A 55279-nucleotide genomic window follows, 5' to 3' on the forward strand; every position below is an offset into this window, starting at 1 on the left:
ATTCAGATCGCATTGCGCAAGCGATGCGAGTCGGGAGACGTTAAATCCGGGGCTATAGCTCAGCTGGGAGAGCGCTTGCATGGCATGCAAGAGGTCGACGGTTCGATCCCGTCTAGCTCCACCAATCCACGACAGGTCGTAGCGGTTTGCGATCTGTTCATCGAAGGTTTCGTCCCCTTCGTCTAGTGGCCTAGGACACCGCCCTTTCACGGCGGTAACAGGGGTTCGAGTCCCCTAGGGGACGCCATTTTTTTTGCCCGTTTTGGGCATCAAAGGGTCATTTCTTACGAAATGGCCCTTTTTGTTTTGGGCGCTCTTTCATCTGTGGTCAGGCTCTGTTCATCAGATTGAAACGATGCTGAATGCTGAATGGTTCGTCATAGATGATCGCCGCGTACGTGACATCCACTGGCGTCTGGCTTCCAATAGAGCATGACCGCAATCTGACGGCGCACTGCACAGCGAGGATAGGCATGATCTGGGACCAGACCGACGCGTTCATCATCGATTTCATTGTCGAGGCCGAGCATATCGACGAGCTGGGCCACGCCAACAATGCGGTATACGTATCCTGGTTGGAGCGGTGTGCCTGGCAACACTCACAGAGCCTGGGGCTGGGGTTGGAAGACTATCGCCGACTGGACCGCGCCATGGCGGTGCTCAGGCATGAAATCGATTACCTGGCGGCAGCCTATCAGGGCGATCGATTACGGCTGGCGACCTGGATCGTCGATTCCGATCAGCGATTGAAGATGAAGCGTAATTTCCAGTTGGTCAGGCCTGCCGATGGCTGTACCCTGCTACGTGCGCAGACCACCTTCGTTTGCATCCAGCTGTCGAGTGGTAAGCCCAAGCGGATGCCGGCGGAATTCGTGGAGGGGTACGGCAAGGCGCTGATTGAGCCTTACCCCCTCGAACTCTAACGCACCTCAGGTCAGCGCTGTTCCGGCTTGCTGACGTCGGCGTCGCGGCGCTCTTCGGCGTCCTCGCGCCAGTCGTCCTGGACGTCGTTCTTCATTTTCTGGTCAATGGTTTTGCCGTCTTTCCCGACGTTGGCGGTATTGGCACGCTGATGGGTCTCGCTCATGGCGCTGCCTTGGGTGTCGCCGGCAGCGCCATGCGTGCCGTCATGCATATCGTCCTGATTGGCTATGGCGCTGGTTGCAAGAATGCTGGCAAAGACTGCAACGGTCAGGGATATACAGGTATTCATAGGCAATCCTCGGCTGGTGGAATTGTTCAGATCTCTCTGAATCCGACTGGGCATTCGCAGGATTTGTTCGCCTTGAACCGATTTTGACGTGCGCAGGCGGTCGACGGGATTATCGGCGACCGAAAGAGCGCTCGAATGCATCGGGCAGCGCGTGGAAGCTAACCACCATTCCATGCTTCACACGTAAGATTCGGCCACCCAGGGACAGGGTCAGCGGGCTACGTTCCGTAATTACCGCTCCGGAGTCCAGCAGCTCTTCGATGTGCTTGCGTAGCGCATGGTATTGCCGCTTTTCGTCTTGATGTTCCGGCATGATGCGTCCTCATCCATGAAAGGCGACGGAATTCTAGCAATCTGTGACTGATTTTACATATCAAAATGACATCATTCGTTACTGCAGAGCTATGCAAGTGCTTCGGTGGCGGTGGCGCCTCTCCAGCGGTCGCTGAATTGATTGTTTCGCCACGCCTTGGGTTCGCGCTGGCCAGGTCTCGACAAATGGCTGCGTTGCGATCCGCAGATGGACGATAATCACTCTCGCACCGTGGTTAGCGTCCAAAGATTTGCAGTACAGAGCGGTGCCAATGAGCCGTAGTCGGTGCAGAGCCAAGGAAATTCACTCGTTAACACTTCGCGCAAAATCATCCATGTTGATTGTGACTGCTTCTACGCAGCCATCGAAATGCGTGACGATCCGAGTCTCGCGAATCGGCCCATCGCGGTGGGCGGGCTCGCCGACCGTCGCGGCGTCATAGCCACTTGTAATTACGAGGCGCGCGCTTACGGGGTGCGTTCGGCAATGGCGTCGGGGCATGCGTTGAAGCTTTGCCCGGATCTGCTGATCCTGCGGCCTCGTATGGACGCCTACAAGGAAGCCTCGCGCGAAATCCACGGCATCTTTCGTACCTATACCGATTTGATCGAGCCGTTATCGCTCGACGAGGCTTATCTCGACGTGAGTGCCTGCGAGCATTTCGCTGGCAGCGCCACGCGCATTGCCCAGGATATCCGCCGGCGGGTCTGGCAACAGCTGCGCATCACGGTGTCGGCGGGTGTCGCGCCGAACAAGTTTCTCGCCAAGATAGCCAGTGATTGGAACAAACCGGATGGGCTGTTCGTGATCACTCCAGACCAGATCGATGACTTCGTATTGGCGCTGCCGGTCACCAAGTTGCATGGGGTCGGTCGAGTCACCGCCGACAAGCTGAAACGGCTGGGTATTCATACCTGTGCTGATCTGCGCAGCTGGAAACGCCTGGATCTGGTTCGGGACTTCGGTTCGTTCGGCGAAAGGCTGTGGGGGTTGGCGCATGGAGTCGACGAGCGTCTGGTTCAGGTCGAGAGTCGGCGTCAATCGGTCAGCGTCGAGAACACTTACGATCGCGACTTGCCAGATCTTGCGGCCTGTCTCGAGCGGCTGCCCGAATTGCTTGAACAACTCAATGGCAGGATGGCGCGGCTCGATAGCGGCTACCGTCCGGGCAAACCTTTCGTCAAACTCAAATTCCATGACTTCACCCAGACGACCCTCGAGCAGGCGGGTTCCGGCCTCGAACTGGAGGATTACGCCGACCTTCTTGCTGGTGCCTTTGCGCGCGGCAAGCGTCCGGTGAGGCTGATTGGCGTCGGGGTTCGCTTGATCGACCTGCGCAGTGGTTTCGAGCAACTTCGCCTGTTCTAAGGCCGCCCGCCGCGCGGACCCACCTCTGGTTCAGGCATTCAAGAAGGCTGGTTAATGACCAGGCTTCCACGACGAAACCTACCGCCAGAAATAAGCAGGGCCGCTCACTGAGCGGCCCTTTGCCTGGGGTGTAAAAGAGGGGATCCCTGGCCTGCCTGTACCAGGGCCCCCGAAACGGTTATCTGGATATTTGCATGGGGCGTGCCAGTTTTCAGCGAGCGGTTTGCCGCATAGTGTTTGCCCGATCCGTCGAATGCCGTCAGGCGACTTCCGAGCAGCCGCACAGCCTGAAGCCGCGCGGCATGCGGCGATGAGAGGGTCGGCGGGGAAATGTCAGAGACAGCGCTTTCGCGCTTCGAGCGGAGCGGGCGTGCGGGACGCTCGGTTTTCTGCACTGTTTCAGTCTGTTTGAGTTGCTTTCGTTGGGTGCAATGCCCAGCTTTGGCGCAGCTTAGTTCTGTTCCGGCCAGACGCGTAGCGGGGCGCCCTCGGTGGGCCAGAAGCGCAGCTGATCGATCTTGGAAACATCCCAGCGCTCGACCCGTGACAGCAACTCCAGAAACCGCTGCTCCTGCTTCATGATGTGCTCGGCGCACATCTTGCGCGTGCTTCCGATCTCGCTGAAGCGAAGCTTCTGGTGCTCGATCTGATAGCTGGCGAACCAATGATTACAGCCAGCGTTGCCGTAGGCGCGGTCTTCGCTGAACGTCAGCGAGACCGGATTGCGTCCAACCACGGGTTCGTCGCCGATCCACTCAGCGATATAAGTGACGTCGTTCTGTAGCGTCAGTGGCTCGACCGAGCAACCTGCAACGGACACCACGGCCAAGCCGGCCATGATCAACGTTCTCATGGCTGTGCCCTCTGGCAGGTCGGGCACAGATGCTGGCCGGCGTTGTTCTTCCAGCCCAGCTCCGCGATCCGCGCTTCGGCCGCCGGGGCACGTGCGGTATCGCCTTTGGCGGCATCCACGGCGAACTCGAAATCGAGTTGTTTTCCGCAGCCGTCGCAGTCGACCTGCCAATTGAGAATCGCCAGCTCACGGAAGACCGGTCCGTTCGCCACAGCCATCCATTGACCCGGCGGATTGATCAAGTGGCGAACCTTGTCGACCGTCAGGCGCTGAAAGAGGTCACGACTGCCTTTGAGCGTGACGATCAGAATATCGCCTGAACGCACATTGCCGCCGTTACCGGTGACTTGATAGCGGCCCGGTGCCAGGGCTCGGCATTCGGTCAGTGTGTGTCCGGGATTGAGCAGGTTGTAGCGAAAATCGTGTTCGGCCATGACTCGCGATCGATAGGGATGAGGGGAAGGTTGCGCAGGGGGCAATGCTAGCACGGCGGGGTGTTGGGCGTACCCGACGTGGAACGGGAGGTAATCGTTGCGGTCGGTCGGTATCTATCGTGTTCGCTTGTGTTGGAAATATCGGTACTTGCCGGGTCCACCGGCAAGCGGGTTCCGAAAGGATGTGATCGCGATTGAATGCGACGCGATGCCTGCCGCTATGGCTGAGTACTGGTGAATGTTTCGTCAAGGAAGCGCTGCATGTCGTTCCAGGAACGCTCGTCGGCGGCTTTGTTGTAGGCCACGTCGACACCTTTTTCCTGGAATTTATCTGCATCGGGGTTGCTGAAGCCATGCTTGGCGCCAGGCAGGCTGACGAGCTGATAGTCGGCACCGGCCGCGACCATTTCCAAGCTCAGTGCCGCCACGTCTTCGGCGCTGACCATGCTATCTGCGCTGCCGTGTTCGACCAGTACACGGGCCTTGATGCTGCCGGGAACGGCGCGGGTTTGCGTCGCCAGTGCGCCGTGGAAGCTGACCACGCCCTCGAGCGGTACGCCCTGACGCGCCATGTCCAGCACCACCTTGCCGCCGAAGCAGTAGCCGATCGCGGCAAGCTTGGCGGCGTCCGTCTGCTGTTGCTGCTTAAGCAGATCAAGACCGGCGTTGAAGCGCTCCTTGGCAGCGTCGGAGTTGGCCAGGGCGGCTTGCATGAAACTCATGGCGTCCTTGGGATGCTCGGTGTTCTTGCCCTCGCCATACATGTCGATCGCCAGTGCGCTGTAGCCCAGCGCGGCCAGGTCACGGGCGCGGCTTTTGGCATAGTCGTTGAGGCCCCACCACTCATGAACCACCACGATACCGGGGCGCTTGCCTTCGATGGCGTCGTCGTAGGCGTAGTACCCGATCATCTCGGTTCCGTCGGCGGCGGTATAGGGCATCTCTTGAGTCTGGACCTCGGCTTGGGCGAGGGTGCTGGCGGCCATCAGCGCGCCGAGCAGACAGTAGCGCATGGTAGAGCTCCTTGTTTGGGTACCGTTGATTGATAGCCGTTGTTCGACTCGCACGCAACTGCGTCGTTCATGGCCGGTGTACGGGCATGCAACGAAGAGTGTGGGAGGTGCAGTTCAAAAGCCGGCGCGGCTTGTAAGGCCGCGCCAGTTTGGGGTTACCAGCCCGGCACGCCGTGCATGTCCGGCAACCGATGAGCGATGCCCTTGTGGCAATCGATACAGGTGGCTTCGCCGTTGGCCAGAGCGGTGGAATGGAACTGTGAAGCGCGCTTGCTCTGGCGAGTGAAATCCATGAACTCGAAGTTGTGGCAATTACGGCATTCCAGCGAGTCGTTAGCCTTCAAGCGCCGCCACTCATGCTCGGCCAATTCCCGGCGCATGCCGAGGAATTTCTCGCGCGTGTTGATGGTGCCGAAGATCTTGCCCCAGACCTCCTTGGACGCCTGCATCTTGCGCGCGATCTTGTCCGTCCATTCATGCGGGACATGGCAGTCCGGGCAGGTAGCGCGCACACCCGAGCGGTTGGTGTAGTGGATGGTGTCCTTGATCTCCATGTACACGTTGTCTTCCATCTCGTGACAGGAGATGCAGAAGGCTTCGGTGTTGGTCGCTTCGAGCGCGGTGTTGAACCCGCCCCAAAAGATGATCCCCGCGAGGAATCCGCCAAGGGTTAGCACGCCCAGGCTGTAGTGCACGCTCGGGCGGCGCAGGACCGTCCAGTATCGCTTGAGAAACGACAGTATCGACTTCATCCCGGCGCCCTCATTCTTCGTTCTGCTTGTTTTCGTGATACAGCAGCTTGTCTATGTTCTTGAAGTCGTTCTCCACCAGCGGCTTCACATCGTGTTGCACCACATGGCACTGGGTGCAGAAATATCGACGAGGGGCCACCGCACCCAACGTCTGGCCGTCCCGATCGGTGAAGTGCGTGATGCTGATCATCGGCGCCTGGGTGCGGGCACTGTTGGCTCGGCTATGGCATGCCAGGCACTTGTTGCCGTTCTTGTCCATCTGATAACCGCGAATGGTGTGTGGGATGGTCGGCGGTTGCTCGGGGTAGTTGCGCTCGCGCTTGAGATCCTTGTTTTCCTCATCTTTGAGAGGTGGCGGCGTGAACTCCTGGGTAATGGTGCCGCCCGGCCGGCGTCCGTCCGGAGCAGGGGCATCCAAGGGATAGTCCGGCCCGGCGGCAATCGCCAGGCCAAACACCGCGAGGAGCGTCAAAGGCAGTAGACGAAATTTCATGGCGACTCTCCTCAGGCGATGCTGACCACTTCGATCTTCACGGCGCATTTCTTGTAGTCGGTTTGCTTGGAGATCGGGTCGGTCGCGTCGAGGGTGACCTTGTTGATCAGTTTGTTGGCATCGAAGAAGGGCACGAAGATCAAGCCTTTCGGCGGCTTGTTGCGCCCTCGGGTTTCGACACGGGCCTGCATTTCCCCGCGACGGCTGATCACCTTGACCACGCTGCCACGGCGCGCCTTGAGGTCGCGGGCATCGTCGGGGTGCATATACACCAGCGCATCAGGAACTGCCTGGTGCAGCTCATCGACACGCTGAGTCATGCTGCCGGTGTGCCAGTGTTCGAGAACACGGCCGGTGCTCAGCCAGAACGGATAATCCTGGTCCGGTACTTCGGCCGGAACCTCGTAGGGCAGGGCGAAGATGATCGCCTTTTTGTCCGGGTAGCCGTAGAACTGCACGCCCGTGCCTTTCTCGACGTACGGGTCATATCCCTCGCGGTAGCGCCATAGCGTTTCCTTGCCGTCCACGACCGGCCAGCGCAAGCCGCGTTCCTGGTGATAGCGGTCGAAGTCGGCTAGGTCGTGACCATGGCCGCGACCGAACTGGGCGTATTCCTCGAATAGGCCTTTCTGCACGTAGAAGCCGTAGGCCTCCGATTCCTGGTTGCGGTAGCCCTCGGCAATGTCGCTGGTGGGGAAGCGGTCCACCTGGCCGTTCTTGAATAGCACCTCGAACAAGGTCTTGCCTTTCAGCTCCGGCGCCTTGGCCAGCAGCTCGGCTGGCCAGACCTCGTCCGTGGTGAAGCGCTTGGAGAATTCCATCAGCTGCCAGAGATCCGAGCGTGCCTCGCCGGGCGCACTGACCAACTGGTGCCATACATGCGTGCGGCGCTCGGCGTTGCCGTAGGCGCCTTCCTTTTCCACCCACATGGCGGCAGGAAGAATCAGGTCGGCGGCCTGGGCGGACACCGTGGGGTAGACGTCGGAAACGATGACGAAGGTTTCCGGGTTGCGCCAGCCGGGCAGCACCTCCTGCATGATGTTCGGGCCGGCCTGCATGTTATTGGTGGCCTGGGTCCAGTAGACCTTGAGGTTGCCGTCCTTCAGCTCGCGGCTCTGCTGGACGGCATGGAAACCGGGCTTTTCCTGGATGGTGCCTTCGGGCAGCTTCCAGATCTTCTCGGTTACGGCGCGGTGCTTGGGGTTGGTGACGACCATGTCCGCAGGCAGGCGATGGGAGAAGGTGCCGACTTCGCGTGCGGTGCCGCATGCCGATGGCTGGCCGGTGAGCGAGAAGGGGCTGTTGCCGGGCTCGCTGATCTTCCCGGTGAGCAGGTGGATGTTGTAGATCATGTTGTTCGCCCAGACACCGCGGGTGTGCTGGTTGAAGCCCATGGTCCAGAACGACATCACCTTGGTCTTTGGATCGGCATACAGCTCGGCCAGTGCTTTCAGGCGCTCGGCGGGTACGCCCGACTCGTGCGCGGCGTGCTCCAAGGTGTAGGGCTTGAGGAACTCGGCGTAGTCCTCGAAGCTGATGTCGGTCCAACTGCCGGCGACGGCGGCGTTTTCCGCCTTCAGTTCACGCGGATCGGTCGGACGCAGGCCGTAACCGATATTGGTCGCGCCCTTGGCAAACTTGGTGTGGTTCTTGACGAAGTCCTGATTGACCGCTCCGCTTTGGATGATGTGATTGGCGATGTAGTTGAGGATCACCAGATCGGTCTGCGGATTGAAGACCATCGGGATATCGGCCAGGTCGAAGCTGCGGTGCTCGAAGGTCGACATGACCGCGACCTTGACGTGCGGCGCGCTCAGGCGGCGATCGGTCACTCGGGTCCAGAGCACGGGGTGCATCTCGGCCATGTTCGACCCCCAGAGCACGAAGGCGTCTGCGGCTTCGATATCGTCGTAGCAGCCCATCGGCTCGTCCATGCCGAAGGTGCGCATGAAGCCAACGGCCGCAGATGCCATGCAATGGCGAGCATTGGGGTCGAGATTGTTGGAACGGAAGCCGGCCTTCATCAGCTTGTTGGCCGCATAGCCTTCCCACACGGTCCACTGGCCGGAACCGAACATGCCGACCGAGCTCGGGCCGCTCTCCCTGAGCGCGGCCTTGTATTTCTCCTCCATGATGTCGAGGGCCTGTTCCCAGCTGACCGGCTGGAACTCGCCCTGCTTGTCGTACTGGCCGTTCTTCATGCGCAGCAACGGTTGCGTCAGGCGGTCGGTGCCGTACATGATCTTCGACAGGAAGTAGCCCTTGACGCAGTTGATGCCGCGATTCACCTCGGCCTTGACGTCGCCGTGAGTAGCCACGACTCGATCGCCGGCGGTGGCGACCATCACGCCACATCCGGTGCCACAGAAACGGCAGGGCGCTTTGTGCCACTTGAGCGCCGTCGCCTCCGGGTCGGTAATCAAATTGCTGGCGCTGGTGGCGATCGGGATCCCCGCCACGCTGGCTGCGATAGCCGCGGCATTGGCCTTGGCAAATTGACGTCGTGTGAGGCTCATTCAGGCTCTCCTTCTGGTGAGAGGAGTTCGTGGTAAATCAGGGCAGCGTTGAGAACGCCGGGTATTTGTTGGATATGGTTGATCGTGTCGAGAATGCGGCTTTCGTGCTCGGCCTCCAGAACAACCACCAATTTCCCGGCAGCACTCTCTTGGTGCAGCTCGATTCCTGGCAGTAGGACAAGGTTTCGTTTAGTGGCTTCGAGCAACTCGGGGCGGCAATGCACGAGCAGGCTGGCGATATGCAGAGCATCGTTTCTTTCGTTCATTTTCTAGGTAAGGCTCCGCCTGCTTGATGCAAGGCAACTAAGGGGGACTCTCTGCAATAACGACTGGGCGGGGCGATCAGCTCGGCGGCCCGGGGGGGCCAAAGACCATCTGGCTGATCCAGACGATGAAGCCATAGCCGGCGACGGTCACGACACTCAAAAGTGGGAACAGGAATACCAGCAGAAAAACGAAGAGTCTGGTTTCCTCCGGTTTGCCGACGGGGGCGGGATCGGTGTGATGCGGCACTGCGGTCACCTTATATCTCCGGCTGTTGTGCTGAAGTCTAGGAAGCGTAGGCGGCTTAATCAAAGCCATCCGTCTACAACCGCAGGTTATAAGGCGCTAGTTGCACTTCAATTGATCTAGCTCAACTTATGCGGCCTGTGGGCAGCACACCGCCGGGCAGTTGGTCGACGCCGATGAGAATCCTGACGCACGTATATGACGGTTTTCAGCTGTCCTTTTACCGAGTCATTGGCCTACTGCGGCTGTGCTAGCCTGCGCCGCTTTTTTCAAGCCAACGTGCGTAGGGGACACCGCATGCCTTCTGATTCGCTCGCTTCCCACCACCTCAAACGCGGCACGCCTGCTTATCGCCGCGCCACCCTGGCGCTGTTCTGTGCCGGTTTCGCCACCTTCGCCATGCTGTACTGCGTGCAGCCCTTGCTGCCGCTGCTGGCGTCGCACTTCGCCGTCTCGGCGGCCAGCAGCAGCCTGGCATTGTCATTGACCACCTTGTCGCTGGCGCTCTGCCTGCTGGTGTCCGGTGGCCTCGCGGAAAGCTGGGGGCGCAAGCCGGTCATGGCGCTGGCTCTGGCGCTGGCGTGCCTGCTTGGTCTTGCGTGCGTAACGGTAGAGTCGTGGTCGCTGTTGCTGGTGCTGCGCGCCTTGCTGGGGCTTGCGCTCAGCGGGTTGCCGGCATTGGCAATGGCGTACGTCGGCGAGGAGTTCGATCCTGAATCGTTGCCAGCGGCGATGGGCTTGTACATCGGCGGCACCGCCCTCGGTGGGTTGTTGGGCAGGTTGCTGTCGGGCCTGTTGAGCGATATTGGCGGCTGGCAACTGGCGCTGGGCGGAATCGCCGGGTTGGCGATGGTGTCGCTGGGATTGTTCGTTTGGCTACTACCGGCGTCGCGTCATTTCACGGCCCAGCCTCTATCGCTGCACGGGCTGCTGGTCAACTTCGCTCAACATCTGGGCAACCCGATCCTGCGCAATCTATTTCTGCAGGGATTCCTGTTGATGGGTGGCTTCGTCGCGCTGTTCAACTACATCGGGTTCCGACTGGCCGGAGCACCGTTCGGCTTGTCTTCGACTGCCATTGGTCTGCTGTTCGTGGTGTATCTGGCAGGCATTCTAAGTGCTGGCTGGGCGGGACGGTTGGTTCCGCGCCTGGGTGCCAGAGCCGTACTCCAAGGCGGCGTCGGGCTGATGCTGCTGGGTGTGGGCTTGTGCGCGACGCCCTGGTTGATCGCGATCGTCATCGGGCTGGGGCTGTTCACGCTGGGCTTTTTCGCTGCGCACGCCGTGGCCAGCGGTCAGGTTGGCGTACATGCGAAGGGTGCCAAAGCACAGGCCTCTGCACTGTACTTATGCGCCTATTATCTGGGATCGAGTGTGGTGGGCTATGCCGCCGGCTACGTCTGGGACCATGCGGGGTGGCTGCCGCTAATGGTGGTGCTCGCGGCGCTGTTCGTGCTCGCCGCCTGGCGGGCGAGGCGCCTTTAGATCGAGACGTAAGGTCACTCGACCCGCTGCTCGCCGCTGAATACCAGCGTGGCGCGACAGCTGCGGCAGAAGTACCGGCGACCTTTGCGCACCAGCGCATGGCGTTGCGAAGTGAAGGGGAAATCCTGACCGGCACAGGCGCAGCGATAGATGTAGCGGTTGACCTGCCGACGGCTGATCTCATAGGTATGGCAGCGGTCAGGTGTCAGTTCGTAAACACCCCGCATGATCAATTGCCACTCTTCGCCATGGGGGCGAATCCGGCCGCCGAACATCTGGTGTGCGATCAGGTGTGCAACCTCATGAGCCACGGTCTGCTTGAGGAAGTGTTCGCGGTTCTCGCGGTACAACTGTGGGTTGAAGCGCAGCAGATTGGTGTTCAGATGGGCAACGCCGGCTTTCTGCCCGCGTAATTTGAAGCTGACCTGTGGGCGCTCGAATCGCTGGTTGAAGAAGGCTTCGGCCAACTGATAGCAGGCTTCGACACGGGCATGTAGCTGTTCGGGCATAGGGGCCTCCGAAGAAGCCCGGAATTATGCCGCACTGTGCCAGTCTGGCAACCGTTCAGAGACCGCCGGGCTCTTCCTGGGGGCGTTCGTCCTGGGTCCCGTAGCTCTGGTTTTCATCCACGGTGCGGTCATAGTTCGGCTCGAGCGAGAGCGTCCAGAACAGAATCATGCTGACCAGTACCGTGACCAGCACGAGCAACGCGACACCCCAGATCGAACTGGCATAGAGAAAGCTCTGCGAGTTGCGCTGGCGCATGAAAGCGGGCAGGCCGGTGAACAGAAGATAGGTGGAGTAGATGCCCGCTATCAGCAGGACGATGGCCGCGAACCAGCGGTTCGGATACAGCCCGGTAATGCCTGCGAGGAGGAAGGGGGTGATGACGTATGCGATGAAGCCGATGCACTGGTTCAGGTTCGGTCGCACGTCGAATGCGCGAGCCATCCAGCGGACGAAGAAGCCCATGATCACTGTGCCGATGATGATGGTGACGTACAGCAGCAGGCACAGCTGCAAGGCGCTGCCGAAGTCGAGCCTCACGCGTTCTTCATCCACCAGGCTCCAACCCACGGCAGTAACCCCGATGAACAGACAGACGCTGGGGATTAGTGCCAGCAAAAGCAAGTGCATCAGGTAGTGCAGGCTATGAGCATCTTCCTTTTGACGGATGGTTTCCCAGGCACGGTCAGGCCGGGTAAACAAGCTGATGAATTCTGGGGTCATGGTGCCTCCTGATGCCGGTGCTTGAGCGCTGCTGTTGCTGATATAGACGCTCAAGCGCGGCAGGGATTCAAAACCATGGCCGCTGACGAAGCAGGAAAGGCAAGGAGCTGCAGGAATGACGCGAAGGGCTAGCCGGCGAGAAACGAGTCGCGCCGGCTGAGTTGACGAGCAGATCAGCGTACGTAGATCGGGCCGACGCCCATGCCCCACATGATCACCGACAGCGCGATGATCGCCACCAGAACGACCAGGCCGACGGCGAGTATGGAGCTTGAGAACAGGAAACCTTCGTCGGAAGGGATATTCATGAACGTCGGCAGGCCGACATAGAGCAAGTAGGTCGTGTAGCAGATGGCTGCCGTACCGACGATCATTCCCAGCCAGATGTGCGGATAGAGCGCGGCCAGGCCACCAACGAACAGCGGGGTGGCGGTGTATGCGGCGAATACGATGCATTGCACCAGCGTCGGATTGGCATCATAGGTGCGGGACATCCAGTGGATGAATCCGCCCATTACCGCGACGCCAGCCAGCATCGCCAGGTAGGACATCAGAGTAAGCTGCAAAGCGCTGCTTTCGGTGAGCTTAACGGCGTCTCCGCCGCCGATGCTCCAGCCGACCTGGGTGGTGCCGATGAATGCCGATATGGCAGGTATCGCCGCCAGAACCAGCACTTCCCCTAAATGCAGATGCCCGACGTTGCGTTCTTCCCCAGTGATTTCCTGCCATTCCTGGCCAGGGTGAGCAAACAGTCCCCAAACGTGATTGATCATGCCAGCGTCTCCTCGGTTTTGGAGGTCGCTTCGCCTGGCGTGCCGTCAGTTGGACGGGCGTGCGACCTTAAGTCGCAGTATAGGAAGTTGACGGTACGGCGCACCGGGCGCGGTTAGAGCGTTTGGGAGCTATGCAATCAACGGTAATAGCGTTGCAGTATTTCCATCGCCAGGTTGATTGACTGTATTCGAGCGGTGCTTCCGCCTCGATCAGGGTGATGGATGCTGACGAGTTGGCGGTAGCGGCGTTTGATGGTGTGCATAGTCAGCGAAGCGGATTCCTGGTCCAACTCGAACAACTCGAGGGCCGCGCGCTTTTGCTCCGGGTTCCAGGTATCGCCGAGTTCGCCGAGATGATCACCGCGCATCCGCGACCAGAAGCTGGCCAGCAGACGCTCGACCTCGCCTTCATCCGTGTCGCGCAGGTTGGTCAGGTCCAGGTAGTACTCGCGCAACGGGTCGTTCTCGACGACTTCGCTGGCCCCGGGCCCATAGGGTTGAAGCTGGAGGCACAGCGGAGAGATTTGAAGGTTGTGGCGGCGTTCGCCCCATAGCCGATCCCGCAATCGGTACAGCGCGTTGAGCACGAGGAAATGGGTGCGAAACAGCACCAGCTTGTCCAGTAGCGGCAGGTTGGGGATGTGGGTGCTGTGACGGGCCTTGAGTTGCTGGATCAGCTGATATTCGCTGCAGCCCTCCGGCTGTTCGCGCAGCAATATAAACACCTGCTCGGCCAGGTCCATCTCGGGTTCGAGGTCATCGTTCATGCCGGCAAGCCTAGCATAGCGCCAGTAGTTAAATCGCTGGACGGATGGGGTAGGGCGCGGCGTGCTTTGCGCGTAAAATGCGCGCCTTTCGCATTCTCACCGGACTTCTGAAATGGGCAACCTCTCGGTCAATCAGAACAAACTGCAGAAACGCCTGCGCCGCCTCGCCGGCGAGGCCGTTACCGATTTCAACATGATCGAGGACGGTGACAAGGTCATGGTCTGCCTGTCTGGCGGCAAGGACAGCTACACCATGCTCGACGTGCTGCTGTATCTGCAGAAGGTCGCGCCCATCAAGTTCGAAATCGTCGCGGTGAACATGGATCAGAAGCAGCCGGGCTTCCCCGAGCACGTCCTGCCCGAATACCTAAAATCCATCGGCGTGGAGTACCACATCGTCGAGAAGGACACCTACTCGGTGGTCAAGGAAAAGATTCCGGAAGGCAAGACCACCTGCTCGCTGTGCTCGCGCCTGCGTCGTGGAACCCTCTATACCTTCGCCGACGAGATTGGCGCAACGAAAATGGCATTGGGTCATCATCGCGACGACATCCTTGAAACCTTCTTTCTCAATATGTTCTACGGCGGCACGCTGAAAGCCATGCCGCCCAAGCTACTCTCCGATGACGGCCGCAACGTGGTGATTCGCCCACTGGCCTATTGCAGCGAGGCGGATATCGAAGCCTATTCTCACATGAAGGAATTTCCGATCATCCCGTGCAATCTCTGCGGCTCGCAGGAGAACCTACAGCGCCAGGTGGTAAAGGAAATGCTGCAGGAATGGGAGCGAAAATCGCCGGGCCGCGTCGAAATCATGTTCCGCGCCTTGCAGAATGTGGTGCCATCACAGCTAGCCGATCGCAACCTGTTCGACTTTACCAGCCTACGCATCGACAACGAGGCCACGCCACGTTTTGTCGATGTGATGAGCCTGTAAGAGTCGGCGCGGTAATTCCTGGTTGAAGATCGCCGGTGCGCTGGGGTAAGGTTCGGCCATCTTACGGAGTCAATCATGTCGTCCAGTCGTAATCATCTGTCCCTCGCTCAAGCCGGTGCCCTGCGCGCCGCGCGTATGCGTGGGCTGTTGATCGCCGCTGCCGGCTATTACTTTTTTGGGTATTGGTTTAGCCACAGGCGCGCCTGATACCCCACAGGCGCCCTAGCAAGCAGGGTCGCCACCAACAGTTTTCGAACCCCCGGTCGGCCACCCGACCGGGGGTTTTGTTTTTTCCGGCCTGCCAAGGCCATACGTACCGAGGAACGCACCATGTACAGCTACCGCAACGATTACCGCACCTACCGCTATGACTGGCGATTTAGCCGCTTCAACGCCGCTGTTCCGACACCCATAGACCGAACACTTCGCTAGCGCCGACGCGGCAGAGATGCCGCGCCGGCCAAAGGACCGCCAGATCATGAACGCACCGACTTCCGCTCAGCTCGTCAATTGCAATCCCGTCGCTACCCCGTCCAGACGCAGCGCTCATCCGCTGCCCAGCCCCGCCGTATTGCGTCAGCGTGTGCCGCTCAGCGACGCGCTCGCCACACGCGTCCATGCCGACCGCAACGCTATCCGCGCCGTGCTCGATGGCAGTGACCCGCGACTGCTCGTCGTGGTCGGTCCGTGCTCGCTGCACGACCCCGAATCCGCCGTTGAATACGCTGACCGCCTCGCCGAGCTGGCGCCTCAGGTCGATGATCGGTTGCTGCTGGTGATGCGGGCTTACGTGGAAAAGCCACGAACCACGGTCGGTTGGAAAGGGCTGGTCTACGATCCCCGTCTGGACGGTAGCGGCGACATGGCTGAAGGCCTGAGTCTGTCGCGTCGGCTGATGCTGGACATTCTCGAACGCGGTCTGCCGATTGCGACCGAACTGCTGCAGCCCCTGGCGGCCGGCTACTTCGATGACCTGCTGGGATGGGCGGCGATCGGCGCGCGTACCTGCGAATCGCAGATTCATCGCGAACTGGTCAGTGGCCTGGATTTGCCGGTGGGCTTCAAGAACGGCACCGACGGCAGCCTGGGTATCGCCTGTGATGCAATGCGCTCGGCCGAGCACGCGCACCAGCATTTCGGCATCGATGACCTCGGGCATCCGGCGCTGCTGCAAACCCGCGGCAACCCGGATACCCACCTGGTGTTGCGTGGCGGGCACGTGGGCCCCAACTATGACGAAAAGAGCATCGCCAAGGCGCGCGAAACGTTGCTGCGCCAGGGCATTACGCCGCGGATCATGGTCGACTGCAGCCATGCCAACAGTGGCAAAGACCCGCTGCGCCAGCCAGCGGTGCTCGAATCGGTGCTCGATCAGCGCCTGGCTGGGGATTCGAGCCTGCGCGGGGTGATGCTCGAAAGTCACCTGTTCGATGGCTGTCAGCCGCTGGCCGGAAACCTGCGTTATGGCGTCTCCATCACCGATGGCTGCCTGGGCTGGGCGGCAACCGAGCGGATGCTGCGACACGCCGCGATGCGCCTACGAGGATAAGCCGGCAAGCCCGACCGCGACGGTCGGGCTTGCGGGGCCGGATTGCCAAGGGCACCCTGTACGGCTCGTTTCGATTCCACGTTTCAGGTCCCGCATGCACGATTACAAATGGCTGCACGAATACTGTCTCAATCGTTTCGGTTCGGCCGCGGCTCTGGAAAATCGGCTGCCGCAACCGAGCAGCCCCGATGAGTTGCGGGCGGTTCCCGATGACCGTTATCTGTCGCTGATCAGCCTGCGAATCTTTCGTGCCGGGCTCAAACACAGTCTGGTGGACGCGAAGTGGCCGGCTTTCGAGGAGGTGTTCTTCCGCTTCGATCCGGAAAAGCTCGTACTCATGGGCGGCGAGCACATCGAGCGTCTGATGCAGGATGCGCGAATCATTCGCCATCTGGGCAAGCTCAAGAGCGTGCCGCGTAACGCGCAGTTCGTGCTCGACGTGGCCAAGGAGCGCGGTAGCTTCGGCAACCTGATCGCTGAGTGGCCGATAACCGACATCGTCGGGCTGTGGCGCTACCTGGCCAAACACGGCAGCCAGCTCGGCGGCCTGTCGGCGCCGCGGCTGCTGCGCATGGCGGGAAAGGACACCTTCATCCCCAGCAACGACGTCGTTGCGGCGCTAAAGGCGCAGAAGGTCGTCGACAAGGTACCCAGCAGCCAGCGCGACCTAGCGGCGGTGCAATCGGTATTCAACCGCTGGCACGACGAGAGCGGCCGACCGATGTGCCAGCTGTCAGCTATGCTGGCGTTTACCGTCAATCATTGAGAATGATGCGTTTCGAGCTGACGGGCATCCGCGACTTTTGAAAGACACGCTGGACGGGCGCGATGGTCGAGGAGGGCTAAGTTGGACGGGGCCATACAGCAAATTGCCGAGGCGTTGCGACAAGCGGAGCGCATCCTGATCGTCACCGGTGCCGGGCTTTCGGCCGACTCCGGATTGCCGACCTACCGCGGCGTGGGCGGACTCTATAACGGTCACACCGAAGATGGCCTGCCGATCGAAACGGCCTTGTCCGGACCGATGCTCGGGCTCGATCCGGCGCTGTGCTGGAAGTATCTGGCTGAAATCGGCCGCGCCTGCATCGCCGCCAAGCCCAACGCCGGTCACTTCGCCATCGCCGAGCTGCAGCAGCGCAAGCCGGGCTGCTGGGTACTGACCCAGAACGTCGACGGTTATCATCTGGCGGCGGGAAGCCCGCCACAACGACTTATCGAGATTCACGGTACGTTTGCACCGCTGTTCTGCATGGCGTGCGGTCAGGAAAGCGTCGACTTGGCCGATCATCTCACTCGCCCCCTACCACCACGCTGCGTAGATTGCGGCGGGGTGCTGCGGCCGCCAGTGGTGCTGTTCGAGGAAATGCTGCCAGACTCGGCGCTGGGGCGCTTGCATGATGAGCTGCACAAAGGTTTTGACGTTGTGGTGGCGGTAGGGACGTCGGCAAGTTTTGCCTATATTTTCGAGCCGTTCCTTCGCGTGCGAAACAGTGGCGGCTTTACGGCGCAAATCGATCCCTCTGCCAGTGAACTGTCGTTTCTGGTCGACGTGCACATCGCCGAGGGGGCGGCAGACGTTTTGTCGCGGCTGGTTCGTCACATTTTCGGCGATTGAATTTGCTCATCGAATCGTCAGCAGGCATAGTTCCGCCACTTCGACTTCCTGACGTCTTATGTCATGCGCCGACACCTCTTTCCATTGCTACCCGTTTCGCTGGTCCTGCTGTTGGCCGCCTGCGCCAGCCAGCCCGAGCGGGCCGAAACGTCGGTTCTCGCACCGGGCTTCGCGTTCAGCCTCCCCACCGACCTGCGCGAGGCGGAACAGGCTCAGACTGATACCGACGAACCCACCGAACAACAACTGCGTGAACTCGCCGACGAGCAGAGCTACCAGCTGCCCGACCTGGCCGAAAGCGTGCTTGAGCAGGGTTTCAAATTGGTAGGCACCCCTTATCGCTACGGCGGCAGCTCCACGAAGACAGGATTCGACTGCAGCGGCTTCGTAAGTTTCCTGTTCCGCAAGGAAGCCGGCATCGAGCTGCCCCGCTCGACTCGCGAGATGATCAACCTGGACGCACCGAAGGTCGCCCGCAGCGATCTCGAGCCAGGCGACGTGGTGTTCTTCAACAATCGCGGCCGCGGCCGGGTCAGCCACGCCGGCATCTACATCGGCAACGATCAATTCATCCACTCGGCCAGTCGCCGCAGCGGAGGCGTGCGTGTCGACAGCCTCGACGAGGCCTACTGGCGTTCCAGCTTCATGCAGGCCAAGCGTGTTCTGGCCTTGGTACATGATTCCAGCTCGGTTCCCACTCATCACTGATCGCTGAAACAGCGGCTTACCGGGCTTGCATCGGCGAACACATGCCGGCAGAGTGATGGCTCATTTGCCTGGACTGCTCTGCCATGCTTCTTCTGGCCCGATTTCTGACCGTACTAGTGACCGCCTTGCTGGTGACCGCCTGTTCGAGTCGTGCTCCCGTCGAGCCGGTTGCGATCATGCCGACGCCTCCTGCCCAGCAATACCCAGGTACCGCGGAAGAGGTTCTGTTCACCGCCTTGGGGCTGGTTGGCACACCTTATCGCTATGGCGGCAACACCCCTGACGGCGGTTTTGATTGCAGTGGTCTGATCGGCTATGTCTACCGAGGCGCGGCAGGAGTCGCGCTACCCCGGACCACGCGCGAGATGAACGCCATGCGTGGCCAGACCGTCAAACGCGATGCGCTCAAAGCAGGCGATCTGCTGTTCTTCGCCACCAGTGGCGGACGGCGGGTCAGCCATGCCGCGATCTACGTGGGGGAGGGGCGCTTCGTCCACGCGCCGTCAACTGGTGGAACCGTACGCCTGGACAGTCTTTCCAACCGCTATTGGCAGAACAGCTACCTCAGTGCCAAACGCGTACTCGACGGTGAGCGGCTCGCTCGCAATCCGTAACCCGTAGACGCTGGCCGGATTGAGAACCGACGAGCGGCACCGCTTTCATCGTGGCCGCCAGGGTAGCGAGCCTTAAGCACGGTTGTTTTCACGTTGCGATTCGAGTCACGTTGAATGGTGCCGATCATACGACTTCCAGACCAGCCTGAAGCCTGCGAGCTGTGCCTGCGGCTGGTGCCGTTGACCCGCCATCACCTGATTCCCAAAGCGCTGCATGGCAAAAGCTATGTCCGCAAGCGCTTCGGGCGGGAAACGCGGATCACCGCCACGCTCTGGGTCTGCCGGCCCTGCCATAACCAGATTCATCGCCTGTTCAGCGAGAAAGAGCTAGCGCTCACCTTCAACAGCCGCGACGCCTTGCTGAGCGATCCGCGCCTGCGCACCTTTGTCGATTGGTTGTCGACCAAGCCGGCCGGATTCGTACCTCGCCACTGATTCGCGGCCTCGGAATATCTGGAAATACATCGGAGTTTGACATTTGTCAGGTGTCGAATTGTCGCACTTTGGCTATGATCGGCGCCCCAACTTCTCGGGTGCGCATCCTGCGCACGAACCGTCTCCCCCTTATACGTTAGGTGCCTTATGCCTGAAATACTTCAGTACGTGCTGATCGGCCTCGCCGTGGCCGCCCTGCTCGGTGTCGTTCTGGAAGAAATAACCCATGTGAACAAAGCCAAGGTCACGCTGTTTTTCGGCACCTTGGCCTGGATGCTGCTGTTCGTATTCTCACCCGAAGGCGCCGAGCGCGATCTGGTGCTGGAAAGCCTCAACGAAAACATCGCGGAAATTGCCGGGCTCTGGATTTTTCTGGTGGCTGCGATGACCTTCGTCGCCTACCTGAACAAGAAGGGCATGATCGAGAATCTGATCTATCTGGTGTTGCCCAAGCGAATCAGTGAGCGCGCGCTGTTGTTTCTGACGGCGACATTCTGCTTCGTGTTTTCGTCACTGGCGGACAACATCACCGCGACCCTGGTATCGATCACCCTGATCATGTCGCTCAAACTCAGCGCGGAGAAGACCATCAAGTACGCCGCTCTGGTGGTATTTGCGGTCAACTCCGGTGGCGTTGCGTTGATCACCGGTGATGTCACCACCCTGATGATCTTCCTCGCCGGCAAGGTCAAAATCCTGCAACTGCTGCTGCTGGCGCTCCCGGCATTTTTGGCGGTGCTGCTGCTGGCTGCATTGCTCTCGGTCGGGATGAATGGGCAGGTGGTGGTCACCAGCCACCGAACCGATGTCCGTCGGGTCGACATCGCCATTGCGCTGATTTTCCTCGGCACCATTCTGTGCACCATCGCCGGCAACTTTTTCTTCCAGATTCCACCGGTGCTGACGTTCCTTACCGGGCTTTCGATCATGTTCCTGGTGGCGCGCTTCTTCAGTGACGACATCGAAACCGATCCGATCTTGGAGTACGTGCGCCAAGTCGAATTCGAAACCCTGTTGTTCTTCCTCGGCATTCTGCTGTTAGTCGGCATGCTCAAGGAGATCCATGTACTGGACGGGTTGGTGCGCATATACGACCAGGTCCCGGCGGTGCTGGCCAACTATCTGATGGGCGTGCTATCGGCCGCGATCGACAACGTGCCGCTGACGGCCGCGTTGCTCAAGTCCGGACTGGAAATGGGCGTAGCCGAGTGGATGGTGCTGACCTATGCGGTCGGGGTCGGCGGTTCGCTGCTGGTGATAGGGTCCGCCGCGGGGATCGTCGCGATGAGCAAGGTGCCGGGGCTGACGTTCGGCAGCTACCTCAGGTACAGCCTGTATCTATTCATCGCATTCAATCTCGGGTTTGCCGGTGTTTATCTAACGGGGCTGGCTGTGGCGGGTTCGCTCGGCTAGCAGCGTTCGTACCAGGCGCAGCAGGTGGCCGTGGAAGGTGCATCTGCTGCGGCTACCAATGCAGGTTGAAGTGCGAACCCAGCACGAAGCAGTCGTCTAGCAGATCCCAACGTTCCACACAGGCCGTCTTGCCGGTGCCGGAGCGGAGCTTCAGACGGTTGAAGGAGTTCGGTGACGTGCCGCGGACCCGTGACGACAGCGTGGTGCCGGCCTGGACCATCCAGATCTCCCGCGACAGTCCTGGGTATTGCCTGGACAACGGCAGCACGTAGGGCAAGTGAATATGCCCCCCCATTACCAGATCCAGCCCCTCGTCGGCCCACCGGTGCAAGGCGTCATCGGCGTTGTGCTGCAGATTGCTCAGATCGCTCAAGACCATGGCACCGAAGGGCTGGTGCGCGACCACGATGCGCAGCTTGTTCGGGCTGGTCTGCCTTAGCCGCTGCGTGACCACCTGCACCTGCTCATCGGTGACGAGCCCGTCTTTGTGCCGCCGCGGGTGCGTGGTGTTGAGGCCGATGATCAACACTTCGTCGTTCTCGAACGTGGGCTCGAGGTCCTCGCCGAAGTGCCGCCGGTAGTTTCGATAGGGCATCAAGAAGCGCGCAAAAACGTTATACAGCGGAATATCGTGATTGCCCGGGATCACTAACGTTTCGGCAATACCATGGCCGTGCAGACGCTGGACGAAGGCCTGTGCTGCAGCGAACTGCGAAACTCTGGCACGCTGGGTAATATCGCCCGAGAAGATCAACAGATCGGCCCCGTGCTCCTTCACATGATCTTCCATGGCTTGCACCACGCCCGGTTGCTCGGTGCCGAAGTGAGTGTCGGAGATCTGCACGATGGTCGTCATTGGCTGGCGTCTTCTCGTTGGGGCCGGTGGCGGATGGGCATTGTTGCATTCGAAGCCGTTCAGCGTCCGGCGTTCCGGTAAATCTCCAAGAAGGGTATTCAAACCTGCCGCAGAGCTACGCGCGCGCGCTTCCAGTTGCGCTGCGTGGGGCCTTGGACTAACCTCCGCGCTGCTTCAGGTGCCCCCTGGCAAAAAGCCAGAAGGGTGAAACAGGGAAGCCGGTCCATTCTTTGGAAGACTCCGGCGCTGCCCCCGCAACGGTAGGCGAGACAGGAAACCGCTCATAGCCACTGTGCCACAGGCATGGGAAGGCGCGGTTTTTCAGGGTGCCACAGGTATCCGCTCGCGAGCCCGGAGACCGGCCTGTCGCATTCCACGGCAGTGCGGCGGGCGCTGATCGGGGTGCGGCTGCCTGCACCTGCACTCCTTTCTTTGCGATCTCCGTCTGCCTTTATCGACTATTTGTCGTGCGGCGGGCACGACGGAGACCTGAACTTGATTCGCACGTCCTTTACCGCCTCTGCAGCCTGCGCGCTGCTTGGCTGTTCTTCGCTGTCTTTCTCCCAGACGCTTCAGCCGGTCAACCTCAATGAACAGGTGGTCACGGCGACCCGTACCGAACGCTCGTTCAGTCGCATCGCATCAAGCACCGTGATTAGCCGCGAAGAGATCGAGCGCAGCCAGGCGTCCAGCGTGCTCGATCTGCTGCGGGGACTTGCTGGGGTGAGCGTTTCAGCCAATGGCGGACGCGGCAAAACCTCGTCGGTGTATATCCGCGGCACTAGCAGCCAGCATTTACTGGTCCTGGTGGATGGCATCAAGGTCGGTTCGGCGACCGCTGGCGGCGCATCGCTGGAGAGCATTCCGGTGGAACAGATCGAGCGTATCGAGCTGGTGCGCGGGCCGCGTTCGAGCCTTTATGGCTCGGAGGCGGTCGGCGGTGTGATGCAGATTTTCACTCGCCAGGGCGATGGCGATGGATTCAGGCCCTATCTCTCGGTTGGCGCAGGCAGTCGCTCCAGTTTCAACGGTACGGCGGGCATTTCCGGCGGGCAAGGTGCTGGCTGGTTCAATCTTGGCGTTGCCAGCGAATCCACTGACGGCACCAATTCCCGCGCGTATCGCACCACGGCCCCTCGGGCGTACGAGGCGGATGCTGACGGCTACCGTGAGTTATCCGGCTCGCTAAGAGGCGGCTACCGGTTCGACAATGGCCTGGAACTGGATGGCAGCTGGCTGCAGGTCGAGACCCACAGCGACTACGACTCGAGAGTCTCCTCGGGCAACAGCGGCCGCTTCGCCTACAGCGACGGTGGTCAGCAGGTCGTGGGCGCCCGCGCTCGGTTCACGCCGATCGAGCCCTGGCTGGTGACCCTCCAGGGCGGGCACAGCGAAGACAACAGTGATAACCACCGCGACGGTGAATTCTTTTCACGCTTCGACACCGAGCGAGACACCTTAGGCTGGCAGAACGATTTCAGCATCACCGACGAGCAGTTGCTCACGCTTGGTTTCGACTATCAGCAGGATCGCATCGACGTGAGCGATGCCTATGCGATCGATTCGCGTGATAACAAGGGCGCCTACCTGCAGTACCAGGCCCGCTTCGGTCGACATGGCCTGCTGGCCGGTCTGCGTCGCGATGACAACGAGCAGTTCGGCAGCCACGACACCGGCAATCTGGGTTGGAGTTACGATCTTCGGGACAACCTGGTGCTCAGCGCGTCTTACGGTACCGCGTTCAAGGCGCCGACGTTCAATGACCTGTATGCGCCGGATACGGGCTTCACCGCAGGCAATCCGGACCTCACGCCCGAGGAGTCGCAAAGCTATGAATTGGGCCTGAAAGGCCAACAGCAATGGGGCGAATGGGGCCTGAACGCGTTCGAGACCCAGATCAACGATCTGATTATCTGGACCGGTAGCGACCCCATGCAGCCGCAGAATCTGGATGTCGCGCGGATCCGTGGCCTCGAAGGCAGCGTCGCGACAAACCTGCTTGGCTGGGATGTCGCTACCACTCTGACGATTCTTGACCCCCAAGACCGCAGCAAGGCCAATCACGGACATCTGCTGCCGCGCCGCGCCAAACGCGCACTTAATATCGATCTGGACCGCACGATTGGTCGCTTCGGCGTCGGTACTACCTTTTACACGACCAGTCAGCGTTACGACCGGGCAAGCAACGCCGATGCCGAGCGGCTCCCCGGCTATGCGCTGGTGGATCTGCGAGGCGAATACCGCATCGACGCGTCCTGGCGGCTACAGGCCAGGCTGACGAATCTATTCGACCGTGACTACGAAACCGCGCAGACCTATGAGCAGCCCGGTCGGGCGGTTCACTTCACGGTTCGCTATCAGGCGCTCTAACGCAGTTCCAACGACCTACAAGGAGAACGCAAATGATCAGATTGTCCCCCAGGGCCCAACTGGCCGTTGGCATCGCGCTGGTGGCGCTGATGGCTATGACCCGCGGCCAGCACTTCGCGTCGGTGAACCTGCCGAGCGCATCCTGGGCGGTGTTCTTCCTCGCCGGTGTGCTGCTCGCGCCACGCTGGGTCTTTCCGGCACTGTTCGTCGAGGCTTCGCTGCTGGATTTTGCCGCTATCGAATGGAACGGCGTAAGCAGCTATTGCCTGTCGCCGGCCTACTGGATGCTGGTGCCGGCGTACGGCTCGTTGTGGTTCGGAGGGCGCACCTACGCGCGATTGCACCGTGATCAGCTATCCAGCCTGGCGGTTCTGGCGGGGGTGGTGATGCTGAGTGCGTTTGTCTGCTACCTGTTTTCCGGTGGTGGCTTCCTGTTCTTTTCGGGTCGCTATCCCGATCCAAGTCTGGCGCAACTGGTCGAGCGCATCGGCATCTACTATCCACGTAATCTGGGCACGCTGGCGCTCTATGTCGGAACCGCCGCGGTACTGTTCAGCGGGTTGCGTGTCTGGACTGTCCAGCGTCAGGGGGCTCGTATATGACCGAGTCGAGCGAGCGCGATGAGCGCCACAAGGCACGCATGCAGCGCAAGAAGGCCGTTGTCGATGCGAAGATTGCCGAGGCCCAAGACGAGTACGGCCTGTTGTTGGTGCACAGCGGAAACGGCAAGGGCAAGAGCAGCTCCGCCTTCGGCATGGTTGCCCGCGCGCTCGGCCATGGGATCAAGGTTGGGGTGGTGCAATTCATCAAAGGCGCCGCGAGTACTGGTGAGGAAACTTTTTTTCGGCGCTTTCCTGACGAAGTTCGCTATTACGTAATGGGTGAAGGCTTTACCTGGGAAACCCAGGATCGCCAACGTGACATCGCCAAGGCACGCGAGGCCTGGACGGTGGCAGCCGAGCTGCTGGCCGATCCGGGCATTGGATTGGTAGTGCTCGACGAACTGAACATCGCCCTGAAATATGGATATCTCGACCTCGAGCCCGTGCTCGCCGATATCGAATCGCGACCGATGTTGCAGCATGTGGTGGTCACCGGACGAGGCGCGCCGCCCGGATTGATAGAAGCGGCCGACACCGTGACGGAAATGAGTCTGGTCAAACATGCCTTCAAGGCCGGGGTGAAGGCGCAGAAAGGGGTGGAGTTCTGATGCCTGCGACCCAGAGCGGCGTAGGGTGGATGACGCTTTTTTCATCCGCCATTGCCGTCGGTGGATGGGTGGAGCGTCATCCACCCTACGGTGTCGCGCCGCTGGCGACTGAACCAACGCCCGCCGGAAGCGGGGTCGCACGATGAACGCGCCGCGCCAGTGTCCGGCACTGTTGATTGCCGCACCAGCCTCGGGACAAGGCAAGACGACGGTGACTGCAGGCCTTGCCCGCTTGCACAGACGCCAGGGCAAACGCGTACGGGTATTCAAGTGCGGGCCGGATTTTCTTGATCCTATGGTCCTGGCGCATGCCAGCGGTAGCCCGGTCTACCAGCTCGATCTGTGGATGGTTGGCGTGGAGGAAAGCCGACGTTTGCTATGGGAAGCGGCGGGCGAGGCCGATCTGATCCTGATCGAAGGCGTCATGGGCCTGTTCGACGGCACGCCGTCAGCGGCTGATCTGGCGCGGCATTTCGGCATTCCGATCCTGGCGGTGGTGGATGGCTCAGCCATGGCGCAGACCTTCGGTGCGCTGGCTCACGGCCTGGCCAGCTACCAGCCGGATCTGCCGTTCGCCGGCGTTCTCGCCAATCGGGTAGGCAGTAGCCGCCACGGCGAGATTCTTCGCGATTGCCTACCGAGCCATATTGACTGGTTTGGCGCGCTACCACGCAGCGAGGCAGTCAGCTTGCCGAGCCGTCACCTTGGCTTGGTACAGGCGCAGGAACTCGCCGATCTGGACGCCCGGCTCGACGCCGCGGCCGATGCGCTGGCAGCGAGCGCCAACAGCGAATTGCCGACGCCAGTGACCTTTCCACCGTCGCAGACGGAGGCGTTGCCTACGTTGTTGCAGGACGTGCGCATCGGTGTGGCGCGCGATGCCGCTTTCGCCTTCATCTATCAGGCCAATCTGGATTTGCTCGAGGCGCTCGGTGCCGAGCTGCTGTACTTCTCCCCGCTGCATGATGCCCGCTTGCCCGCGGTGGATAGTCTGTACCTGCCGGGCGGCTATCCCGAGCTGCATCCGCGTGCGTTGGCAGGCAATCGGGCGATGGCTGACGCGATCCGCGCGCATCATCAAGCCGGCAAACCGCTGCTGGCCGAATGCGGCGGCATGCTCTATCTGCTCGACGGGCTGACCGATCAGGCGGGCGGGCGCGAAGCAATGCTGGGTCTGTTGTCCGGTGAAGCCAAAATGCAGAAGCGCCTCGCGGCGCTGGCGCTGCAGGCGGTAGAACTGCCGGAAGGGTGCGTGCGTGGTCATACGTTCCATCATTCATCGCTGGATTCGAAGCTGCAGCCCCTAGCGTGCGGCGAATGCCCGAACTACAGACGCACGGCCGAGATAGTCTATCGAGAGGGCCGCCTGACCGCTTCCTACATTCATTTCTATCTGCCTTCCGCTCCCGAGGCAGCTGCAGCGCTGTTCAAGCCATGAACGACCATGCCTTCACCGAGGCGCAGCGCCTCGGCGTCTACCGCGCGATTGCCGAACGCCGCGACATGCGTCATTTCATCGGCGGTGAGGTAGCGCCGGAGCTGCTCGCTCGCCTGCTCGAAGCCGCACATCAGGCACCCAGTGTCGGCCTGATGCAGCCATGGCGTTTCGTCCGTATCACCCGGCGCGACTTGCGTACTGCCATCGCCGAGCAGGTCGAGCATGAGCGTGGGCTGACAGCCGACGCGCTGGGCGAGCGCGGCCGTGAATTCATGCAGTTGAAGGTCGAAGGGATTCAAGCGTGTGCCGAGTTGCTGGTGGTCGCGCTGATGGAAGGGCGCGAGGAGCATGTATTCGGTCGACGCACCATGCCGGAGATGGACTTGGCTTCGGCCGCTTGTGCCATTCAGAACCTGTGGCTCGCCTCGCGCGCCGAAGGGCTGGGGATGGGCTGGGTATCGCTGTTCGAGCCGCAAGCACTGGCGGCGCTGTTGCAGATGCCGGCGGGTGCCCAACCGGTTGCGGTGATCTGCCTGGGGCCGGTCGCCGAATTCTACCCGGCCCCGATGCTGGCGTTGGAAGGCTGGGCCCAGCCGCGACCGCTGGAGGAACTGGTGTTTCACAACGGCTGGGAGTGCCGGGAGTGAGCGTGGCCCTGAGCTGCCTCGTGGGGGTCGGTCTGGATGCGATGTTCGGCGAACCTCGTCGCGGCCATCCTCTGGTGGCGTTCGGGCGATTGGCGGAGCGTCTGGAGCTGCACTTCAACGGCCCGGACGGGCGCGGCTGGCGTAGTCATGGCGTCACCGCCTGGTGCATGGCGGTGCTGCCGCTGACGGTCATTGCCTGGTTGTTGAGCCTGTTGCCGGGCATTGGCGGGTGGCTGGGAATCGCACTGCTGTACGTCGCGCTGGGGCTTCGCAGCCTCGGCGAACACGTGCTGCCGGTGGCAAGCGCATTGCGCAGCGGCAATCTGATCGAGGCGCGGCGACGCGTTGGCTTCATCGTCAGTCGAGACACGTCTGAGCTGGACGCGCACGGCGTGGCCCGCGCCGCGACGGAGTCAGCGCTGGAAAACGGCAGCGACGCGGTGTTCGCCGCGCTGTTCTGGTTCGCCATCGCCGGCGCGCCGGGCGTCGTGTTGTATCGCCTGAGCAATACCCTGGATGCGATGTGGGGCTATCGCAATGCGCGATTCGAGCGCTTCGGCTGGGCGGCCGCGCGAATCGACGATGCGCTGAATTTCGTTCCTGCTCGGCTGGTGGCCCTGACTTATGCGTTGCTTGGACGCACGCGCCTTTCCCTTCGCTGCTGGTGGCGCCAGGCGCCGCTTTGGGACAGCCCCAACGCCGGTCCGGTCATGGCCGCTGGTGCGGGTGCATTGGGCGTCACGCTGGGCGGTCCGGCGCTCTATCACGGCGCGCTGCACGAGCGGCCCACGCTCGGCGAGGGTGAAGCACCCGGTGCGCGCGATATCGAGCGGGCGCTGGATATGGTCTGGGCCGGCGTGGGCGTCTGGCTGCTGGTGCTTTTATTGGGGGATTGGCTGGATGCTTGAACATGGCGGTCGATTACGTGCGGCAGCGCGTGAGTTCGGTGTCCCGCTGTCGGATTGGCTCGACCTGTCCACCGGGATTGCACCCTATGGCTTCGATTTACCCGACATCCCGGCGGACGTCTGGGTGCGGCTGCCCGAAACCGACGATGCACTGGAATCCGCCGCGCGAGATTACTACCACGCCGAATCGCTGTTGCCGGTCGCCGGATCGCAGGCGGCGATCCAGGTGTTGCCGCGCCTGCGTCGTCAATCGCAGGTCGGGATCATTTCGCCCTGCTATGGCGAGCACGCCGAGGCCTGGCGCCGCGGCGGGCATCGTCTGGTCGAATTCAGCGAAGGAGGCGTACCGCGCGCGCTCGATCAACTCGATGTGCTGGTGGTGGTCAATCCGAACAATCCGACCGGGCGGCTGTTGTCACCAGCTCAACTGCTCGACTGGCACGCACAGCTGGCTGCGCGCGGCGGCTGGCTGATCGTCGACGAAGCGTTCATCGACCCGACTCCGGCGCAAAGCCTGGCCATGCACAGTCATCTGCCAGGGCTGATCGTGCTGCGTTCATTCGGCAAGTTCTTCGCCATGGCGGGCGCGCGGCTCGGTTTTGTGCTGGCTGAAGACGAACTGCTCGGTCAGCTCGGAGATACCTTGGGCCCGTGGCCGATAGCGGGACCTTCTCGGTTCATGGGTATCTCGCTGTTGACGGATTGTCGCGGCCAACGCCTGCAACGCGAACGCCTGCAGGCCGATGCCGAGCGCCTGGCGCAGCTGCTGACGGCCCACGCTCTGCCTCCGACTGGCGGTTGCGGGCTGTTTCAATGGGTGGCTACGGAGGCGTCGAACCGGCTCTACGAGTTCTTCGCCAAGCAGGGCATTCTCGTGCGTCGCTACCGCTATCCGTCGAGCCTGCGTTTTGGATTACCAGGGGACGAGTTGGGCTGGGCTCGCCTTGCGGATGCGCTGGCCACGTCCAGGGAGATCAATGCATGGGCACCTTGATGGTTCAGGGCACCACATCCGATGCGGGCAAGAGCACGCTGGTGACCGCATTGTGCCGTTGGCTGCGGCGCCAGGGCGTAACGGTCGTGCCGTTCAAACCGCAGAATATGGCGCTCAACAGCGCGGTGACCACCGATGGCGGCGAGATCGGCCGGGCCCAGGCGGTGCAGGCGCAGGCCGCCGGGTTGCCGCCGCACACCGACATGAATCCGATTCTGCTCAAGCCCAACAGCGATATCGGGGCGCAGGTGATCATTCACGGGCGGGCCGTCAGCAACATGGATGCGGCGGCTTACCATGACTACAAGCGTGTGGCGATGACGGCGGTGCTCGACTCTCATCAACGCCTGAGCATGGCTTATGACGTGGTGATGGTCGAAGGCGCCGGCTCGCCTGCCGAGATCAATTTGCGCGCCAACGATATCGCCAACATGGGCTTCGCCGAGGCAGTGGATTGCCCGGTGATCCTCATTGCCGATATCGATAAGGGCGGGGTCTTCGCCCACCTGGTCGGTACGTTGGAATTGCTCAGCCCGAGCGAGCAGGCGCGGGTTAAAGGGTTCGTGATCAACCGCTTTCGTGGTGATATCGCCCTGCTGCAACCCGGCCTGGACTGGCTGGAGCGGCGCACGGGCAAGCCGGTTCTCGGTGTGCTGCCCTATCTGATGGATTTCCATCTCGAAGCCGAAGATGCGATCGACGTGCGCCAGTCGGCTAAGGGCGAGCAGACGCTCAAGGTCGTGGTGCCGGTGCTGCCGCGTATCAGCAATCATACGGACTTCGACCCGCTGCGCTTGCACCCTCAGGTCGATTTGCATTTCGTTGGCCCCGGGCAGGCCGTTCCAGCTGCCGATCTAATCATCCTTCCGGGCTCGAAAAGCGTGCGCGCCGATCTCATCTGGCTGCGTGAAAACGGCTGGGAACAGGCAATTGCACGGCATTTGCGCTACGGCGGCAAGCTGCTGGGCATTTGCGGCGGGCTGCAGATGCTCGGTGAGCGGATCGCCGATCCGCTCGGCTTGGAAGGTGCGCCGGGGTTGGCTCAGGGACTCGGTCTGCTCGAATTGTCTACAACGCTCATGGCCGGCAAGCAGCTGCGCAATGTTCGCGGGCGCTTGGTCGTGGGCGACGTTAAAGTCAGTGGCTATGAAATCCATGCGGGTGTCAGCACGGGACCGGCACTTGAGGGTGCCGCGGTGCGCCTCGACGATGGCCGATGCGACGGTGCTATCAGTGAGGATGGGCAAGTGCTCGGCACCTATCTGCACGGGTTGTTCGAATCACCTGATGCCTGCCAGGCGCTGCTGCGCTGGGCTGGTTTAGAGAACGTTCAACGGGTCGATTACCAAGCTTTGCGTGAGCGCGACATCGAACGTCTCGCCGATCTGGTCGAGGCGCACCTGGACGCGGTGCGCCTTCTCGCGCTTTGCGGGCTGGCAGCGGGGAAGGCGGAATGATCGAACTCATTCTTGGCGGTGCCCGTTCCGGCAAGAGTCGTCTGGCCGAGCGCCTCGCCAGCGATAGCGGCCTGGCCGTCACCTATATCGCTACCAGCCAGCCATTGGACGGCGAGATGAGCGAACGCATCGCCCATCACCGCGCCCGCCGTCCGTGCGAATGGATGCTAGTGGAAGAGCCACTGGCGCTGGCCCGCGTGCTACGCGAACACGCCCGCGATGATCGCTGCCTGCTGGTCGATTGCTTGACGCTGTGGCTGACCAACCTGCTGATGCTGGGCGATCCGGATCGCCTGCCCGAAGAGCGCGATGCATTGCTCGCCTGCCTGGTCGAGCTGCCAGGACGAGTGTTGCTGGTAAGCAACGAAACCGGCCTGGGTGTGGTGCCGTTGGGCGAACTGAGCCGGCGTTACGTCGACGAGGCCGGCTGGCTTCACCAGGCGCTGGCCGAGCGCTGTGAACGGGTGGTGTTTACCGTGGCGGGTTTGCCAATGGTTCTGAAAGGAGAGGCGATTTGAACCGGTATTGGTGGGAACAAGCGTGTCGAGTGCCGAATGAAACGGCTCGACAAGCGGCACGTCTGCGTAATGCTCAACTGACCAAACCGAGTGGCGCGCTGGGGTGCATCGAAGCTGTGATCCCACGGCTGGCGGCATTGCAGGGCCGCGAGCGGCCGTCGCTCGAGCACGTATGGATTGCTGTTTTTGCTGGTGATCATGGTGTGGCAGAAGAGGGTGTTTCGGCGTTTCCGCAATCGGTCACCGGCCAGATGCTGGCCAATTTCGTCAATGGCGGCGCTGCGATCGGCGTGCTCGCCCGTCAGCTCGGGGCGACATTGGAGGTGATCGACCTGGGAACTGCGGGCGCGCTGCCTCCCTTGCCGAGTGTGCGTCACCTGGCGCTGGGGCCCGGCACGCGGAATTTCACCCAGGGTGCCGCCATGGACTTCGAGGTCTGCCAGCGCGCCTTGCGAGCCGGGCGTGACAGCGTAGAACGGGCGCGCGAGCAGCGGACCGAGCTGTTCATTGGCGGTGAGATGGGCATCGGTAATACCACCACTGCGGCGGCGCTGGCCTGCGCCTTGCTGGGGTGTTCGCCGCACGACCTGGCAGGCCCCGGGACCGGGTTGGATGCCACGGGCGTCGCGCACAAATCAGCCGTCATCGAGCGTGCGCTGGCGCTCCATGCGGGCGCACACGATACACTCAGCTGGATGCAGCGGCTCGGCGGGTTCGAACTCGCCGCGCTCACCGGCGCCTATATCGCCTGCGCTCAGTTGGGCATCGTGACGCTGGTCGATGGTTTCATCTGCGGCGTCGCGGCGCTCTGCGCGATCCGTCTGAATCCGGCCTGCCGTGACTGGCTGTTGTTCGCCCATTGCTCGGCCGAACCCGGCCACCGAACCGTGCTGCAAGCGCTCGAGGCCGAACCGCTGCTCGATCTCGGCCTGCGTCTGGGTGAAGGCAGCGGGGCGGCTTTGGCGGTGCCGCTGTTACGTTTGGCCTGCGCACTGCACGATGGCATGGCCACGTTCGACGAAGCAGCTGTCGCGGCGAAGCTCGGATGAGCGTGCAGCTGGACATGTTGCGCCATGGCGAGACGTTATCTGCGGCCGGCTTTCGCGGACGCCTGGACGACGAGCTCAGCGTTGCGGGCTGGCAGCAGCTGCGTGCGGCCGTCGCCCAGGGCGCGCCCTGGCAACGTATCGTCAGCTCGCCGTTGCGTCGCTGTAAGGGCTTCGCCGCCGAACTTGCCGAGCAAAGAGGGCTGCCGCTCGAACTGGAGCCGGGCCTGCGCGAGCTGGACTTCGGGGAATGGGAGGGCCGTACCGCCGCCGAGCTGATGGTGAATCAAAGCGATGATCTGGGGCGATTCTGGCGCGATCCTTATGGTTTCACGCCGCCGGGCGCAGAGCCGCTCATTGAGTTCGAAACCCGCATTCTGGCCGCCATCGAGCGCATCACAGAGCGATGCGCGAGCGAACGGGTTTTGTTGATCACCCATGCGGGCGTGATGCGCCTGTTGCTGGCCCGCGCCCGTGGTCTCCCGCGTGAACGGCTATTGGAGGTCGAGGTGGGACATGGTGCGTTATTCGGGCTGAGAACCGGCTTCGCCGACGCCGCGCTTTGGTTGGAAGAACGATGCAACCCTTCCTGATCGCCCTGCAGTTCCTCACCTGTCTGCCCGTACAGCTGAGTGGCAAGCCCGAGCCGCACCAGGTCGGCAAGTCGCTCCTGTATTACCCGCTGGTGGGCCTGCTGATGGGCGGCGTGCTCGGGTTGCTCAGTCTGTTGCTGGAGGGTGCTGCGCCACCTTTGCAAGCTGCGTTAGTGCTGGTCGCGTGGATCGGGCTGACCGGTGCGTTGCACCTCGACGGGCTGGCCGACAGCGCCGATGCCTGGCTGGGAGGCTTCGGTGATCGCGATCGTACCTTGGCGATCATGAAAGACCCGCGCAGCGGGCCGGTTGCAGTGGTTGTGCTGGTGGCAGTGCTACTGCTCAAGTTCGTCGCGCTCTGGACCCTGCTCGACGAGGGCAAACATCTGGCGCTGTTGCTTGCGCCGTTGGTGGGGCGGAGTGCGTTGCTTGGGTTGTTTCTGACGACGCCCTACGTACGCCCTGGCGGTCTCGGCCAAGCGCTGGCCGAGCACCTGCCACGCGCCGCCGTTCGCAGGGTTCTGGTCATGGTTGCCTTGCTGTGCCTGGTATCGGGGCAGAGCGGTTGGCTGGCCCTGGCCGTGGCGGTCGGCGTCGGCGCGTTGGCTCGGCAGGCCATGTGCCATCGTATTGGCGGCACCACCGGAGACACCGCAGGCGCGTTGCTCGAACTGGCGGAATGCGCGGTGCTGGTCGCGTTGGCGCTTCAGGCTTGATGACGTCAGCCAAGCAGTGCGACCGTCTTGATCTGGGCCCACAGGGTCTTGCCTGTGCGGACGTCTAGCTGATCGGCCGAGCGGCGGCTGATACGCGCCAGCAATGGCGTGCCCTGGGCATTCAATCGCACCAGCACGTGGGCGGGCGTGTCGGCTGCAACGACCTGCTCCACGCAAGCTGGCAGCAGATTGCTGATACTGGTGCCTTCGGCTTTCGCCAAGGCCAGGCTGACATCCCGGGCATGAACGCGAAAACGCAGACGTTGCCCGATCGCTTCTTCGCGCCTGGCCACCAGCACGTCGCCGCCTTGGAAGACCAGACGCGTCAGGTGATAGGCCGCGTCGTGTTCGGCGACGACCGAGTCGATCACCACCCCGGCGTCTTCGCCGAACGCCGTCGGTAGATCGAGGCGAGCCAGTGTCTCGCGCAGATCGCCTTGAGCCATTACGCGCCCTTCATCGAGCAACACCAGATAGTCGGCCAGTCGAGCGACTTCGTCTGGCGAGTGGCTGACGTAGATGACGGGGATTTCCAGCTCGTCGTGCAGGCGTTCGAGGTAGGGCAGGATTTCCTGCTTGCGCTTGAGATCCAGGGCTGCCAACGGTTCGTCCATCAATAGCAACCGCGGACTGGTCAATAGCGCGCGGGCGATGCCGACACGCTGGCGTTCGCCACCGGACAGGCGTTCCGGCATCCGTTCCAGCAGATGGCCAATGCCGAGCAGCTCCACCGCCAGGTCCCAGGCGACGCGTCGCTGCCGGGCTGCGACGCGCTTCATGCCGAACTCGAGGTTGCCTCTGACCGTCAGGTGCGCAAAGAGGTTGTCATCCTGAAAGACGTAACCGAGCGCACGTTGGTGGGGCGGAACGAAGAGGCGGCTTGTGGAGTCCTGCCAGCACTCGCCGTTGATTTCGAGGCGGCCAATGCCGGCACGCTCCAGTCCGGCGATGCAGCGCAGGCAACTGGTCTTGCCGGAACCCGAGTGACCGAACAGCGCGGTGACGCCGCGCCCTGGCAGGCGCAGATCGACATCCAAGGTGAAATCGGGGTGGTCCAGACGTAGGCTGGCGTGGATACCGCTTTGCCTGGTGGTCATCCGCGCCATCCTTGTCTGAGGCGGCTGCTGTAAAGAATCAGCAGCACGAGGAATGAGAACAGTAGCATCCCGCCCGCCAGCCAGTGCGCCTGGGTGTATTCCATCGCCTCCACATGATCGTAGATCTGCACCGATACCACGCGGGTTCGTTCTGGGATGTTGCCGCCGATCATCAACACCACGCCGAATTCACCGACGGTATGGGCGAAGCCGAGAATACTGGCCGTGATGAATCCAGGCCTGGCGAGCGGCAGGACGACACTGAAAAAGCAGTCCAGCGGACTCGCACGCAAGGTGGCCGCGGCTTCCAGAGGTCGATCGCCGATCGCCTCGAAGGCATTCTGCAGCGGCTGTACGACAAACGGCATGGAATAGAAGAGCGAGCCCACCACCAGGCCCGCGAAGCTGAAGGGCAGGGTGCCAAGACCGAGAAACAGCGTCAGCTGCCCGACCGGACCGTTGGGGCCCATGGCGGTCAGCAGGTAGAAGCCCAACACGCTGGGTGGCAGGACCAGCGGCAGCGCGACCACCGCACCAATCGGGCCCTTCAGTCGCGAGCGGGTGCGCGCCAGCCACCAGGCGATCGGCGTACCGATCAATAGCAGGAGTACGGTGGTCGTGCTGGCGAGTTTGAGCGTCAGCCAGATTGCCGACAGGCTGGCCTCATCCAGGACGATCATTCCGAGCTATAGCCATAAGCCTCGATTACCTCGCTCGCCTTAGCGCTTCTGAGGTAGTCGAGCAGCGCTTGTGCCGCCGGATTGCCGCGGCCTTTGCTCAGCAGCAAGGCGTCCTGACGGATCGGTGGATGGTACTCGGCAGGGACGATCCAGGCCGAGCCTTGGCGAATCTTGCCGTCGCTGATGACCTGCGAGAGAGCGACGAAGCCGAGCTCGGCGTTGCCGGTGGCGATGAACTGGTGCGTCTGGGCGATATTCTCGCCCTGTACCAGCTTGCCCTGGAGCGACTCGGCCAAGCCGAGCTTCGTCAGCGTGGCCATGGCGGCGGCGCCGTAGGGTGCGGTTTTCGGGTTGGCGATGGCCAGGTGGCGGAACGGTCGTTGGGTCAGCGTCGTGGCATCGTCGAGATAGCCGTCTTTGGCCGACCAGAGCACCAGCGTACCGATGGCATAGGTGAAGCGGCTTCCCGTTACGCCCAGAGCTTCTGCTTCCAGCTTGGTCGGCACCACGTCATCTGCCGCCAGCAGCACGTCGAAAGGCGCACCGTTGCGAATCTGCGCATAAAACTTTCCAGTCGAACCAAAAGCGAGCAGGGCTTTGTGACCGGTTTCTTGCTCGAACCGCTCGGCGATACTCTGCATCGGCGCGGTGAAATTAGACGCCACCGCGACTTGGACCTCATCGGCGTGGCCGGCCATCGGCAACGCTGCCGCTAACAGCGCAACGATGATTCCGCGGACGTTCTCCATTGTCTCTCCTCAATCGACTGCGATGATGACGTGCGAAGCCTTGATCAGCGCGGTACAGGGCTGTCCGACCGCCAATCCGAGCGCTTCGGCGCTTTCATTGGTGATCACTGCGCCCAGCGTGCGATCTCCGGGCAGCCGCAGCTTGACGTCACAGTTCACCGCGCCGGGCGTCAGGCCGCTAATGGTGCCGCTCAGCCGGTTGCGTGCGCTGATCTTCACGGCGGGGTCAGGTGATAGCAGCACGAAGCTGGCCTTGATCAACGCCATTGCGGTCTTGCCGTGAGCCAGCTGGAGCTCGTCGATACTGTCGTTGGTCAGGGTGGCGGTGATCGACTGGCCGTCACCGATATCAAGGCTCAGGCTGCCGTTCACCGCGCCTTTTTCCACATGGGTGATGCGGCCTCGAAACTGGTTGCGTGCGCTGGTTTTCATGGCGATAGCCCTGAGTAGCTTGTCGATGTCCTCGAACCCTTCGATGCCTTGCGCCACATGCGCGAGGAAACGTTCATATTCGTACTGCATGCGTTGCCAGACGTGGAGCATCTCGCGGCCGAAGTCGGTTAGCTGGGTACCCCCGCCTTTGGCGCCGCCGGCTGCCCGCGTCACCAGCGGGCGCTCCGATAAATTGTTCATGGCATCCACCGCGTCCCAGGCCGCCTTGTAGCTGAGGCCGATGGCCTTGGCTGCGCGAGTAATGGAGCCCGTTGCCTCGATCTGTTGGAGCAGCTCGATGCGTTTGCCTCCGAGATAGCCTTTCTCGCCGCGGTTGAACCAGAGTTGCCCATCGATGCGTAGCGGCTCGAAGTCTCTCGGATCGCTCATGTTTGGCTCCTGTCAGTCGCGGCTATTCTGACAAGCGTTATATAAATTTGTATATAGCGTCGTCGAGAATGCTGTGGCCTGACAGGCCAGGCGTTGCTGGCTTGCTGTCGCGGGAGTAGCGTGGGCGAGATCCCGTCTGGAGATTTCCAATGAGAATGCATCTGTATGCCGCCTCGCTCGCCTTGGCGCTGCTGGCCGGCCCGGTAGCCGCTCAAGAATGCCCGGCCTTGCTGCAACATGAACTGCCGAAGCTGCGCTCGAAAGAAACCATTGATTTATGCCAGTTCAACGGCCAGGCACTGGTGGTGGTGAACACCGCCAGCTTCTGTGGCTTCGCCCCGCAGTTCAAAGGGCTGGAGGCGCTATACCAGCGTTACAAGGATCACGGGCTGGTGGTGCTGGGCGTGCCGTCCGACGACTTCTTTCAAGAATCTGACGATGCCGCGGAGACAGCAAAGGTTTGCTACGTCGACTACGGCGTGACCTTTCCAATGGCGCAAACGCAACCGGTCAGAGGCAGCGATGCGACACCGCTGTTCAAGGAATTGGCCAAACAGGCCGGTGGGGCGCCGCGCTGGAATTTTTACAAGTACGTGGTCGACCGTGACGGCCATGTCGTCGATTATTTTTCCAGCAAGGTCGAGCCGGACGATCCGAAGCTGATCGCGGCAATTGAAAAGGCGCTGGGCAAGTAGCGAGCGAGAAAGGTGGCCCCGACCGAGCGGTCGGGGCGGGGTGCATCAGAAGCGGTAAGTCATGGCAGCGCCGAAACCATGGGCGCTGTTTTCGTAGGTGGCGTTGTATGACGCTTGGCGGATCTTGGCGTCTTCTTCCCATAGATAGGAGTAGGCCAGGTCAACAGTCACATCATCGCTCGGATTCCAGGCCAGACCAAAACTTACTGCGGTCCGATCACCCGTTGGGATACGTGGCGAGCGATGCGTGTTGTTGGTAGGGCTCTGATCGAAGGCCAAGCCTGTGCGCAGGGTCCATTGCTTGTTCAGCTTGTAGGCGGCACCCAGCGCATAAGACCAGGTGTCGTGCCAGTCCTGCTCTTCTTCGATGGTGCCGAAGCTGGCCGATGCCGGGCCAGGCGCAACACCCTCGTTCTCCACCATGATCGTCTCAAGGCGGCTCCAGCGAGTCAGCATGGCTCCGCCGTAGATGGTCCACTGATCGTTCAGCTCATGGGTAAGCGAGAAATCGATGGATTCAGGCGTTTCCAGATCTAGGGATGCATCGTATTTGCCATAGGCGCCGACAAAACCCAGAGCCGGGTCGTTGCCTGACACGCGGGTGTCACCTTCCAGTGTGTAATCGACCTTGGAGTGGTAGGTAACGCCTGCGCGGGTACGGGGGCTGAATTCGTACAGCACACCAACATTGAAGCCCAGCGCCGTATCGTCGCCTTTGATTTTCACTCGGCTGTCGCTTGTGCCGAGCACCGGCGGCACGGCGCTTTCCAGTTGCCCATCGATTCGGTTGATCGTCGGGCCAAAGCCGACCGACAACTTTTCATTGAAGCGATAGCTGACGGTAGGCTGCACAGTGATGACACGAACTTCGCTGTAATCGCCATGGTAGCGACCGGAGAATCCGCTTTCGTAGTCCGTGATCAGGCCGAATGGGACATAGATGCCGACACCGACGGCCCATTTGTCATCCAGTGGATTGACGTAGTAACCCATCGGAACGGCAGTGACCGGAACCATGTCGCCGTCGTTGCTGCCTGGTGCGCCACTGGCGTTTTTGATATCAGTCTTGGCATTGATGGCCGCCATCCCAAAGCTGACTTCTTCACGCTTGAGGCGGGACATGCCGGCTGGATTGCCGAACAGGGTGGTGGCGTCATCGGCAGAAGAGGAGCGGCCCGCGAACGAGGTGCCCATGCCGCTGATGCTTTGCTCGTTAAGGGCGAAGCCGGCAGCCATGGCCTGAGTGGAAAGGGCGCCTACAGCTACGGCAATGGCGGTCTTCAACCAAGTTGTTCTCATTGTTGTACTCCAGGGGGAAAAAGCGGCTCGGACCCTATCAAGCTTCTATGATTCGTCGCAAAGGAAAGAGTGCAATTTTTCGTAAAGAACGACGATCGGCGCCGATAAATGGTCGAATAGCCGATAAAACCGTATGGACGTACTTTGACTATTTAGTCATGTTTTTGTCGGTGCGATGAAGCGACAGGTCGACCTGGATCTGTAATCCACTCGCTCCACGAGCCAGAATAAAGTTTGCCCAGTGGATAGCCGGCGAGGCACAGCGCAAACAGATTATGGCAGGCCGTTACGCCAGATCCGCAGTAGGCCACCAGCGTATCCGTGGGCCGGTCCGCCAGTTGCTGATCGAATCGCGCGCGCAGCTGCTCTGGCGGAAGAAAACGCCCATTGGCGTCGAGGTTCTCGGTGAATGGCACGCAGCGAGCGCCCGGAATGTGTCCGGCCACTGGGTCGATGGGTTCCTGCTCGCCGAGAAAGCGGGGTAGGGCGCGCGCGTCGAGCAAGGTCAGATCGGGTTGCTCCAGACGTGTGAGCAGTTGTTGCGCATCGATCAGCAGGCTGTCATCCGCACTGCCTTCGAAATCGCTCGGCAAAATGCTGGTCGGGCCGTCAGTTACGGCCCCACCGGCCTCGCACCAGGCCCGGTAACCGCCGTCCAGCAGGTACACGCCGGTGCGCTTGCCCAGCCATGCCAGTAGCCACCAGGCTCTGGCGGCAAAGGCGCCGGGGCCGTCATCGTAGAGCACCACTTCGCTGTCATCAGCCAGACCTGCGGCGCGCAGTCGTGCAGCCAGTTCGTCCGGTTGCGGCAGCGGATGTCGACCGGTCTGACCGGGGACTACCGGGCCCGACAGATCCTTTTCCAGATCGAGAAACACCGCGCCGGGAATATGAGCCTGCTCGTAGCTGTGCCTACCGTAGTCGGGGTCGTCCAGGGCAAAACGGCAGTCGAGGATACGCAGGTTTGGCTGGAACAGGCGTGCGGACAGTTGTTCGCTATCGATCAGTTGAGCAAGCGGCATGGCAGGGCTCCCTTCGGATTGTCGGCAAAACGTTATCACGCGAATCGTCGCGTCCGATGATTGCGCTGCGAATAGCGGGACGCGATATATACTGCGCGCCTCTTCGCCCGCCCGCCGGTCGTATTTCAAACAACAAGGAGGGCCTAGTGGCCATCGAAACTCAATGGGTGCTGGATGATGCACATCTGGCCCGCCTTTGTGCCGAGTGGCGCCAGCTGCCTTATGTAGCGGTGGATACCGAGTTCATGCGGGTCGATACGTTCTATCCGATCGCCGCTCTGCTGCAGGTTGGTGACGGGCGATGTGCCTATTTGATCGACCCATTGCTGATTGCCGATTGGGCAGCGTTTGCCGGTCTGCTGGAAGATCCGCATGTGGTCAAGGTACTGCACGCCTGCAGCGAAGATCTTGAAGTGCTGTGGCGCTTGACTGGCAGCCTGCCAGCACCGTTGTTCGATACACAGCTGGCTGCCGGCTATTTGAATATCGGCTTCTCCATGGGCTATTCGCGTCTGGTGCAGAGTGTGCTCGACATCGAGCTGCCCAAGGGCGAGACGCGCTCCGACTGGCTACAGCGACCGCTGAGCGAAATGCAGGTGCGTTATGCCGCCGAAGATGCGCAGCATCTGGCTGAGCTGTACGAGGCGTTGCTACCGAAGCTGTCCGATGACAAGCGCGCCTGGGTTCTGGAAGACGGTGCCGAATTGGTCGCGAACCTGCAGCGCGAAACCGATCCCGATGAAGCCTACCGTGAGGTCAAGCAGGCCTGGCGACTCAAACCACGGCAGCTTGCTGTATTGCGGGTGCTGGCCGCCTGGCGCGAACGTGAGGCGCGGGCGCGCAATCAGCCGCGTAATCGGGTTTTGCGTGAGCATAGTCTTTGGCCGCTGGCACGTACTCAGCCAGCCGATCTGGTCAGCCTGGCGCGTATTGACGACATGCATCCTCGCACCGTGCGTCAGGATGGTGAAACCTTGCTCGAGCTGATCCGCGCCGCTGCCGCCACGCCTGAGCAAGACTGCCCTGAACCGTTGCCGGAACCATTACCGTTGGAGGCGTCGGGGTTGCTGAAGAAATTACGTGCTGTCGGTCAGCGGGAGGCACAGCTCCTGGATATCGCTCCTGAACTGATGTTGCGCAAGAAGGTGCTTGAAGCCTTGCTGAAAAGCGGATATCCGGATGGCCCCTACGAGCTGCCCGATTCGCTGCGCGGTTGGCGTCGCGAGCGGATGGGCCAAGCCCTTATTGAAGTGCTGGAAGCGAAACCATGAAACGCATCTGCTCCATTTATAGAAGCCCGCGCAAGAGCGAAATGTATCTGTACGTCGAACGCAGCGAGGCGCTGGCACGAGTGCCTGACGCGTTGCTGGCTGCCTTCGGTCCGCCGCAGCATGCCTTTGACATAGTCCTGACACCTGAGCGCAAGCTGGCGCGCGAGGACATCGCGACGGTGCTGGATAACCTGGAAAAGCAGGGCTATCACCTGCAGATGCCACCGCCTGAGGAGGAATACATCGAACATCTGCCCGAGGAGTTGCTACGTCGCAACGACCCGGTGTAGCGCCCGTATGCAAGTGATCGGTCGCGGTACGCGCGGCTGATCGCTTATGGCCCAAGTGCCGTCAGACTTGGCCCGCTGCACGCCAGTGGCTAGACTCGCATCTTTATTCGAGATGGCTATTTTCATGGCGGCAAAAGTCGAACCCTTCTGGAAGCGCAAGACCCTCGCCGAGCTGGACTCGGTCGAGTGGGAATCCCTTTGCGATGGTTGCGGGTTGTGCTGCCTGCAAAAGCTCGAAGACGAAGAGGACGGCAGCGTCTATTACACCCGCGTCGCCTGCAAACTGCTCGATCTGAAAACCTGTCGCTGCACCGACTACCCCAACCGGCGGGCCAGCGTACCCGATTGCGTTCAGCTGAATGCGGAGGACGCTGCCCAGTTCAAGTGGCTGCCGACCACCTGTGGCTATCGGCTCGTGGCCGAAGGCAAAGACCTTCCGCTTTGGCACCATCTGGTGTGTGGTGATCGGGACGCCGTGCATGCCGAGCGCATTTCCCAGTCCGGCCGAATGATCGCCGAGGGCTCCGTCGCGGACGAGGATTGGGAAGACCACCTGATTTTCCGAGCCGGTTGAATCAACCGCTGACCACGTCGTCATAGCAATGCCCCCAACTTGGAGCTGCTCGATGTCCCTCCGTCAGTTACCGCTGTTAGCCGTTCTATTGCTGCTATTCACCGCCCCAGCCCATGCGGCCAGGCAGGTCGATCTGGATTTCGTCGTCAAATTCGTTCCCGAGCAGGACGTTGCCGAGGTCCAGCTGTTGCTCGAGGAGGGCAGCGCCATCAGGCAGCTCGACTTCAACCTTAGTGACGAGGGCCTGTATAGCGATTTCGAAACCGATGCTCAAGGCAGCTGGGAGGAGGCGGGTGGTCGCGGCGTCTGGCAACCGGCTGCCGGCAAGGCGCGGCTGAGCTATCGGGTAAAGGTCAGCCATCAACGTAAAAGTGGCCGCTTCGATGCGCGAATGACGGACGACTGGGCGCTGCTTCGTGGTGATGATCTGATCCCTGCTGGTCGGGTGAGCCAGCAGGATGGGGTCAGGCTGATTTCCCGACTGCGTATCGAGCTGCCCGAGGGTTGGAAGAGCGTCGAGACCGGTTGGCCGCGCATCGGCGAGAATCGCTTCCGTGTTGATAACCGTGAACGTCTTTTTGACCGGCCGACCGGCTGGATACTAGCCGGCAAGCTCGGTAGTCGCCGCGCCAAGCTGGGGGAAACCGACGTCACGGTCGCGGGGCCAGTGGGCGAAGGGCTGCGGCGGATGGATATTCTCACGTTGCTCACCTTCGTCTGGCCGGAGATGCAGAACGTTTTTCCGCGCGATCCCAAGAAGCTGTTGATCGTCGGGGCTGGTGATCCGATGTGGCGGGGTGGGTTGTCCCGGCCGAATTCACTGTTCATGCACGCCGATCGCCCGCTGGTCAGCGAGAACGGAACCAGTTCGTTGGTGCATGAGCTCGTACACGTGTTCAGCCGTATCACCGATGCCGATCGCAGCGACTGGATCACCGAAGGCTTGGCCGAGTACTACGCCATCGAACTGGTTCGTCGTGCCGGTGGCATGAGCGAGGATCGTTACCAGGCGGTTCGGGATCACCTGACCAAGTGGAGTCGCAAGGTGGACAGCCTGCGGACCGAGCGCTCAACTGGCCGGGTTACCGCGAGGGCCGTGCTGCTGCTTCAGGATCTCGACAAGGAAATCCGGCAGCGCAGCAAGAGCCGCCACTCCTTGGACGACGTCGCACGCGGCCTGATGCGTCTCGATAAGGTCACTACCGAGGACTTCATCGCCATCACCGAAACGCTGTTGGGTGGTGGCTCGAAAGTCCTGGATGTTCGTCTGTTGCGTTAGTCGCAAGGGCGCGACGCGTTTCCATCTCCAGTACGGCGGGGGTCATTGATCAAGGGAATTCCATGAGTTTTATCGATCTTCGCAGCGATACGGTTACCCAGCCCACGGCTGGCATGCGTGAAGCCATGCTGAACGCGCCTACCGGAGACGATGTTTACGGCGAAGATCCGACGGTTTGTCGGCTGGAGCAGACGCTGGCGGCGCAACTGGGGCTGAACGCCGGACTGTTCGTGCCCAGCGGGACCATGAGCAACCTGCTGGCGCTCATGTCGCATTGCCAACGTGGCGATGAGTACATCGCCGGACAACTGGCGCATGCCTATAAATACGAGGCTGGTGGCGCCGCGGTGCTCGGCTCGATTCAGCCACAGCCGATCGAGATGGAAGCGGATGGTTCTCTAGACCTGGATCGTGTCGCAGCAGCGATCAAGCCGGACGATTTTCATTTCGCCCGTACCCGCCTGCTGGCGCTGGAAAACACCATGCAGGGCAAAGTTTTGCCCCTTGAATATCTGGCCGAGGCGCGTTCGTTCACGCGCGAGCGGGGGCTTGCCCTGCATCTCGACGGCGCTCGATTGTTCAATGCGGTGGTCAAGCTGGGTTGCTCTGCTGAGGACATCAGCCGTCACTTCGACTCGGTATCGGTGTGCCTTTCAAAGGGGCTTGGTGCCCCGGTCGGCTCGGTGCTTTGCGGCGATGAATCTTTGATTTCCCGGGCACGGCGCTTGCGCAAGATGGTCGGTGGTGGCATGCGTCAGGCGGGCATGCTGGCTGCGGCAGGGCTCTACGCACTGGAGCATCATGTGCAGCGTCTGGTGCACGATCACCAGCGCGCGCAGGCTATCGCCGAAGGGCTGGGTGCGCTGGGTTACGCGGTCGAGCCGGTGCAGACGAACATGGTCTATGTGCAGATGGGTGATCGCGCTGCGGCGCTGAAGGCATTCTGCGCCGAGCGTGGCGTGCTTTTGACTGCGGCACCGCGGCTGCGGATGGTGACGCATCTGGATGTACGGCCCGAGCATGTCGAGCCGATCCTGGAAAGCTTTGCCGCGTTCGCCGGCGCATAGGTCCGAATCGCTATCGAATAGCTTGATTCAATCTTATTTATCCTCTATGCGCGCGGCGTAGGCCCGATATAATGCGGCCCTTTGCCGGCTATCCGTTTGGATAGCTGCGAACCGGCTCCCGGTGCCGCCTCGCCGTGTCGTTTTGCAGCCGTTCGGCCGCAGTCCTCTGGAAGAAATCTATGAAAAGCGCAGAAATCCGTGAAGCCTTCCTCCGCTTCTTCGAAGAGAAGGGTCACACCCGTGTGGCCTCCAGTTCGCTGATTCCGGCGAACGATCCGACTCTGTTGTTCACCAATGCCGGTATGAACCAGTTCAAGGACTGCTTCCTCGGTCTGGAAAAGCGCGCCTATACCCGCGCGGCCACCAGCCAGAAGTGCGTCCGTGCCGGCGGCAAGCACAATGATCTGGAGAACGTCGGTTACACCGCGCGGCATCACACCTTCTTCGAGATGCTCGGTAACTTCAGCTTCGGCGATTATTTCAAGCGCGACGCCATCAGCTATGCGTGGGAATTCCTGACATCCGAGAAGTGGCTGAATCTGCCCAAGGACAAACTGTGGGTCACCGTCTACGCCAGCGATGACGAAGCCTATGACCTCTGGACCCAAGAAGTCGGCGTGCCGGCTGAGCGTATGGTGCGCATCGGTGACAACAAGGGTGCGCCCTACGCGTCGGACAATTTCTGGGCGATGGGCGATACCGGCCCGTGTGGGCCCTGCACCGAAATCTTCTTCGACCATGGCGAGGGTATCTGGGGCGGTCCGCCCGGTTCGCCGGAGGAAGATGGCGACCGCTACATCGAGATCTGGAACAACGTGTTCATGCAGTTCAACCGTACGGCGGACGGCGTCATGCATCCGCTTCCGGCGCCTAGTGTCGACACCGGCATGGGGCTGGAGCGCATCAGCGCGGTGTTGCAGCACGTCAACTCGAACTATGAGATCGATCTTTTCCAGAGCCTGCTCAACGCCTCCGCTCAGGCTATTGGTTGCAGTAATGATGGCCAGGCTTCGCTCAAAGTGGTCGCCGACCACATCCGTTCCTGCGGCTTCCTGATTGCCGATGGCGTGACGCCGTCGAACGAGGGCCGTGGTTACGTGTTGCGACGCATCATTCGTCGCGCCTGCCGCCATGGCAACAAGCTGGGCGCGAAGGGCAGCTTCTTCCACAAAATCGTCCCAGCTCTGGTGGCGGAGATGGGTGATGCCTTCTCTGAGCTGAAAACGCAGCAGGCGCATATCGAGCGCGTACTCAAGACCGAAGAAGAGCAGTTCGCCAAGACCCTTGAGCAAGGGCTGAAGATTCTTGAGCAGGATCTGGCTGAATTGAAAGGCGGCGTCATCCCGGGCGAGGTGATCTTCAAGCTTTACGATACCTACGGCTTCCCGGTCGATCTCACTGGAGATATCGCGCGTGAGCGTGAGCTGACGCTGGATGAGGAAGGCTTCGAGCGTGAAATGGAAGCCCAGCGTGAGCGCGCGCGTTCGGCCAGTGCCTTTGGCATGGACTACAACAGCCTGGTCAAGGTCGAGGGCGAAACACGCTTCACCGGTTATCTAGGAACCTCTGGAAGCGGCAAAGTGCTGGCGCTGTTCAAGGAAGGCATGGCGGTACAGCACCTGTCGGCAGGCGAGGCAGGTGTGGTCGTTCTCGACGAGACGCCGTTCTATGCCGAGTCCGGTGGGCAGATCGGCGATTGTGGCTATCTGTCCGCGGAAGGCCTGCGCTTCGATGTGAGCGACACCAGCAAGGTGGGTGGAGCGTTTCTGCATCACGGCATTCTCGATAGCGGCAGCCTGCACATCGGGGCGACCGTCGACGCCACTGTCGACGCGTCGGTTCGTCAGGCCACTGCGCTGAACCACTCCGCCACGCATCTACTGCATGCGGCATTGCGCCAGATGCTCGGCGACCACGTCACCCAGAAAGGCTCGCTGGTCGACAGCCAGCGGCTACGCTTCGACTTCAGCCATTTCGAGGCGATCAAGCCCGAGCAACTGAAAGCGCTGGAAGACAGGGTCAATGCCGAGATTCGCAGCAACACCGCGGTGGAGATCGAGGAAACCGACATCGAAACGGCCAAGAGCAAGGGTGCCATGGCCCTGTTTGGCGAGAAATACGGCGATCAGGTCCGCGTATTGACCATGGGCGGCGGCTTCTCGGTCGAGCTTTGTGGCGGCACCCACGTCAAACGTACCGGTGACATCGGCCTGTTCAAGATCATCAGCGAGGGCGGCGTAGCTGCTGGCGTGCGACGTATCGAGGCGGTCACCGGCGAGCAGGCCCTGGCGTACTTGAACGGGGCCGAGGAGCAGTTGAAAGAAGCAGCTGCGCTGGTCAAGGGCAGCCGCGAAAACCTACTGGACAAGCTGGGCGCGATGCTCGAACGCAATCGCCAGTTGGAAAAGGAGCTCGAGCAGCTTAAGGCCAAGGCGGCCAGTGCTACCGGCAATGATCTGGCCGGCTCCGCTGTCGACGTCAAAGGCGTGAAAACGCTGGCTGCGCGTGTAGATGGCCTGGATGGCAAGGCGTTGTTGGCGCTGGTCGATCAGTTGAAGAACAAGCTTGGTAGCGGTGTGATTCTTCTCGGCGGTGTGCAGGACGAGAAAGTCGTGCTGGTGGCTGGCGTGACGCAGGATCTCACTGGCCGGGTAAAAGCGGGCGATCTGATGAAACAGGCGGCTGCGGTTGTCGGTGGCAAGGGTGGCGGTCGCCCGGATATGGCGCAAGGCGGCGGCAGCGATGCGGCTCGACTCGACGACGCCCTGGGGCTGGCCCAGGCATTCGTTGAGCAAAGTTTGTAACCAGAGCGGCGACGTGGCCGGTCAGCTTGATCGATTTAGGCAAAGGCCGCGTTGCGATGAATTGCGAGCCGGCAGGCACGCTGACCGGGCGCGTGCATAGCGGTGCTTGGGAAGATTGTTTAATAAGCGCCCGAGATGGGCTTAGGCGGCGATGAAATGGCTTTGATCGTACAGAAGTTTGGAGGTACTTCGGTGGGCTCCGTCGAGCGCATCGAACAAGTGGCGGCGAAGGTCAAGAAGTTCCGTGACAATGGCGACGACATCGTCGTGGTGGTTTCCGCCATGAGTGGTGAAACCAACCGCCTGATCGATCTGGCCAAACAGATCAGCGAGCAGCCCGTTGCTCGTGAATTGGACGTCATGGTCTCGACGGGCGAGCAGGTCACCATCGCCCTGTTGGCGATGGCGCTGATCAAGATCGGCGTGCCGGCGGTGTCTTATACCGGCGGTCAGGTGCGTATCCTCACTGACAGCGCCCATACGAAGGCGCGAATTCTCCAGATCGATTCGCAGCAGATTCACAAGGAGCTCAAGGCGGGCCGTGTCGTCGTGGTCGCCGGTTTTCAGGGCGTTGACGAGGCGGGCAACATCACCACGCTTGGTCGTGGTGGGTCGGATACCACCGGTGTGGCCCTGGCCGCTGCGCTGAAGGCGGACGAATGCCAGATCTATACCGACGTCGACGGGGTCTACACGACCGATCCTCGCGTCGTAGCCAAGGCTCAGCGTCTCGACAAGATCACCTTCGAAGAGATGCTCGAGATGGCGAGCCTCGGTTCAAAGGTGCTGCAGATTCGTGCCGTCGAGTTCGCCGGCAAATACAGCGTGCCGTTGCGTGTGTTGCACAGCTTTCAGGAGGGTCCAGGAACCCTCATTACCCTTGATGAAGAGGAATCCATGGAACAGCCCATCATTTCCGGCATCGCTTTCAATCGTGACGAAGCCAAGCTGACCATTCGTGGCGTACCGGATACCCCCGGGGTAGCCTTCAAGATTCTCGGCCCGATCAGCGCGGCGAACGTCGAAGTCGATATGATCGTGCAGAACGTCGCGCACGATAACACCACGGATTTCACCTTCACCGTCCACCGGAACGACTACCATAACGCGTTGCAAGTCCTTGAAGGCATCGCGCGGGATATGGGTGCACGGGAAGTTATCGGCGATGTGGATATCGCCAAGGTGTCGATAGTCGGCGTTGGCATGCGTTCGCATGCGGGCGTGGCGAGCCGGATGTTCGAGGCGCTGGCGAAGGAAAACATCAACATCCAGATGATCTCCACCTCTGAAATCAAGGTGTCGGTGGTAATCGAGGAAAAATATCTGGAGCTGGCGGTGCGGGCCCTACATACCGCGTTTGAACTGGATGCTCCCGCCGGGAAAGGGGAGTGATTGGCAGAATTGCGACTAATTCGCGCCTTCCGTCGAATTAGATGGGGCAAAAAGGAACTTTAGAGTCGCCCCTACTGGTCAATAGCTGGTGAAAGGCTCTAGGGTCGATGTTTCACGGAACATTATCCGTTTTTATCTTTGCAGACTGTTTACTGAATTGAATCCGTTTTAAGGAGAAAGGAATGCTGATTCTGACTCGCCGGGTCGGAGAGACCCTGATGGTGGGTGACGATGTGACTGTCACTGTGCTGGGTGTCAAAGGAAATCAAGTGCGCATTGGAGTGAATGCACCCAAAGAGGTAGCGGTGCATCGCGAGGAGATTTATCAACGGATCCAGAAAGAAAAAGATCAAGAACCAAGCCATTAATATTTATGTGATTTTTGGCTTTGCAAGCGGGGCGAAGATGGGTATCATGCGCCCCGTGTTGCGGAGAGGTGGCCGAGTGGCCGAAGGCGCTCCCCTGCTAAGGGAGTACATCTCAAAAGGGTGTCGGGGGTTCGAATCCCCCCCTCTCCGCCATTTTGCATAATGGGTTTTTGAGTCGGTTTTAGCGTTGGGATTTGATGGGAAATCATTGAATCAAAGAGCTTGACCAACACATCTACAAACTTATAATGCGCACCCTCAGTGCACTCATAGCTCAGCTGGATAGAGTACTCGGCTACGAACCGAGCGGTCGGAGGTTCGAATCCTCCTGAGTGCACCATATTGCAACGAGCGGCAGTAATGCGGTTCGATGTTGTAACCAGCGGTGATCTGGTTTATCAAGCGCTTATGCACTCATAGCTCAGCTGGATAGAGTACTCGGCTACGAACCGAGCGGTCGGAGGTTCGAATCCTCCTGAGTGCACCAGAATCGAAAAGGGCCTGCAGCAATGCAGGCCCTTTTTCGTATGCGGTCAACGCTTGCCACGAACGCAGCCGTGTTCGTCGAAGCTGATGGTTCGCGTCCGGCCTTTGCCGCTGTAGCGATATTGCACTTGTCCATTGCGGCTGGTGACGGTGTCAGGTGCGCCAAAGGTGCTTTCGACGTCGGCGCGGGTCATGCCGGGGCGGATTTGCTGACTGATCATCGCGCTGCGCCTCGCATTGCCAGTGATACGGTTTCCGCATCCATCGTCCTGCTCTCCCACGACGGTAAGCGATCTTGTTGCTTCCTTCTTGGTGCGCTTGCGTTGCGCCAGTGGCTTGGCCATGGGTACGGCTTTGCCAGAGCTTGGCGTTGGGTTGAGCGCCTCTTGGATCTGAGCGGTTTGATTTGCTGGGCAGCCCTGTTGGCTGAACGTGAGATTGCCTGCTCCATCGACGCAGCGATAGACGTTTGCGGCGAGCAATGGAGTGGCGTCGAAAAGCAGGGCGCAACAGCCCGCGGCGAGTAGCTTGTTCACGGTCGTCCTCCTTGACGATGGGTCGGACCAGCCTAGCTAATAATTTATCGCCTCGCAGTCGTGCCTTCCCGTAACGTGAATGCGTCGACACTGATAACAAGCAATCCTCCGTAAGGCCATGATGCAAGCAATTGTATTGCCTGCATTTGTGGTCTGGCTTAACGGTTGCGATGGTATTATCACGTGGTCCGCCCTTTTGGGCTTCTGGATCCCCCTCATGGACTTGCCCAGTAGTCGTATAAAACTTTCGCTTGCCAATCACGTTTCGAATGATTGATCCCTGGCGCGCTCCGACCGCTGGGGGTGGAGTGCGCCATGACTGAAGTAGAAGCAAAAAAACCGCAAGAAAGTCTCCAGGATCGTCTGGCGCAAGTCGTCGAGCTGCTCCATCGCCACAAGATCGTGGAAGACCTGGCTCATCGTCAGAGCCAGGACGGGCAGCATCAGGCTGTGATCGAAAATCTGGTGCATCGCCAGAACCTTGTCGAGCTGCAGCGCAAGCTGGAAGAGCTGCATCCCGCGGATATTGCGCACATCCTCGAGGCGCTACCGCTCGATGATCGTCTGACGGTATGGCAGTTGGTCAAGTCGGACCGCGATGGCGATATTCTGCTTGAGGTCTCCGATGCGGTGCGCGAAACGCTCATCGCCGACATGGATGATCATGAGCTCCTGGCGGCGGCCAAGGAAATGGACGCCGATGAGCTGGCGGACCTAGCTGCAGAGCTACCTCGCGACGTCGTGCATGAGTTGATGGAAACCCTCGATGCGCAGCAGCGTGAGCGTGTCCGCTCGGCGCTGTCCTACGAAGAGGACCAGGTAGGTGCGCTGATGGACTTCGAGATGGTCACGATCCGCGAGGACGTGAGCCTTGAAGTGGTTCTCCGCTATTTGCGACGCCTGAAGGAATTGCCTGGACATACTGACAAGCTGTTCGTCGTCGATTACGACGGCGTGCTCAAAGGCGTTCTGCCAATCAAGCGCTTGCTGGTCAATGACCCGGAGCGGCACGTCTCTGAAGTCATGGCTAGCGATCCGGTGACATTCCATCCGGACGCGGATGCCTACGAGGCGGCCCAAGCGTTTGAGCGCTATGACTTGGTTTCCACGCCGGTAGTGGACAAGAGCGGCAAGCTCATCGGACGTTTGACCATTGACGAAATGGTCGACCTGATCCGCGAGGAAAGCGAGAGCGAAGTGCTCAACATGGCGGGTCTGCGTGAAGAAGAAGATATCTTCGCATCGGTCTGGAAGTCTTTGCGCAACCGCTGGGCCTGGTTGGCGGTCAATCTGATCACGGCTTTTATAGCCTCGCGGGTAATCGGCCTTTTCGACGGCTCGATCGAGAAGCTGGTCGCGCTAGCTGCATTGATGCCTATAGTGGCCGGCATCGGTGGTAATTCCGGTAACCAGACCATCACGATGATTGTTCGTGCGATGGCGCTGGATCAGATGGGGACCGGTAACAGCGCTCGCTTGCTGCGCAAGGAAGCGGGCGTCGGGATGCTGAATGGCCTGATATGGGGCGGCGTTATCGGCATCGTGGTCTATTGGCTATATGGTAGCTGGTCCCTGGGCGTCGTAATGACTGCAGCGATGACGCTAAACCTGTTGCTGGCGGCCTTGATGGGTGTGCTTATTCCCGTGACGCTGGCTCGGATGGGGCGGGACCCTGCGCTGGGGGCCAGTGTCATGATCACCGCAGTGACCGACAGTGGCGGTTTCTTTATTTTCCTCGGTTTGGCGACTGTTTTTCTGCTCTGATCCCTTCCAACTGCGGCGACTTGGCGTTTGCCTTGCGCCTGTTATTCGGGCTAATGTTCGCGGGTTTCGCTCCGGCGAAGCCCTGAACCCGATGCGAATAACAGGCGGCCCGAGCTGCTGATTGAAAGGGAAACCCGATGACCCCCAGCGAACTCCTGCTCGAAGGTGTCGAACTTATGCTGTTCGGCTTAGGTTCCGTCTTCATCTTCCTCGTTTTGTTGATTGTCTGCATTCGCCTGATGTCTTTTTTGATCAGCCGCTTTGATAGCGCGCCGACAACTCAGCCTGCCTCCATTAAGTCTGCCGCTGTCACGGCTGAAATGGACGCCGACCTTCTTGCAGCCATTCAGGCCGCCATTCATCAGCACCGCGCGCGTCGCGGTTGACTCAGAACAGGGAGTTCCGCTCATGATTTCTGCAAAACAGCCGCTCGGTATAACCGACGTGGTGCTACGTGATGCCCACCAATCCATTCTTGCCACCCGCGTGCGCCTCGAAGACATGTTGCCGATTGCCGGCAAACTCGATCAGGTTGGCTTCTGGTCGGTTGAATCCTGGGGCGGCGCGACCTTCGATGCCTGTATTCGCTATCTTGGTGAGGACCCGTGGGAGCGTATTCGCGAACTGAAGAAAGCGATGCCCAATACCCGCCAGCAGATGCTGTTGCGTGGTCAGAACCTGCTGGGCTATCGGCATTACGCCGATGACGTAGTGGAAAAATTCGTCGAGAGGGCGGCGATCAACGGGGTCGACGTGTTCCGTGTGTTCGACGCGATGAACGATCCGCGCAACCTGGAAACAGCACTACGCGCCGTCAAGCGACAGGGCAAGCATGCCCAGGGCACCATTTCCTATACCACCAGTCCTGTGCATACCCTGGAGATGTGGGTCGATCTGGCCAAGCAGATCGAAGATATGGGCGCGGATTCGGTGGCGATCAAGGATATGGCCGGCATTCTTACGCCGTATACGGCCTATGAGTTGGTCACGCGGCTGAAGGCGAGCCTATCCATTCCGATCCATATGCAATGCCATGCGACGGCGGGCCTGTCGACCGCGGCAATCCTCAAGGCCGTTGAGGCTGGAATCGATAACGTCGATACCGCCATCTCTTCGCTCTCGATGACCTATGGACACTCGCCGACCGAATCAGTGGTAGCGATTTTTCAGGGCACCGAGCGGGACACGGGACTCGATCTGCAGCTTTTGGAAGAGATCGCTGCGTATTTCCGCGAGGTGCGCAAGAAGTACGCCAAATTCGAAGGCACACTGAAGGGGGTCGATTCACGAATTCTTGTGGCGCAGGTGCCAGGTGGCATGCTGACCAACATGGAAGGCCAGTTGAAGGAGCAGGGCGCCCTCGATAAGTTCGATCAGGTCCTGGCGGAAATCCCTCGTGTTCGCGAAGACCTCGGTTTCATCCCGCTGGTAACGCCGACGTCGCAGATCGTCGGCACTCAGGCGGTGATCAACGTGCTGACCGGCGAGCGTTACAAGTCCATTACAAAGGAAACTGCAGGCATCCTAAAGGGCGAGTATGGCGCTGCTCCGGCCCCTTTCAATACCGAACTGCAGCAGCGCGTGCTAGATGGTTCCGAAGTCATCACATGCCGTCCTGCCGATCTACTGCAACCGGAAATGGACAAGCTGACTGCAGAGCTGAAAGGGTTGGCGAAGGACAAAGGCCTTACGCTGGCTAAGGATGAAATTGACGACGTTCTGACATATGCGCTGTTTCCTCAGATTGGTCTCAAGTTTCTCGAGAACCGGGGCAATGCTGCCGCTTTCGAGCCAATGCCAACTGGTAACGAGCAGGCGCCACGCGAGCCTGGCGCCCCCGAGGTCTATACCGTCGAGGTCAATGGCCGGTCGTTCGTCGTGCAGGTCAACGAAGGCGGCGACATCGAAGGGCTCAAGCCGCTCGGTGATATGCCGGGCGCGACGTCCGCAGCCGTTTCCGCGCCTGCCGCTGGCGCTGGCGAGCCTCAACCCGCACCGCTGGCTGGCAATATCTTCAAGGTGCTCGTACAGCCCGGTCAGTTGGTGCAGGAGGGCGATCTCGTGATCATCCTCGAAGCCATGAAAATGGAAACTGAAATCCGTGCATTCAAGGCCGGCACCATCTCCGGTGTGAACGTCAAGGTCGGCGATGCGGTGTCCGTAGGCGACAGCCTGCTGACCATCGCTTAAGGAGTGCTGCATGGATAAGTTGCTCAAGCTATGGCACAGCACCGGCTTGTATCACCTGGAGCCCGGTCAGCTGCTGATGATCGTGGTGTGCCTGGCATTGATCTATCTGGCGATTCGCAAAGGGTTCGAGCCTTTGCTGCTGATCCCGATCGGGTTTGGTGGCGTGCTTGCCAACATTCCGGTCGCCAACATGGCCGAGGGTGCCGGCATTCTTCATCTGTTCTACGAAGTCGGTCTGCCGACCAGCGTGTTTCCGTTGTTGATTTTCATGGGTGTGGGAGCAATGACCGACTTCGGTCCGATGCTCGCCAATCCCAAGACCTTGTTGCTCGGTGCGGCGGCGCAGTTCGGTATCTTCGCCACCTTGCTCGGTGCCTTGGCGCTGGCGGCGATGGGGGTTCCGGGCATGGAGTTCACCCTGCGCGAGGCGGCTTCAATCGCTATCATCGGGGGGGCTGACGGCCCGACATCGATCTTCGTCACTGCGAAGCTCGCGCCGCATCTGTTGGGCCCAATCGCCGTGGCGGCCTACTCCTACATGGCGCTGGTCCCGTTGATTCAGCCGCCCATCATGCGTGCGCTGACAACTAAGGAGGAGCGCGCCATCGTCATGACGCAGCTGCGTCATGTCGGGCAGGCGGAAAAAATAGTCTTCCCGCTCATGCTTGCTTTGATGGTTGGCTTTTTGCTGCCCGATGCAGCTCCGCTAGTGGGCATGTTTGCCTTTGGTAACCTGTTGCGTGAGTGCGGCGTGGTCGATCGCCTGGCTGATACTTCGCGCAATGCCTTGATCAACATCGTTACCATCGCGCTGGGACTGACGGTTGGGTCCAAGTTGTCGGCCGAAGCCTTTCTACAGCTAAAGACGCTTGGGATTCTATTGCTCGGAATGCTCGCCTTTTGCGGCGGCACTGCAGCAGGCGTGCTGATGGCCAAGATGATGAACATGTTCAGTACGAACAAGATCAATCCTCTGATTGGGTCGGCAGGCGTATCGGCCGTGCCGATGGCTGCACGGGTGTCGAATAAGGTAGGACTCGAGGCAAATCCTCAGAACTTCCTGCTCATGCATGCCATGGGGCCTAACGTGGCGGGCGTGATTGGCTCGGCAGTTGCGGCAGGAATATTGCTGAGTTTTGTAGGCTAGACA

Annotated in this window: 58 protein-coding genes, 5 tRNA genes, 1 pseudogene and 1 riboswitch; of the genes and pseudogenes, 42 read left to right on the plus strand and 22 right to left on the minus strand. The window is 60.8% G+C overall.

Annotated features, from left to right (window positions below):
• Positions 1-48: 48 nt before the first annotated feature.
• The 3 genes from MCB86_RS19625 to MCB86_RS19635 all read left to right on the plus strand — a co-directional run bounded on the left by MCB86_RS19625 (position 49) and on the right by MCB86_RS19635 (position 923).
• Positions 49-124, plus strand: a tRNA-Ala gene (locus tag MCB86_RS19625).
• A 47-nt stretch (positions 125-171) separates the two neighbouring features.
• Positions 172-247 (plus strand) — tRNA-Glu (locus tag MCB86_RS19630).
• Positions 248-473: 226 nt separating this feature from the next.
• A complete protein-coding gene (locus tag MCB86_RS19635) occupies positions 474-923 on the plus strand; it encodes a thioesterase family protein (RefSeq protein ID WP_045161113.1) in 450 nt (149 codons plus the stop codon).
• Between the two features lie 11 nt (positions 924-934).
• Here the strand turns inward: MCB86_RS19635 and MCB86_RS19640 are convergent, their stop codons facing one another.
• Positions 935-1213 (minus strand): hypothetical protein, encoded by a 279-nt coding sequence (locus MCB86_RS19640; protein ID WP_239611938.1) that lies wholly within the window; start codon positions 1211-1213, stop codon positions 935-937.
• 109 nt (positions 1214-1322) lie between these two features.
• Positions 1323-1526 carry a hypothetical protein gene (locus MCB86_RS19645; RefSeq protein WP_045161115.1) on the minus strand — a complete coding sequence of 68 codons (204 nt, stop codon included), beginning with the start codon at positions 1524-1526 and terminating at the stop codon, positions 1323-1325.
• 285 nt (positions 1527-1811) lie between these two features.
• Between MCB86_RS19645 and dinB the strand changes: the two genes are divergently transcribed.
• Positions 1812-2894: a DNA polymerase IV gene (gene dinB, locus MCB86_RS19650; RefSeq protein ID WP_045161116.1), complete on the plus strand. Its 1083-nt coding sequence runs from the start codon at positions 1812-1814 to the stop codon at positions 2892-2894.
• A 451-nt stretch (positions 2895-3345) separates the two neighbouring features.
• Here dinB and MCB86_RS19655 read toward each other — a convergent pair whose 3' ends face one another.
• The 8 genes from MCB86_RS19655 to napE all read right to left on the minus strand — a co-directional run bounded on the left by MCB86_RS19655 (position 3346) and on the right by napE (position 9468).
• Complete coding sequence (locus MCB86_RS19655) at positions 3346-3747, minus strand: META domain-containing protein (protein ID WP_239611939.1); 402 nt, start codon at positions 3745-3747, stop codon at positions 3346-3348.
• A complete protein-coding gene (locus MCB86_RS19660) occupies positions 3744-4181 on the minus strand; it encodes a hypothetical protein (protein ID WP_045161119.1) in 438 nt (145 codons plus the stop codon). Before MCB86_RS19660 ends, MCB86_RS19655 begins: the two co-directional genes overlap by 4 nt.
• 218 nt (positions 4182-4399) lie before the next feature.
• A complete protein-coding gene (locus MCB86_RS19665) occupies positions 4400-5194 on the minus strand; it encodes a dienelactone hydrolase family protein (RefSeq protein WP_239611940.1) in 795 nt (264 codons plus the stop codon).
• 155 nt (positions 5195-5349) lie between these two features.
• Positions 5350-5946, minus strand: coding sequence for a cytochrome c3 family protein (locus tag MCB86_RS19670; protein WP_045161121.1), 597 nt, complete (start codon positions 5944-5946; stop codon positions 5350-5352).
• Positions 5947-5956: 10 nt separating this feature from the next.
• Positions 5957-6439 carry a nitrate reductase cytochrome c-type subunit gene (locus MCB86_RS19675; RefSeq protein ID WP_045161122.1) on the minus strand — a complete coding sequence of 161 codons (483 nt, stop codon included), beginning with the start codon at positions 6437-6439 and terminating at the stop codon, positions 5957-5959.
• A gap of 11 nt (positions 6440-6450) precedes the next feature.
• On the minus strand, positions 6451-8955 hold the full coding sequence (gene napA / locus MCB86_RS19680) for a nitrate reductase catalytic subunit NapA (protein WP_239611941.1): 2505 nt from the start codon (positions 8953-8955) through the stop codon (positions 6451-6453).
• Positions 8952-9221 (minus strand): chaperone NapD, encoded by a 270-nt coding sequence (locus tag MCB86_RS19685; protein WP_045161124.1) that lies wholly within the window; start codon positions 9219-9221, stop codon positions 8952-8954. The genes napA and MCB86_RS19685 overlap by 4 nt, the downstream gene beginning before the upstream one ends.
• A gap of 76 nt (positions 9222-9297) precedes the next feature.
• Complete coding sequence (napE, locus tag MCB86_RS19690) at positions 9298-9468, minus strand: periplasmic nitrate reductase, NapE protein (RefSeq protein ID WP_230623574.1); 171 nt, start codon at positions 9466-9468, stop codon at positions 9298-9300.
• A 294-nt stretch (positions 9469-9762) separates the two neighbouring features.
• Here napE and MCB86_RS19695 point away from each other — a divergent pair, with 294 nt between their 5' ends.
• Positions 9763-10950 (plus strand): MFS transporter, encoded by a 1188-nt coding sequence (locus tag MCB86_RS19695; RefSeq protein ID WP_239611942.1) that lies wholly within the window; start codon positions 9763-9765, stop codon positions 10948-10950.
• A 14-nt stretch (positions 10951-10964) separates the two neighbouring features.
• On the opposite strand, the gene MCB86_RS19700 is transcribed toward MCB86_RS19695, so the two are convergent.
• The 4 genes from MCB86_RS19700 to MCB86_RS19715 all read right to left on the minus strand — a co-directional run bounded on the left by MCB86_RS19700 (position 10965) and on the right by MCB86_RS19715 (position 13720).
• Positions 10965-11459 (minus strand): SprT family zinc-dependent metalloprotease, encoded by a 495-nt coding sequence (locus tag MCB86_RS19700; protein ID WP_045161129.1) that lies wholly within the window; start codon positions 11457-11459, stop codon positions 10965-10967.
• A 55-nt stretch (positions 11460-11514) separates the two neighbouring features.
• Entirely contained in the window at positions 11515-12180 is a 666-nt protein-coding gene (locus tag MCB86_RS19705) for a Yip1 family protein (protein ID WP_045161130.1), read from the minus strand.
• A gap of 173 nt (positions 12181-12353) precedes the next feature.
• The gene (locus MCB86_RS19710) at positions 12354-12953 is read right to left on the minus strand and encodes a Yip1 family protein (protein WP_045161131.1); all 600 of its coding nucleotides are present in this window, start codon (positions 12951-12953) and stop codon (positions 12354-12356) included.
• A gap of 137 nt (positions 12954-13090) precedes the next feature.
• On the minus strand, positions 13091-13720 hold the full coding sequence (locus MCB86_RS19715; protein WP_239611943.1) for a DNA-J related domain-containing protein: 630 nt from the start codon (positions 13718-13720) through the stop codon (positions 13091-13093).
• A gap of 109 nt (positions 13721-13829) precedes the next feature.
• On the opposite strand from MCB86_RS19715, the pseudogene ttcA reads away from it, so the two are divergent.
• The 9 genes and pseudogenes from ttcA to nhaD form a co-directional block, all read left to right on the plus strand.
• Positions 13830-14657: pseudogene (gene ttcA / locus MCB86_RS19720) on the plus strand (tRNA 2-thiocytidine(32) synthetase TtcA); the annotation flags it as partial.
• A gap of 75 nt (positions 14658-14732) precedes the next feature.
• Entirely contained in the window at positions 14733-14864 is a 132-nt protein-coding gene (locus MCB86_RS23005) for a hypothetical protein (RefSeq protein ID WP_268988804.1), read from the plus strand.
• 271 nt (positions 14865-15135) lie between these two features.
• Positions 15136-16206: a 3-deoxy-7-phosphoheptulonate synthase gene (locus MCB86_RS19725; protein ID WP_239611945.1), complete on the plus strand. Its 1071-nt coding sequence runs from the start codon at positions 15136-15138 to the stop codon at positions 16204-16206.
• Between the two features lie 94 nt (positions 16207-16300).
• Positions 16301-16972, plus strand: a complete 672-nt coding sequence (locus MCB86_RS19730; RefSeq protein ID WP_045161135.1) for a DNA-3-methyladenine glycosylase I — start codon at positions 16301-16303, stop codon at positions 16970-16972.
• Between the two features lie 81 nt (positions 16973-17053).
• A complete protein-coding gene (locus MCB86_RS19735) occupies positions 17054-17821 on the plus strand; it encodes an NAD-dependent deacylase (protein WP_239611946.1) in 768 nt (255 codons plus the stop codon).
• A 63-nt stretch (positions 17822-17884) separates the two neighbouring features.
• On the plus strand, positions 17885-18529 hold the full coding sequence (locus MCB86_RS19740) for a C40 family peptidase (protein WP_239611947.1): 645 nt from the start codon (positions 17885-17887) through the stop codon (positions 18527-18529).
• Between the two features lie 83 nt (positions 18530-18612).
• Positions 18613-19143, plus strand: coding sequence for a C40 family peptidase (locus tag MCB86_RS19745; protein WP_045161139.1), 531 nt, complete (start codon positions 18613-18615; stop codon positions 19141-19143).
• Between the two features lie 114 nt (positions 19144-19257).
• Positions 19258-19578 (plus strand): hypothetical protein, encoded by a 321-nt coding sequence (locus tag MCB86_RS19750; protein WP_239611948.1) that lies wholly within the window; start codon positions 19258-19260, stop codon positions 19576-19578.
• A gap of 147 nt (positions 19579-19725) precedes the next feature.
• Positions 19726-20991 (plus strand): sodium:proton antiporter NhaD, encoded by a 1266-nt coding sequence (gene nhaD / locus MCB86_RS19755; protein ID WP_045161140.1) that lies wholly within the window; start codon positions 19726-19728, stop codon positions 20989-20991.
• A 52-nt stretch (positions 20992-21043) separates the two neighbouring features.
• On the opposite strand, the gene MCB86_RS19760 is transcribed toward nhaD, so the two are convergent.
• Positions 21044-21847, minus strand: a complete 804-nt coding sequence (locus MCB86_RS19760; protein WP_239611949.1) for a metallophosphoesterase — start codon at positions 21845-21847, stop codon at positions 21044-21046.
• Positions 21848-22006: 159 nt separating this feature from the next.
• Positions 22007-22229, plus strand: a riboswitch (cobalamin riboswitch).
• Positions 22230-22345: 116 nt separating this feature from the next.
• Between MCB86_RS19760 and btuB the strand changes: the two genes are divergently transcribed.
• From btuB to MCB86_RS19820, 12 genes are all read left to right on the plus strand, one after another.
• A complete protein-coding gene (gene btuB, locus MCB86_RS19765) occupies positions 22346-24217 on the plus strand; it encodes a TonB-dependent vitamin B12 receptor (RefSeq protein ID WP_239612126.1) in 1872 nt (623 codons plus the stop codon).
• A gap of 32 nt (positions 24218-24249) precedes the next feature.
• Positions 24250-24819 (plus strand): hypothetical protein, encoded by a 570-nt coding sequence (locus tag MCB86_RS19770; RefSeq protein ID WP_239611950.1) that lies wholly within the window; start codon positions 24250-24252, stop codon positions 24817-24819.
• Positions 24816-25427 carry a cob(I)yrinic acid a,c-diamide adenosyltransferase gene (gene cobO / locus MCB86_RS19775; RefSeq protein WP_239611951.1) on the plus strand — a complete coding sequence of 204 codons (612 nt, stop codon included), beginning with the start codon at positions 24816-24818 and terminating at the stop codon, positions 25425-25427. Before MCB86_RS19770 ends, cobO begins: the two co-directional genes overlap by 4 nt.
• A 142-nt stretch (positions 25428-25569) precedes the next feature.
• On the plus strand, positions 25570-26865 hold the full coding sequence (locus tag MCB86_RS19780; RefSeq protein WP_239611952.1) for a cobyrinate a,c-diamide synthase: 1296 nt from the start codon (positions 25570-25572) through the stop codon (positions 26863-26865).
• Entirely contained in the window at positions 26862-27512 is a 651-nt protein-coding gene (bluB, locus tag MCB86_RS19785) for a 5,6-dimethylbenzimidazole synthase (RefSeq protein ID WP_239611953.1), read from the plus strand. The genes MCB86_RS19780 and bluB overlap by 4 nt, the downstream gene beginning before the upstream one ends.
• Positions 27509-28420, plus strand: a complete 912-nt coding sequence (cbiB, locus tag MCB86_RS19790; RefSeq protein ID WP_239611954.1) for an adenosylcobinamide-phosphate synthase CbiB — start codon at positions 27509-27511, stop codon at positions 28418-28420. Before bluB ends, cbiB begins: the two co-directional genes overlap by 4 nt.
• Positions 28413-29414: a threonine-phosphate decarboxylase CobD gene (gene cobD, locus MCB86_RS19795; protein ID WP_045161148.1), complete on the plus strand. Its 1002-nt coding sequence runs from the start codon at positions 28413-28415 to the stop codon at positions 29412-29414. The genes cbiB and cobD overlap by 8 nt, the downstream gene beginning before the upstream one ends.
• Complete coding sequence (locus MCB86_RS19800) at positions 29402-30871, plus strand: cobyric acid synthase (RefSeq protein WP_239611955.1); 1470 nt, start codon at positions 29402-29404, stop codon at positions 30869-30871. The genes cobD and MCB86_RS19800 overlap by 13 nt, the downstream gene beginning before the upstream one ends.
• Positions 30868-31389, plus strand: coding sequence for a bifunctional adenosylcobinamide kinase/adenosylcobinamide-phosphate guanylyltransferase (gene cobU / locus MCB86_RS19805; RefSeq protein WP_045161152.1), 522 nt, complete (start codon positions 30868-30870; stop codon positions 31387-31389). Before MCB86_RS19800 ends, cobU begins: the two co-directional genes overlap by 4 nt.
• Complete coding sequence (gene cobT / locus MCB86_RS19810) at positions 31386-32438, plus strand: nicotinate-nucleotide--dimethylbenzimidazole phosphoribosyltransferase (protein ID WP_275589584.1); 1053 nt, start codon at positions 31386-31388, stop codon at positions 32436-32438. Before cobU ends, cobT begins: the two co-directional genes overlap by 4 nt.
• The gene (gene cobC / locus MCB86_RS19815) at positions 32435-33028 is read left to right on the plus strand and encodes an alpha-ribazole phosphatase family protein (RefSeq protein ID WP_239611956.1); all 594 of its coding nucleotides are present in this window, start codon (positions 32435-32437) and stop codon (positions 33026-33028) included. Before cobT ends, cobC begins: the two co-directional genes overlap by 4 nt.
• Positions 33013-33744 carry an adenosylcobinamide-GDP ribazoletransferase gene (locus MCB86_RS19820; protein ID WP_239611957.1) on the plus strand — a complete coding sequence of 244 codons (732 nt, stop codon included), beginning with the start codon at positions 33013-33015 and terminating at the stop codon, positions 33742-33744. Before cobC ends, MCB86_RS19820 begins: the two co-directional genes overlap by 16 nt.
• Before the next feature lie 5 nt (positions 33745-33749).
• Here the strand turns inward: MCB86_RS19820 and modC are convergent, their stop codons facing one another.
• The 4 genes from modC to MCB86_RS19840 are packed head-to-tail and all read right to left on the minus strand — an operon-like array spanning position 33750 to position 37092.
• Positions 33750-34841: a molybdenum ABC transporter ATP-binding protein gene (modC, locus tag MCB86_RS19825; protein ID WP_239611958.1), complete on the minus strand. Its 1092-nt coding sequence runs from the start codon at positions 34839-34841 to the stop codon at positions 33750-33752.
• Positions 34838-35521: a molybdate ABC transporter permease subunit gene (modB, locus tag MCB86_RS19830; RefSeq protein ID WP_155397606.1), complete on the minus strand. Its 684-nt coding sequence runs from the start codon at positions 35519-35521 to the stop codon at positions 34838-34840. Before modB ends, modC begins: the two co-directional genes overlap by 4 nt.
• On the minus strand, positions 35518-36270 hold the full coding sequence (modA, locus tag MCB86_RS19835; RefSeq protein ID WP_239611959.1) for a molybdate ABC transporter substrate-binding protein: 753 nt from the start codon (positions 36268-36270) through the stop codon (positions 35518-35520). The genes modB and modA overlap by 4 nt, the downstream gene beginning before the upstream one ends.
• A 9-nt stretch (positions 36271-36279) precedes the next feature.
• On the minus strand, positions 36280-37092 hold the full coding sequence (locus MCB86_RS19840; RefSeq protein ID WP_239611960.1) for a TOBE domain-containing protein: 813 nt from the start codon (positions 37090-37092) through the stop codon (positions 36280-36282).
• Between the two features lie 155 nt (positions 37093-37247).
• Between MCB86_RS19840 and MCB86_RS19845 the strand changes: the two genes are divergently transcribed.
• Positions 37248-37787: a glutathione peroxidase gene (locus MCB86_RS19845; RefSeq protein WP_239612128.1), complete on the plus strand. Its 540-nt coding sequence runs from the start codon at positions 37248-37250 to the stop codon at positions 37785-37787.
• Positions 37788-37832: 45 nt separating this feature from the next.
• On the opposite strand, the gene MCB86_RS19850 is transcribed toward MCB86_RS19845, so the two are convergent.
• Both MCB86_RS19850 and MCB86_RS19855 read right to left on the minus strand, forming a co-directional pair.
• The gene (locus tag MCB86_RS19850; protein ID WP_045161164.1) at positions 37833-39086 is read right to left on the minus strand and encodes an outer membrane protein transport protein; all 1254 of its coding nucleotides are present in this window, start codon (positions 39084-39086) and stop codon (positions 37833-37835) included.
• A gap of 152 nt (positions 39087-39238) precedes the next feature.
• Positions 39239-40108 (minus strand): sulfurtransferase, encoded by an 870-nt coding sequence (locus MCB86_RS19855; protein WP_239611961.1) that lies wholly within the window; start codon positions 40106-40108, stop codon positions 39239-39241.
• A 146-nt stretch (positions 40109-40254) separates the two neighbouring features.
• Here MCB86_RS19855 and rnd point away from each other — a divergent pair, with 146 nt between their 5' ends.
• The 11 genes from rnd to MCB86_RS19910 all read left to right on the plus strand — a co-directional run bounded on the left by rnd (position 40255) and on the right by MCB86_RS19910 (position 49640).
• Positions 40255-41379, plus strand: coding sequence for a ribonuclease D (gene rnd, locus MCB86_RS19860; protein WP_239611962.1), 1125 nt, complete (start codon positions 40255-40257; stop codon positions 41377-41379).
• The gene (locus MCB86_RS19865) at positions 41376-41669 is read left to right on the plus strand and encodes a YcgL domain-containing protein (RefSeq protein WP_239611963.1); all 294 of its coding nucleotides are present in this window, start codon (positions 41376-41378) and stop codon (positions 41667-41669) included. Before rnd ends, MCB86_RS19865 begins: the two co-directional genes overlap by 4 nt.
• 124 nt (positions 41670-41793) lie before the next feature.
• Positions 41794-42243, plus strand: coding sequence for a YcgN family cysteine cluster protein (locus tag MCB86_RS19870; RefSeq protein ID WP_045161177.1), 450 nt, complete (start codon positions 41794-41796; stop codon positions 42241-42243).
• 52 nt (positions 42244-42295) lie between these two features.
• A complete protein-coding gene (locus MCB86_RS19875) occupies positions 42296-43522 on the plus strand; it encodes a hypothetical protein (RefSeq protein WP_239611964.1) in 1227 nt (408 codons plus the stop codon).
• A gap of 62 nt (positions 43523-43584) precedes the next feature.
• On the plus strand, positions 43585-44589 hold the full coding sequence (ltaE, locus tag MCB86_RS19880; protein WP_239611965.1) for a low-specificity L-threonine aldolase: 1005 nt from the start codon (positions 43585-43587) through the stop codon (positions 44587-44589).
• Positions 44590-44768: 179 nt separating this feature from the next.
• Positions 44769-47393 (plus strand): alanine--tRNA ligase, encoded by a 2625-nt coding sequence (gene alaS / locus MCB86_RS19885; RefSeq protein ID WP_239611966.1) that lies wholly within the window; start codon positions 44769-44771, stop codon positions 47391-47393.
• Positions 47394-47549: 156 nt separating this feature from the next.
• A complete protein-coding gene (locus tag MCB86_RS19890) occupies positions 47550-48785 on the plus strand; it encodes an aspartate kinase (RefSeq protein WP_045161178.1) in 1236 nt (411 codons plus the stop codon).
• Between the two features lie 182 nt (positions 48786-48967).
• Positions 48968-49153, plus strand: a complete 186-nt coding sequence (gene csrA, locus MCB86_RS19895; RefSeq protein ID WP_003283978.1) for a carbon storage regulator CsrA — start codon at positions 48968-48970, stop codon at positions 49151-49153.
• Positions 49154-49215: 62 nt separating this feature from the next.
• Positions 49216-49306: transfer RNA gene (locus MCB86_RS19900), tRNA-Ser, on the plus strand.
• A 110-nt stretch (positions 49307-49416) separates the two neighbouring features.
• Positions 49417-49493: transfer RNA gene (locus tag MCB86_RS19905), tRNA-Arg, on the plus strand.
• A gap of 70 nt (positions 49494-49563) precedes the next feature.
• A tRNA-Arg gene (locus MCB86_RS19910) sits at positions 49564-49640 on the plus strand.
• A 46-nt stretch (positions 49641-49686) separates the two neighbouring features.
• Here MCB86_RS19910 and MCB86_RS19915 read toward each other — a convergent pair.
• Positions 49687-50175: a DUF4124 domain-containing protein gene (locus MCB86_RS19915; RefSeq protein ID WP_045161327.1), complete on the minus strand. Its 489-nt coding sequence runs from the start codon at positions 50173-50175 to the stop codon at positions 49687-49689.
• Positions 50176-50490: 315 nt separating this feature from the next.
• Between MCB86_RS19915 and mgtE the strand changes: the two genes are divergently transcribed.
• The 4 genes from mgtE to MCB86_RS19935 all read left to right on the plus strand — a co-directional run bounded on the left by mgtE (position 50491) and on the right by MCB86_RS19935 (position 55276).
• A complete protein-coding gene (mgtE, locus tag MCB86_RS19920) occupies positions 50491-51939 on the plus strand; it encodes a magnesium transporter (RefSeq protein ID WP_045161329.1) in 1449 nt (482 codons plus the stop codon).
• 137 nt (positions 51940-52076) lie between these two features.
• A complete protein-coding gene (locus MCB86_RS19925) occupies positions 52077-52325 on the plus strand; it encodes an OadG family transporter subunit (protein WP_239611967.1) in 249 nt (82 codons plus the stop codon).
• A gap of 22 nt (positions 52326-52347) precedes the next feature.
• A complete protein-coding gene (oadA, locus tag MCB86_RS19930; RefSeq protein ID WP_239611968.1) occupies positions 52348-54129 on the plus strand; it encodes a sodium-extruding oxaloacetate decarboxylase subunit alpha in 1782 nt (593 codons plus the stop codon).
• A 10-nt stretch (positions 54130-54139) separates the two neighbouring features.
• The gene (locus tag MCB86_RS19935) at positions 54140-55276 is read left to right on the plus strand and encodes a sodium ion-translocating decarboxylase subunit beta (RefSeq protein WP_045161333.1); all 1137 of its coding nucleotides are present in this window, start codon (positions 54140-54142) and stop codon (positions 55274-55276) included.
• The last annotated feature ends 3 nt before the right edge of the window (positions 55277-55279 follow it).

The organism is Pseudomonas sp. KSR10 (assembly GCF_022355455.1).
Taxonomy (GTDB): Bacteria; Pseudomonadota; Gammaproteobacteria; order Pseudomonadales; family Pseudomonadaceae; genus Stutzerimonas; species Stutzerimonas stutzeri_E.

Bases quoted from the DNA above. Each gene is read 5' to 3' on its own strand.
- MCB86_RS19635 (WP_045161113.1), top strand. From the start codon at position 474: ATGATCTGGGACCAGACCGACGCGTTCATCATCGATTTCATTGTCGAG.
- MCB86_RS19640 (WP_239611938.1), bottom strand. From the start codon at position 1,213: ATGAATACCTGTATATCCCTGACCGTTGCAGTCTTTGCCAGCATTCTT.
- MCB86_RS19645 (WP_045161115.1), bottom strand. From the start codon at position 1,526: ATGCCGGAACATCAAGACGAAAAGCGGCAATACCATGCGCTACGCAAG.
- MCB86_RS19655 (WP_239611939.1), bottom strand. From the start codon at position 3,747: ATGAGAACGTTGATCATGGCCGGCTTGGCCGTGGTGTCCGTTGCAGGT.
- MCB86_RS19660 (WP_045161119.1), bottom strand. From the start codon at position 4,181: ATGGCCGAACACGATTTTCGCTACAACCTGCTCAATCCCGGACACACA.
- MCB86_RS19665 (WP_239611940.1), bottom strand. From the start codon at position 5,194: ATGCGCTACTGTCTGCTCGGCGCGCTGATGGCCGCCAGCACCCTCGCC.
- MCB86_RS19670 (WP_045161121.1), bottom strand. From the start codon at position 5,946: ATGAAGTCGATACTGTCGTTTCTCAAGCGATACTGGACGGTCCTGCGC.
- MCB86_RS19675 (WP_045161122.1), bottom strand. From the start codon at position 6,439: ATGAAATTTCGTCTACTGCCTTTGACGCTCCTCGCGGTGTTTGGCCTG.
- napA (WP_239611941.1), bottom strand. From the start codon at position 8,955: ATGAGCCTCACACGACGTCAATTTGCCAAGGCCAATGCCGCGGCTATC.
- MCB86_RS19685 (WP_045161124.1), bottom strand. From the start codon at position 9,221: ATGAACGAAAGAAACGATGCTCTGCATATCGCCAGCCTGCTCGTGCAT.
- MCB86_RS19695 (WP_239611942.1), top strand. From the start codon at position 9,763: ATGCCTTCTGATTCGCTCGCTTCCCACCACCTCAAACGCGGCACGCCT.
- MCB86_RS19700 (WP_045161129.1), bottom strand. From the start codon at position 11,459: ATGCCCGAACAGCTACATGCCCGTGTCGAAGCCTGCTATCAGTTGGCC.
- MCB86_RS19705 (WP_045161130.1), bottom strand. From the start codon at position 12,180: ATGACCCCAGAATTCATCAGCTTGTTTACCCGGCCTGACCGTGCCTGG.
- MCB86_RS19710 (WP_045161131.1), bottom strand. From the start codon at position 12,953: ATGATCAATCACGTTTGGGGACTGTTTGCTCACCCTGGCCAGGAATGG.
- MCB86_RS19715 (WP_239611943.1), bottom strand. From the start codon at position 13,720: ATGAACGATGACCTCGAACCCGAGATGGACCTGGCCGAGCAGGTGTTT.
- MCB86_RS23005 (WP_268988804.1), top strand. From the start codon at position 14,733: ATGTCGTCCAGTCGTAATCATCTGTCCCTCGCTCAAGCCGGTGCCCTG.
- MCB86_RS19725 (WP_239611945.1), top strand. From the start codon at position 15,136: ATGAACGCACCGACTTCCGCTCAGCTCGTCAATTGCAATCCCGTCGCT.
- MCB86_RS19730 (WP_045161135.1), top strand. From the start codon at position 16,301: ATGCACGATTACAAATGGCTGCACGAATACTGTCTCAATCGTTTCGGT.
- MCB86_RS19740 (WP_239611947.1), top strand. From the start codon at position 17,885: ATGCGCCGACACCTCTTTCCATTGCTACCCGTTTCGCTGGTCCTGCTG.
- MCB86_RS19745 (WP_045161139.1), top strand. From the start codon at position 18,613: ATGCTTCTTCTGGCCCGATTTCTGACCGTACTAGTGACCGCCTTGCTG.
- MCB86_RS19750 (WP_239611948.1), top strand. From the start codon at position 19,258: ATGGTGCCGATCATACGACTTCCAGACCAGCCTGAAGCCTGCGAGCTG.
- nhaD (WP_045161140.1), top strand. From the start codon at position 19,726: ATGCCTGAAATACTTCAGTACGTGCTGATCGGCCTCGCCGTGGCCGCC.
- MCB86_RS19760 (WP_239611949.1), bottom strand. From the start codon at position 21,847: ATGACGACCATCGTGCAGATCTCCGACACTCACTTCGGCACCGAGCAA.
- MCB86_RS19770 (WP_239611950.1), top strand. From the start codon at position 24,250: ATGATCAGATTGTCCCCCAGGGCCCAACTGGCCGTTGGCATCGCGCTG.
- cobO (WP_239611951.1), top strand. From the start codon at position 24,816: ATGACCGAGTCGAGCGAGCGCGATGAGCGCCACAAGGCACGCATGCAG.
- MCB86_RS19780 (WP_239611952.1), top strand. From the start codon at position 25,570: ATGAACGCGCCGCGCCAGTGTCCGGCACTGTTGATTGCCGCACCAGCC.
- bluB (WP_239611953.1), top strand. From the start codon at position 26,862: ATGAACGACCATGCCTTCACCGAGGCGCAGCGCCTCGGCGTCTACCGC.
- cobD (WP_045161148.1), top strand. From the start codon at position 28,413: ATGCTTGAACATGGCGGTCGATTACGTGCGGCAGCGCGTGAGTTCGGT.
- MCB86_RS19800 (WP_239611955.1), top strand. From the start codon at position 29,402: ATGGGCACCTTGATGGTTCAGGGCACCACATCCGATGCGGGCAAGAGC.
- cobU (WP_045161152.1), top strand. From the start codon at position 30,868: ATGATCGAACTCATTCTTGGCGGTGCCCGTTCCGGCAAGAGTCGTCTG.
- cobC (WP_239611956.1), top strand. From the start codon at position 32,435: ATGAGCGTGCAGCTGGACATGTTGCGCCATGGCGAGACGTTATCTGCG.
- MCB86_RS19820 (WP_239611957.1), top strand. From the start codon at position 33,013: ATGCAACCCTTCCTGATCGCCCTGCAGTTCCTCACCTGTCTGCCCGTA.
- modC (WP_239611958.1), bottom strand. From the start codon at position 34,841: ATGACCACCAGGCAAAGCGGTATCCACGCCAGCCTACGTCTGGACCAC.
- modB (WP_155397606.1), bottom strand. From the start codon at position 35,521: ATGATCGTCCTGGATGAGGCCAGCCTGTCGGCAATCTGGCTGACGCTC.
- modA (WP_239611959.1), bottom strand. From the start codon at position 36,270: ATGGAGAACGTCCGCGGAATCATCGTTGCGCTGTTAGCGGCAGCGTTG.
- MCB86_RS19840 (WP_239611960.1), bottom strand. From the start codon at position 37,092: ATGAGCGATCCGAGAGACTTCGAGCCGCTACGCATCGATGGGCAACTC.
- MCB86_RS19845 (WP_239612128.1), top strand. From the start codon at position 37,248: ATGCATCTGTATGCCGCCTCGCTCGCCTTGGCGCTGCTGGCCGGCCCG.
- MCB86_RS19850 (WP_045161164.1), bottom strand. From the start codon at position 39,086: ATGAGAACAACTTGGTTGAAGACCGCCATTGCCGTAGCTGTAGGCGCC.
- MCB86_RS19855 (WP_239611961.1), bottom strand. From the start codon at position 40,108: ATGCCGCTTGCTCAACTGATCGATAGCGAACAACTGTCCGCACGCCTG.
- MCB86_RS19865 (WP_239611963.1), top strand. From the start codon at position 41,376: ATGAAACGCATCTGCTCCATTTATAGAAGCCCGCGCAAGAGCGAAATG.
- MCB86_RS19870 (WP_045161177.1), top strand. From the start codon at position 41,794: ATGGCGGCAAAAGTCGAACCCTTCTGGAAGCGCAAGACCCTCGCCGAG.
- MCB86_RS19875 (WP_239611964.1), top strand. From the start codon at position 42,296: ATGTCCCTCCGTCAGTTACCGCTGTTAGCCGTTCTATTGCTGCTATTC.
- ltaE (WP_239611965.1), top strand. From the start codon at position 43,585: ATGAGTTTTATCGATCTTCGCAGCGATACGGTTACCCAGCCCACGGCT.
- alaS (WP_239611966.1), top strand. From the start codon at position 44,769: ATGAAAAGCGCAGAAATCCGTGAAGCCTTCCTCCGCTTCTTCGAAGAG.
- MCB86_RS19890 (WP_045161178.1), top strand. From the start codon at position 47,550: ATGGCTTTGATCGTACAGAAGTTTGGAGGTACTTCGGTGGGCTCCGTC.
- csrA (WP_003283978.1), top strand. From the start codon at position 48,968: ATGCTGATTCTGACTCGCCGGGTCGGAGAGACCCTGATGGTGGGTGAC.
- mgtE (WP_045161329.1), top strand. From the start codon at position 50,491: ATGACTGAAGTAGAAGCAAAAAAACCGCAAGAAAGTCTCCAGGATCGT.
- MCB86_RS19925 (WP_239611967.1), top strand. From the start codon at position 52,077: ATGACCCCCAGCGAACTCCTGCTCGAAGGTGTCGAACTTATGCTGTTC.
- oadA (WP_239611968.1), top strand. From the start codon at position 52,348: ATGATTTCTGCAAAACAGCCGCTCGGTATAACCGACGTGGTGCTACGT.
- MCB86_RS19935 (WP_045161333.1), top strand. From the start codon at position 54,140: ATGGATAAGTTGCTCAAGCTATGGCACAGCACCGGCTTGTATCACCTG.